This window comes from Sphingomonas pituitosa NBRC 102491 (genome assembly GCF_001598435.1).
Classification (GTDB): Bacteria; Pseudomonadota; Alphaproteobacteria; order Sphingomonadales; family Sphingomonadaceae; genus Sphingomonas; species Sphingomonas pituitosa.
The window spans coordinates 1-54,883 of record NZ_BCYY01000013.1 but is presented as its reverse complement, the minus strand read 5'-3'; the positions used below and the strand labels follow the sequence as shown (position 1 = coordinate 54,883).

The 54,883-nt window shown below is 66.9% G+C and carries 57 protein-coding genes and 1 tRNA gene (1 of these 58 cut by a window edge); 33 read left to right on the top strand and 25 right to left on the bottom strand.

Going from position 1 to position 54,883, the window contains the following annotated elements; translation table 11 throughout:
- The 5 genes from SPI01S_RS11865 to SPI01S_RS11845 form a co-directional block, all read right to left on the bottom strand.
- On the bottom strand, positions 1-767 hold the 5' portion of the coding sequence (locus tag SPI01S_RS11865; RefSeq protein ID WP_245653569.1) for a TonB-dependent receptor. The gene continues 1,528 nt to the left of window position 1, outside the view; the window shows 767 of its 2,295 coding nt (coding positions 1-767); its start codon is at positions 765-767; the stop codon falls past the left edge of the window.
- Positions 768-881: 114 nt separating this feature from the next.
- The gene (locus tag SPI01S_RS11860) at positions 882-3,269 is read right to left on the bottom strand and encodes a glycoside hydrolase family 31 protein (RefSeq protein ID WP_066722400.1); all 2,388 of its coding nucleotides are present in this window, start codon (positions 3,267-3,269) and stop codon (positions 882-884) included.
- Positions 3,266-4,522, bottom strand: a complete 1,257-nt coding sequence (locus tag SPI01S_RS11855) for an MFS transporter (RefSeq protein ID WP_066722398.1) — start codon at positions 4,520-4,522, stop codon at positions 3,266-3,268. Before SPI01S_RS11855 ends, SPI01S_RS11860 begins: the two co-directional genes overlap by 4 nt.
- Before the next feature lie 89 nt (positions 4,523-4,611).
- Positions 4,612-5,394, bottom strand: coding sequence for a DeoR/GlpR family DNA-binding transcription regulator (locus SPI01S_RS11850; RefSeq protein WP_066722397.1), 783 nt, complete (start codon positions 5,392-5,394; stop codon positions 4,612-4,614).
- The gene (locus SPI01S_RS11845) at positions 5,394-6,920 is read right to left on the bottom strand and encodes a glycerol-3-phosphate dehydrogenase (RefSeq protein ID WP_084253426.1); all 1,527 of its coding nucleotides are present in this window, start codon (positions 6,918-6,920) and stop codon (positions 5,394-5,396) included. The genes SPI01S_RS11850 and SPI01S_RS11845 overlap by 1 nt, the downstream gene beginning before the upstream one ends.
- Positions 6,921-7,034: 114 nt before the next feature.
- On the opposite strand from SPI01S_RS11845, the gene glpK reads away from it, so the two are divergent.
- The 3 genes from glpK to SPI01S_RS11830 all read left to right on the top strand — a co-directional run bounded on the left by glpK (position 7,035) and on the right by SPI01S_RS11830 (position 9,522).
- Positions 7,035-8,519 (top strand): glycerol kinase GlpK, encoded by a 1,485-nt coding sequence (gene glpK / locus SPI01S_RS11840; protein WP_066722396.1) that lies wholly within the window; start codon positions 7,035-7,037, stop codon positions 8,517-8,519.
- 174 nt (positions 8,520-8,693) lie between these two features.
- Positions 8,694-9,035, top strand: a complete 342-nt coding sequence (locus SPI01S_RS11835; RefSeq protein ID WP_066722394.1) for an ArsR/SmtB family transcription factor — start codon at positions 8,694-8,696, stop codon at positions 9,033-9,035.
- 1 nt (position 9,036) lies between these two features.
- Positions 9,037-9,522: an SRPBCC domain-containing protein gene (locus SPI01S_RS11830; protein WP_066722391.1), complete on the top strand. Its 486-nt coding sequence runs from the start codon at positions 9,037-9,039 to the stop codon at positions 9,520-9,522.
- Positions 9,523-9,567: 45 nt separating this feature from the next.
- Here the strand turns inward: SPI01S_RS11830 and SPI01S_RS11825 are convergent, their stop codons facing one another.
- From SPI01S_RS11825 to SPI01S_RS11810, 4 genes are all read right to left on the bottom strand, one after another.
- Entirely contained in the window at positions 9,568-11,025 is a 1,458-nt protein-coding gene (locus SPI01S_RS11825) for a carbohydrate porin (RefSeq protein ID WP_066722389.1), read from the bottom strand.
- A gap of 154 nt (positions 11,026-11,179) precedes the next feature.
- Positions 11,180-11,701 carry an STAS domain-containing protein gene (locus SPI01S_RS23040; RefSeq protein WP_066722387.1) on the bottom strand — a complete coding sequence of 174 codons (522 nt, stop codon included), beginning with the start codon at positions 11,699-11,701 and terminating at the stop codon, positions 11,180-11,182.
- 37 nt (positions 11,702-11,738) lie between these two features.
- Positions 11,739-12,818, bottom strand: a complete 1,080-nt coding sequence (locus SPI01S_RS11815; RefSeq protein ID WP_084253425.1) for a helix-turn-helix domain-containing protein — start codon at positions 12,816-12,818, stop codon at positions 11,739-11,741.
- Positions 12,819-12,919: 101 nt separating this feature from the next.
- Positions 12,920-13,927: a LacI family DNA-binding transcriptional regulator gene (locus SPI01S_RS11810; protein ID WP_066722383.1), complete on the bottom strand. Its 1,008-nt coding sequence runs from the start codon at positions 13,925-13,927 to the stop codon at positions 12,920-12,922.
- A 128-nt stretch (positions 13,928-14,055) separates the two neighbouring features.
- Between SPI01S_RS11810 and SPI01S_RS11805 the strand changes: the two genes are divergently transcribed.
- The 14 genes from SPI01S_RS11805 to SPI01S_RS11740 all read left to right on the top strand — a co-directional run bounded on the left by SPI01S_RS11805 (position 14,056) and on the right by SPI01S_RS11740 (position 26,722).
- Positions 14,056-15,303 carry an MFS transporter gene (locus tag SPI01S_RS11805; RefSeq protein WP_245653568.1) on the top strand — a complete coding sequence of 416 codons (1,248 nt, stop codon included), beginning with the start codon at positions 14,056-14,058 and terminating at the stop codon, positions 15,301-15,303.
- Complete coding sequence (locus SPI01S_RS11800) at positions 15,300-16,364, top strand: sugar phosphate isomerase/epimerase family protein (protein WP_066722381.1); 1,065 nt, start codon at positions 15,300-15,302, stop codon at positions 16,362-16,364. Before SPI01S_RS11805 ends, SPI01S_RS11800 begins: the two co-directional genes overlap by 4 nt.
- Positions 16,361-17,509 (top strand): Gfo/Idh/MocA family protein, encoded by a 1,149-nt coding sequence (locus tag SPI01S_RS11795; RefSeq protein WP_066722379.1) that lies wholly within the window; start codon positions 16,361-16,363, stop codon positions 17,507-17,509. Before SPI01S_RS11800 ends, SPI01S_RS11795 begins: the two co-directional genes overlap by 4 nt.
- Positions 17,506-17,871 carry a c-type cytochrome gene (locus SPI01S_RS11790; RefSeq protein WP_066722377.1) on the top strand — a complete coding sequence of 122 codons (366 nt, stop codon included), beginning with the start codon at positions 17,506-17,508 and terminating at the stop codon, positions 17,869-17,871. Before SPI01S_RS11795 ends, SPI01S_RS11790 begins: the two co-directional genes overlap by 4 nt.
- Positions 17,868-18,773 (top strand): hydroxypyruvate isomerase family protein, encoded by a 906-nt coding sequence (locus SPI01S_RS11785; protein WP_066722375.1) that lies wholly within the window; start codon positions 17,868-17,870, stop codon positions 18,771-18,773. The genes SPI01S_RS11790 and SPI01S_RS11785 overlap by 4 nt, the downstream gene beginning before the upstream one ends.
- 14 nt (positions 18,774-18,787) lie before the next feature.
- The gene (locus SPI01S_RS11780) at positions 18,788-19,618 is read left to right on the top strand and encodes a 3-keto-disaccharide hydrolase (RefSeq protein WP_066722373.1); all 831 of its coding nucleotides are present in this window, start codon (positions 18,788-18,790) and stop codon (positions 19,616-19,618) included.
- Positions 19,615-20,178 carry a gluconate 2-dehydrogenase subunit 3 family protein gene (locus SPI01S_RS11775; protein ID WP_066722371.1) on the top strand — a complete coding sequence of 188 codons (564 nt, stop codon included), beginning with the start codon at positions 19,615-19,617 and terminating at the stop codon, positions 20,176-20,178. The genes SPI01S_RS11780 and SPI01S_RS11775 overlap by 4 nt, the downstream gene beginning before the upstream one ends.
- Positions 20,175-21,020, top strand: coding sequence for a sugar phosphate isomerase/epimerase family protein (locus SPI01S_RS11770; protein ID WP_066722369.1), 846 nt, complete (start codon positions 20,175-20,177; stop codon positions 21,018-21,020). Before SPI01S_RS11775 ends, SPI01S_RS11770 begins: the two co-directional genes overlap by 4 nt.
- A 30-nt stretch (positions 21,021-21,050) precedes the next feature.
- Positions 21,051-22,724 (top strand): GMC family oxidoreductase, encoded by a 1,674-nt coding sequence (locus SPI01S_RS11765; RefSeq protein WP_066722364.1) that lies wholly within the window; start codon positions 21,051-21,053, stop codon positions 22,722-22,724.
- 350 nt (positions 22,725-23,074) lie between these two features.
- A complete protein-coding gene (locus tag SPI01S_RS11760; RefSeq protein ID WP_218017605.1) occupies positions 23,075-24,580 on the top strand; it encodes a serine hydrolase domain-containing protein in 1,506 nt (501 codons plus the stop codon).
- 58 nt (positions 24,581-24,638) lie between these two features.
- A complete protein-coding gene (locus SPI01S_RS11755; protein WP_245653567.1) occupies positions 24,639-24,941 on the top strand; it encodes a PadR family transcriptional regulator in 303 nt (100 codons plus the stop codon).
- Positions 24,938-25,582 carry a hypothetical protein gene (locus tag SPI01S_RS11750; protein WP_066722358.1) on the top strand — a complete coding sequence of 215 codons (645 nt, stop codon included), beginning with the start codon at positions 24,938-24,940 and terminating at the stop codon, positions 25,580-25,582. Before SPI01S_RS11755 ends, SPI01S_RS11750 begins: the two co-directional genes overlap by 4 nt.
- A gap of 145 nt (positions 25,583-25,727) precedes the next feature.
- A complete protein-coding gene (locus SPI01S_RS11745) occupies positions 25,728-26,246 on the top strand; it encodes a hypothetical protein (protein ID WP_245653566.1) in 519 nt (172 codons plus the stop codon).
- A 116-nt stretch (positions 26,247-26,362) separates the two neighbouring features.
- Complete coding sequence (locus tag SPI01S_RS11740) at positions 26,363-26,722, top strand: UrcA family protein (RefSeq protein ID WP_084253423.1); 360 nt, start codon at positions 26,363-26,365, stop codon at positions 26,720-26,722.
- Between the two features lie 247 nt (positions 26,723-26,969).
- Here the strand turns inward: SPI01S_RS11740 and SPI01S_RS11735 are convergent, their stop codons facing one another.
- The 3 genes from SPI01S_RS11735 to SPI01S_RS11725 are packed head-to-tail and all read right to left on the bottom strand — an operon-like array spanning position 26,970 to position 29,640.
- Entirely contained in the window at positions 26,970-27,692 is a 723-nt protein-coding gene (locus tag SPI01S_RS11735; RefSeq protein WP_066722356.1) for a phosphocholine cytidylyltransferase family protein, read from the bottom strand.
- On the bottom strand, positions 27,689-28,786 hold the full coding sequence (locus SPI01S_RS11730; RefSeq protein ID WP_066722355.1) for an inositol-3-phosphate synthase: 1,098 nt from the start codon (positions 28,784-28,786) through the stop codon (positions 27,689-27,691). The genes SPI01S_RS11735 and SPI01S_RS11730 overlap by 4 nt, the downstream gene beginning before the upstream one ends.
- Positions 28,786-29,640, bottom strand: a complete 855-nt coding sequence (locus SPI01S_RS11725; protein WP_066722354.1) for a CDP-alcohol phosphatidyltransferase family protein — start codon at positions 29,638-29,640, stop codon at positions 28,786-28,788. Before SPI01S_RS11725 ends, SPI01S_RS11730 begins: the two co-directional genes overlap by 1 nt.
- Before the next feature lie 277 nt (positions 29,641-29,917).
- Between SPI01S_RS11725 and SPI01S_RS11720 the strand changes: the two genes are divergently transcribed.
- A complete protein-coding gene (locus tag SPI01S_RS11720; protein ID WP_084253422.1) occupies positions 29,918-30,901 on the top strand; it encodes an MlaA family lipoprotein in 984 nt (327 codons plus the stop codon).
- Entirely contained in the window at positions 30,898-32,376 is a 1,479-nt protein-coding gene (locus SPI01S_RS11715) for a lipopolysaccharide biosynthesis protein (RefSeq protein WP_066722352.1), read from the top strand. The genes SPI01S_RS11720 and SPI01S_RS11715 overlap by 4 nt, the downstream gene beginning before the upstream one ends.
- Positions 32,377-32,683: 307 nt before the next feature.
- Here the strand turns inward: SPI01S_RS11715 and SPI01S_RS11710 are convergent.
- Both SPI01S_RS11710 and SPI01S_RS11705 read right to left on the bottom strand, forming a co-directional pair.
- Positions 32,684-32,758: transfer RNA gene (locus SPI01S_RS11710), tRNA-Gln, on the bottom strand.
- Between the two features lie 23 nt (positions 32,759-32,781).
- Positions 32,782-33,879, bottom strand: a complete 1,098-nt coding sequence (locus SPI01S_RS11705; RefSeq protein ID WP_066722351.1) for a branched-chain amino acid aminotransferase — start codon at positions 33,877-33,879, stop codon at positions 32,782-32,784.
- Positions 33,880-33,948: 69 nt separating this feature from the next.
- Here SPI01S_RS11705 and SPI01S_RS11700 point away from each other — a divergent pair, with 69 nt between their 5' ends.
- Positions 33,949-34,434 (top strand): MarR family transcriptional regulator, encoded by a 486-nt coding sequence (locus SPI01S_RS11700; RefSeq protein WP_066722349.1) that lies wholly within the window; start codon positions 33,949-33,951, stop codon positions 34,432-34,434.
- Positions 34,435-34,562: 128 nt separating this feature from the next.
- Here the strand turns inward: SPI01S_RS11700 and SPI01S_RS11695 are convergent, their stop codons facing one another.
- From SPI01S_RS11695 to SPI01S_RS11675, 5 genes are all read right to left on the bottom strand, one after another.
- Positions 34,563-35,180, bottom strand: coding sequence for a hemerythrin domain-containing protein (locus SPI01S_RS11695; protein ID WP_066722347.1), 618 nt, complete (start codon positions 35,178-35,180; stop codon positions 34,563-34,565).
- A 72-nt stretch (positions 35,181-35,252) separates the two neighbouring features.
- A complete protein-coding gene (proC, locus tag SPI01S_RS11690) occupies positions 35,253-36,056 on the bottom strand; it encodes a pyrroline-5-carboxylate reductase (protein WP_066722345.1) in 804 nt (267 codons plus the stop codon).
- 1 nt (position 36,057) lies between these two features.
- Positions 36,058-36,567 (bottom strand): type III secretion system chaperone family protein, encoded by a 510-nt coding sequence (locus SPI01S_RS11685; RefSeq protein WP_066722343.1) that lies wholly within the window; start codon positions 36,565-36,567, stop codon positions 36,058-36,060.
- A gap of 112 nt (positions 36,568-36,679) precedes the next feature.
- Positions 36,680-36,964 (bottom strand): accessory factor UbiK family protein, encoded by a 285-nt coding sequence (locus SPI01S_RS11680; protein WP_066722341.1) that lies wholly within the window; start codon positions 36,962-36,964, stop codon positions 36,680-36,682.
- A gap of 15 nt (positions 36,965-36,979) precedes the next feature.
- Entirely contained in the window at positions 36,980-37,543 is a 564-nt protein-coding gene (locus tag SPI01S_RS11675; RefSeq protein ID WP_066722339.1) for a TspO/MBR family protein, read from the bottom strand.
- Positions 37,544-37,784: 241 nt separating this feature from the next.
- Here SPI01S_RS11675 and SPI01S_RS11670 point away from each other — a divergent pair, with 241 nt between their 5' ends.
- Positions 37,785-38,927, top strand: a complete 1,143-nt coding sequence (locus SPI01S_RS11670) for a TonB family protein (RefSeq protein WP_066722337.1) — start codon at positions 37,785-37,787, stop codon at positions 38,925-38,927.
- Positions 38,928-38,972: 45 nt separating this feature from the next.
- Here SPI01S_RS11670 and SPI01S_RS11665 read toward each other — a convergent pair whose 3' ends face one another.
- Positions 38,973-39,716 carry a TlyA family RNA methyltransferase gene (locus SPI01S_RS11665; protein ID WP_066722335.1) on the bottom strand — a complete coding sequence of 248 codons (744 nt, stop codon included), beginning with the start codon at positions 39,714-39,716 and terminating at the stop codon, positions 38,973-38,975.
- 134 nt (positions 39,717-39,850) lie between these two features.
- On the opposite strand from SPI01S_RS11665, the gene SPI01S_RS11660 reads away from it, so the two are divergent.
- The 12 genes from SPI01S_RS11660 (at position 39,851) to SPI01S_RS11605 (ending at position 50,669) form a co-directional block, all read left to right on the top strand.
- Complete coding sequence (locus SPI01S_RS11660) at positions 39,851-40,573, top strand: RBBP9/YdeN family alpha/beta hydrolase (protein WP_066722333.1); 723 nt, start codon at positions 39,851-39,853, stop codon at positions 40,571-40,573.
- A 293-nt stretch (positions 40,574-40,866) separates the two neighbouring features.
- A complete protein-coding gene (locus SPI01S_RS11655) occupies positions 40,867-41,262 on the top strand; it encodes a MerC domain-containing protein (protein WP_066722331.1) in 396 nt (131 codons plus the stop codon).
- A gap of 54 nt (positions 41,263-41,316) precedes the next feature.
- Positions 41,317-41,775 (top strand): Fur family transcriptional regulator, encoded by a 459-nt coding sequence (locus SPI01S_RS11650; protein ID WP_066722330.1) that lies wholly within the window; start codon positions 41,317-41,319, stop codon positions 41,773-41,775.
- A gap of 51 nt (positions 41,776-41,826) precedes the next feature.
- Positions 41,827-43,752 carry a 1-deoxy-D-xylulose-5-phosphate synthase gene (gene dxs, locus SPI01S_RS11645; RefSeq protein WP_066722328.1) on the top strand — a complete coding sequence of 642 codons (1,926 nt, stop codon included), beginning with the start codon at positions 41,827-41,829 and terminating at the stop codon, positions 43,750-43,752.
- A gap of 224 nt (positions 43,753-43,976) precedes the next feature.
- On the top strand, positions 43,977-44,348 hold the full coding sequence (locus SPI01S_RS11640) for a plasmid mobilization protein (protein WP_066722326.1): 372 nt from the start codon (positions 43,977-43,979) through the stop codon (positions 44,346-44,348).
- Positions 44,345-44,569: a hypothetical protein gene (locus tag SPI01S_RS11635; protein WP_066722324.1), complete on the top strand. Its 225-nt coding sequence runs from the start codon at positions 44,345-44,347 to the stop codon at positions 44,567-44,569. The genes SPI01S_RS11640 and SPI01S_RS11635 overlap by 4 nt, the downstream gene beginning before the upstream one ends.
- A 42-nt stretch (positions 44,570-44,611) precedes the next feature.
- On the top strand, positions 44,612-45,640 hold the full coding sequence (locus SPI01S_RS11630; RefSeq protein WP_066722588.1) for a COX15/CtaA family protein: 1,029 nt from the start codon (positions 44,612-44,614) through the stop codon (positions 45,638-45,640).
- Positions 45,637-45,951 carry a divalent-cation tolerance protein CutA gene (gene cutA, locus SPI01S_RS11625; protein WP_066722323.1) on the top strand — a complete coding sequence of 105 codons (315 nt, stop codon included), beginning with the start codon at positions 45,637-45,639 and terminating at the stop codon, positions 45,949-45,951. The genes SPI01S_RS11630 and cutA overlap by 4 nt, the downstream gene beginning before the upstream one ends.
- 136 nt (positions 45,952-46,087) lie before the next feature.
- Positions 46,088-46,567: a 50S ribosomal protein L13 gene (gene rplM / locus SPI01S_RS11620; RefSeq protein ID WP_084253420.1), complete on the top strand. Its 480-nt coding sequence runs from the start codon at positions 46,088-46,090 to the stop codon at positions 46,565-46,567.
- On the top strand, positions 46,567-47,133 hold the full coding sequence (rpsI, locus tag SPI01S_RS11615) for a 30S ribosomal protein S9 (RefSeq protein ID WP_084253419.1): 567 nt from the start codon (positions 46,567-46,569) through the stop codon (positions 47,131-47,133). Before rplM ends, rpsI begins: the two co-directional genes overlap by 1 nt.
- A 473-nt stretch (positions 47,134-47,606) precedes the next feature.
- A complete protein-coding gene (locus SPI01S_RS11610; RefSeq protein ID WP_066722322.1) occupies positions 47,607-49,295 on the top strand; it encodes a DUF1800 domain-containing protein in 1,689 nt (562 codons plus the stop codon).
- A gap of 12 nt (positions 49,296-49,307) precedes the next feature.
- On the top strand, positions 49,308-50,669 hold the full coding sequence (locus SPI01S_RS11605; RefSeq protein WP_066722321.1) for a DUF1501 domain-containing protein: 1,362 nt from the start codon (positions 49,308-49,310) through the stop codon (positions 50,667-50,669).
- An 89-nt stretch (positions 50,670-50,758) separates the two neighbouring features.
- Here SPI01S_RS11605 and SPI01S_RS11600 read toward each other — a convergent pair whose 3' ends face one another.
- The 5 genes from SPI01S_RS11600 to SPI01S_RS21830 form a co-directional block, all read right to left on the bottom strand.
- On the bottom strand, positions 50,759-51,505 hold the full coding sequence (locus SPI01S_RS11600) for a metallophosphoesterase family protein (RefSeq protein ID WP_066722320.1): 747 nt from the start codon (positions 51,503-51,505) through the stop codon (positions 50,759-50,761).
- A complete protein-coding gene (locus SPI01S_RS11595; protein ID WP_066722318.1) occupies positions 51,502-52,344 on the bottom strand; it encodes a diacylglycerol/lipid kinase family protein in 843 nt (280 codons plus the stop codon). The genes SPI01S_RS11600 and SPI01S_RS11595 overlap by 4 nt, the downstream gene beginning before the upstream one ends.
- A 43-nt stretch (positions 52,345-52,387) precedes the next feature.
- On the bottom strand, positions 52,388-53,881 hold the full coding sequence (locus SPI01S_RS11590; RefSeq protein WP_245653565.1) for a DUF5597 domain-containing protein: 1,494 nt from the start codon (positions 53,879-53,881) through the stop codon (positions 52,388-52,390).
- The gene (locus tag SPI01S_RS11585) at positions 53,882-54,655 is read right to left on the bottom strand and encodes an enoyl-CoA hydratase-related protein (RefSeq protein ID WP_066722316.1); all 774 of its coding nucleotides are present in this window, start codon (positions 54,653-54,655) and stop codon (positions 53,882-53,884) included.
- Positions 54,656-54,712: 57 nt separating this feature from the next.
- Positions 54,713-54,883: oxidoreductase C-terminal domain-containing protein (locus SPI01S_RS21830; protein ID WP_281179437.1), on the bottom strand; the 171-nt coding region annotated here is incomplete at its 5' end.

Below are 54,883 nucleotides of genomic sequence, written 5' to 3'. Positions count from 1 at the left end.
CACTTCAGCTTGCCACGTGTGTTCAGCGTCTCGCGACCATTGACCTTCTCGCCATTGAACAGGTTGCGGACATTGCCGTCCCAGTTCGAATAGCTCGCCGAGAAGACATAGCCCAGCTTCTCGTTCAGCGGGCCGCTGACGCTGAAGTTGGCGCCATATTCGTTGTCGTCGGTTACCGTCGCATTTGCCTTGACGTGGAAGTCGTTGGTCGGCTGCGTGGTCATGATCTTGATGAGGCCGGCCGAGGCGGCCTTGCCGTACAGCGTGCTCTGCGGCCCGCGCAGCACCTCGATCATGGCCACGTCGGGCAGATCGGTGAAGGCACGCGCCTGGAACGCCAGCGCCGCGCCGTCCACCGTCACGGCAACGCTCGATTCCACGCCGATGCCGAAGGCGAAGGTGCCGACACCACGCAGCGACACGTTGGCGTTGACCGGGTGCTCGGCCGGGCGAATGGTGAGCGACGGGGCGACCTTGCCGAGATCCTGGAAGTTGCGGACGCCCTGCGCTTCGAGCTGTGCGGGCGTCACCACCTGCACTGCGAGCGGTACGTTCTGGATGTTTTCGAAGCGCTTCTGCGCGGTCGTGGTGACGATGATCTCGCCATCGTCCTGCGGCGCTGCGCCGGCCGACTGGGCCGCGGCGGCGCCGACAGCGATCGCGGCCGTAGCAGGGGTGTCGACCGTCTGGGCCTGCGCATGGGCACTGCCCGCCATGCAGGCTGCAACCAGCGCAACATGCGCGACCGATGCTTGGTAACCTCTCATTTATACTCCCCTTGTCCGGCAGGGTTCTACCCGCAGCTCTTTTTTAGACAGTCCGACAATAGGTTCCGCGAGACTCCGAGAAATATCGGGGAAACACGGTATGCAATCGTTTTCTTACTCCGCAATTCCACTGATATGTTGCTGCGGCGCAACACTGAACACTTGGCCGCCTTCGAACTCGACCTTCCGACGCTCGTTCTTTGGTATTAAAAAGGATATATCTTTGGAGTCCAATTGATTTCCTTTTGGTTCCACGCGCACCAGGATTTCATCGCGTTGCGCCGTGCCGTGCACCTGCCAGCGCATCACCTCGCCGCGCGCATCCCCGGCAGCCTCAATGGCTTCGAAGGTGAACGTGCCTTCGCGCGGCGGGAACATCCACAGGCCGTGACGGGGGGCACCCGGGCGCCAGCCGCCCTCCGCCAGATCCACCAGCATTGCCGAACCGGTCCGCGCGAACAGCGGAGGTGGGCCGTCCAGCGGGGCGGCAACGGTCACCCACGCACCGCCGGTGAATATCTCGCCGGTCCACACATGGGTCCAGTCCGCCCCAGCCGGGAGATAGAGCCGCCGCTCGGTCGCGCCCTGCTCCACCACCGGTGCAGCGAGCAGATCGGTGCCGAGCAGATGCTCGTCGCTTTCGGCCCAGCATTGCGGGTCGTGGGGAAACACTGCCCAGGTCGGCAGTACCATCGGCATGTAGTCGGAGTGATAGCGGTGCAGCAGGTCGTAGAAGAACGGCACGAGCCGCTGGCGCAGCCGCATCAGCGCGCGGATCGCGGGTAGTGCCTCCGGGTACATCCAGGGCTCGTTGACGCTGCGATCGTCGTTCCAGCTGTGGATGCTGAACCGCGGCATCAGCACGCCCGCCTGCACCCAGCGCACCAGCAGCTCGGCATCCGGCGCCGGGCCGGCGAACCCGCCCACGTCGTGCCCGCTGTTGGAAACGCCCGAAAGCGCCAGGCCGATCGCCATCCGCGCATTGTAGCGCAGCGTCTTCCATTCGGTCCGGTTGTCGCCGGTCCAGGTCTGGGCGTAGCGCTGCAGGCCCGCCATGCCGGCGCGGGTGACGACGTAGGGAAGTTCGTCCGGCCGCGCCTCGATCTGCGCGCGGCGCGAGGCGCGCATCATCAAGAGAGGCTGCACCGGCCGCATCGCCTCGGCGGGCACCGAAGTACCGAAACCGGCGAAGCGGGCGCGGGCGTCCCACACCTCATATTCGTTGTTGTCGTTCCAGGTCGAGCGGATGCCCTGGTCGAGCAGCGCCGATTTCACCTGCCCGCGCCACCAGGCGGCAGCCTGCGGGTTGGTGAAGTCGATATAGCTGCCAACCTCGTCCCAGAACTGCGCCTCGATCGGCTGGCCATCCGCGTCCGCGACGAAATACCCCGCAGCGGCGACCTCGTCGTAGCGCGGGTGGCTGCGGAGCAGCGCGGGCTTGATGTTGGGCACCAGCTCGACCCCCGCCTCCGCATAGCTCGATACGAAGGCCTTCGGGTCGGGGAACTTGTCGCGGTTCCAGTGGAACACGTACCGCTTGTCGCCGATCGAGGTATAGCCCGAGGAGAGGTGGAACGAGGTGCAGCCGATGTCGTGTTCGGCCAGCTTCTCCAGGAACCCGGCCATCTGCACCGCCGCGTCGGGCGCGTCGGTGTACGTCATCGTCGAGCCCGAATAGCCGAGCGACCAGCGCGGCATCAGCGCCGGGCGGCCGGTCAGCCAGGTGAAGCGCCGCGTCACCGCCAGCGGATCGGGACCGGCGATCATCCACAGGTCGACATCGCCATGCTCGGCGACCATGTGGCGGTAGAAGCCGTGGTAGTTGTCGAGCTCGCGCCCGAAATCGAACGCGACCTCGGCTACCGTGTCGTAGAAGGCGCCGTGGCAGCGCCCGGCCTCGTCCGCCACCAGCACATAGGGAATCGACTTGTACTGCGGATCGCTGGTCTCCGCGTCATAGCCCATCGGATCGAGATTGGTCAGACGGAAGCTGCGGCCGGCGCGGTTGGCATCGCCGGTGCGATCCCCCAGGCCGTAGAAGCGCTCGCCCGGACGGCGCGCGACATAATGGTGCGCCTTGCCGTCCCACCAGCCGAAATCATAGGCATGGGTCGGGCGGTCCTCGGCCATCGGCACCCAGGCATCGCCGTCGCGCTGCTCCCATCGGCAGTGCAGGCCGTGCAGCCGCGCGGTGAGGCGGATGCGATCGGTTTCCAGCACCAGTTGCTCGGCATCGTGGGACAGCCGATAGGTCGGGCAGGTAAAACCGGACACGTCCATCCGGTCGCGCCCCGGCTCGGCGATGTCTTCCTGGCCCGGCGCGATCGCCCAGCTCGGCGGGCTGGTCACCGTACCGTTCGCCAGCAGCAGCATGCGCACCAGGTCCTGCTCGAGCACGAACAGATGCGCGACGGCACCGGTATCGGATTCCAGCGTGATCCGTCCCTGACCTTCGCCTGCAACCGTGAAGCGCGGGGGATTGGAAAGCGTGGCGCGTCTCATTTCACAGGCTCCGGAAGGCGAAGGTGGCGCAGGCCGGCGATCAGCACGATCGCGCCGAGGATGTCGAAGACGGAAAGCATGCCGAACAGCGGCGCGAAGCCCACCGTGTCGGCCAGTCGCCCGATCAGCAGCGAGAAGAGCAGGCCGCCCGTCCAGCCGGCCTGGCCGACAAAGCCGTTGGCGACGCCCACTTCCTCGGCAGTGAACACGTCGGCGGACAGGGTATTGATCAGCACCGAGATCACCTGGTGCGCGAACCCGCCGACGCAGAACAGCGCGATCGCCATATAGGGGCTGGTCACCAGCCCGATGCAGCCGGGCGCGATCATCAGCACCGCCGCGATCGCGACCCCGGTGACGCGCGAGGTAATCAGCGGCAGGCGGAAATGCTTGACGAGGAAGGGCGAGAAATAGCCGCTGAGCACGCCGCCCAGATCCGCGGCAAGGAAGGGCAGCCAGGCGAACAGCGCAATCTGCTTGATGTCCATGCCCCGCTCCTTCGCCAGATAGATCGGGATCCAGAAGCTGAAGGTTTGCCAGGCGGGCTCGGCGAGGAATCGCGGCACCGCGATGACCCAGAAGCGGCGGGTCGTCAGGATCTCGCGCGCGGTGGCACGTCGCGCGAGCGGCTTGGGCCGCCCCTCGGCGATCAGCGCACGTTCCTTGTCGGTGATGGCCGGATGGTCGCCAGGGCTGCGGTAGAAGATCCACCAGGCGAGCGACCAGAGCAGCCCGACCGCGCCCGTCACCACGAACGCCATCCGCCAGTCGGTGTAGAGCATGACGATCGCCACCACGGGCGGTGCCAGCAGCGCGCCCAGCGAAGTGCCGGCGTTGAACCAGCCGACGGCAACCGATCGCTCGCGCGCAGGAAACCACTCGGCGATCGCCTTGATGCCCGAGGGGATGGCGGCGGATTCGAACGTGCCGAGCAGGCCGCGGAAGAACATCAGCCCCAGCCACCCCGCCGCAAATGCATGGAGCATGTTGGCGACCGACCACGCGACACCGAACAGCGCGAACCCGGCGCGCAGGCCGATGTGATCGACGATCATCCCGGCGATGGGCTGCATCACGGTGTAGGCAAGCTGGAAGCCGGCGACAACGAAGCTGTATTGCTCCGTCGTCATGTGCATCACTTTGGTCAGCTCGGGCGCAAGCACGCCGAGCGAATTGCGGGCGAGATAATTGGCGATGGTGCCGGCGCAGATCAGCCCGACGATCCACCAGCGAAGATGGGGAACACGCCGCATAACCCGTTCACTGCCCCTCTCTGGAATCGGCGTCGCCGCCGCCCCCTAAATCCATTGTTGGACAACCCTGCGATAATTGGCCTGACCAATCAACCGTCGGTTTCCGTGACCCGCACCTGCCCTGCAGCGCATGCTGCAGCGATGCCTGCGTGTAGGAGGCGATCGGTGACCAAATGATCAACGATCGCGATCTCCGCGATCCGCACGGGCGCGGGTCGGCCGAATTTGGTCTGGTCACTTGCCAGGATCACGGTGCGCGCCTGCTCGATGATCGTCTGCGAGACGCGTACCTCGTCCATGTCGAAGTCGAGCAGCGTGCCCTCGCCGTCGATCGCGGAGGCGCCGATCAGCGCATAGTCGAGCTTGAATCCGCGCAGGAAGTCCATCGCGAGCGCGCCGACGACCGCGCGGTCGCTGGGGCGGACGCGGCCGCCGACGACCACCACTTCGATGGTCGGCACGCCGCCCAGGATGTCCGCCACGTTGAGGTTGTTGGTCACCACCAGCAGATGCCGATGCCGCACCAGCGCGCGGGCGATCGCCTCGGTCGTCGTGCCGATATTGATGAACAGGCTGGCGCCGTCGGGCACCAGCGCCGCCGCCGCCTCGCCGATCGCCGCCTTGGCGCCGGCCGCGACCTGGCGTCGCGCCTCGCGGTCCAGATTGTCGACGCCCGAAGTTACCACCGCGCCGCCGTGAACGCGCGAGAGCATCGCCTGTTTGGCAAGCTGGTTCAGATCGCGGCGGATCGTCTGCGGCGTCACCTCCAGCGCGGCAGCGAGCGCCTCGACACTGACGCTGCCGGTCTGCCGGGCAAGCTCGAGGATGCGCCGATGGCGCCCCGCGACCAGATCGGGCAGATCCTCGCCCATCAGGCCGTGCGCGCCATCTGCCGGGGTTCGCCCGCGAGATACTCCGCCAGTCGCTGCTCGGTCCCCGCCGGCACGTGCAGCCCCAGCTTGCTGCGCCGATAAAGGATGTCCTCGGCGGTGATCGCCCACTCGTGTGTGCGCAGGTACTCCACCTCGCGCAGCGTCAGCCCGCCGCCGAGATCGCCGCCCAGGTCGAACGGCGTCATCGCGTTGCCGAGCAGCGCATCGACCCGGGTGCCATAAGCACGCGCCAGGCGCCGCAGCAGGTCCGCCGGCATGCAAGGCCGCGCGTGCTGCAGATTGGCAACGAAGCGATCGAAATCGCCGTCCGGCAGGTCGCCCCCCGGCAGCACCGCACCCGCCGTCCAGGCGCCGCGCGCCTCCGGAAAGAAGCGCCCCAGCTCGGCCATCGCATGCTCGGCGAGCTTGCGATAGGTGGTGATCTTGCCGCCGAAGATGCTCAGCATCGGCGCGCGATCCGCGTCGCCGTCGAGATCGAGGACGTAATCGCGCGTCACCGCCGAGGCGCTGCCCGCCTTGTCGTCATAGAGCGGTCGGATGCCGGCATAGCTCCACACCACGTCGCTCTCGCCCGGCGCATCGGCGAAATAGCGCGCCGCGGTGTCGAGCAGGTAGCGCGTCTCCTCGGCGCTGATCTGCGCCTTGCCCGGCGCGCCTTCCCACACCTCGTCGGTCGTACCGATCAGCGTGTACGCGCCCTCATACGGCACGGTGAAGACGATCCGGCGATCGGGGTTCTGCAGCATGAAGGCATGGTCGCCGGGATAGAGCTTCGGCACGACGAGGTGGCTGCCCTTCACCAGTCGCAGCCCGCGATCGGCGACCACGTCGGGCACGCGGCCCAGCACGTCCGCCACCCAGGGGCCCGCGGCATTGACCAGCGCCCGCGCGCGGACGACGCGTTCGCCGACCGCATCGGCGATCGTCGCGATCCAATCGGCGCCGTCACGCCGGGCGCCGAGCAGCGCAGTGCGTGTACGGATGTCCGCGCCCTTCTCCGCCGCGTCCACCGCGTTGAGCACCACCAGCCGGCTGTCCTCCACCCAGCAGTCCGAATAGACGAACGCCCTTCCCTGCGCCGTCTTCAGCCCGCGCCCGAACGGCGTGCGCGCGAGATCGATCGTGTCCGTGCCGGGCAGCTTCTTCCGCCCGCCGAGATGGTCGTAGAGGAACAGCCCCAGCCGCACCATCCAGGCCGGGCGCGGCGACTGGGTCTGCGGCAGCACGAAGCGCAGCGGCCAGATGATGTGCGGCGCCATGCCCCACAGCCGCTCGCGCTCGATCAGCGCCTCGCGCACCAGCCGGAACTCGCCATATTCGAGGTAGCGCAGGCCGCCATGGATCAGCTTGGTCGAGGCCGAGGAGGTATGGCTCGCCAGATCCTCCTTCTCGACGAGCAGCACCGAGAGGCCCCGCCCCGCCGCATCCCGCGCGATGCCGGCGCCGTTGATGCCGCCGCCCACCACCAGCAGATCGAAACGCTCCTCGGATACTGCGGCCGCCATGCTTCGCCTCATGTTCACTATTTTTCGTTTATTGCAGAAAACGAAAAGAACCGAAAGCGTTGACGGGCGAACGAAAATGCACGAGCGTCCGAACGAACATAAGGAGGGGCGTTGGTGAACCGGAATCACATTCTCGCGATCGATCAAGGCACCACCTCGACGCGCAGCGTGATCTTCGATTCGGCGGGCCGACGCGTCGCCACCGCCCAAACGGAGTTCGAACAACATTATCCCGACCAGGGGTGGGTCGAGCATGATCCCGAGACGATCTGGCAGGATGCGCTGACCACCGCGCGCGAGGCGCTGCTGAAGAGCGGTGTGGGCGTGGCGAGCATCGCCGCGATCGGGATCACCAACCAGCGCGAGACGACGATCGTGTGGGACCGCACCACGGGCGCGCCGATCCACCGCGCGATCGTCTGGCAGGACCGCCGCACCGCCGATCGCTGCCACGATCTGAAGGCCGAGGGCGTCGAAACCGAGGTGCGGGCGCGCACCGGGCTGCTGGTCGATCCCTATTTCTCGGCAACCAAGCTCGGCTGGATCCTCGATCATGTGCCGGGCGCGCGGGCAAGGGCCGAGCGCGGCGAGCTCGCCTTCGGCACGATCGACAGCTTCCTGCTCTGGCGGCTCACCAAGGGCGCGGTGCACGCGACCGACGTGACCAATGCGTCGCGCACCTCGCTGTGGAACATCCACACGGGCGAATGGGATGCGGAGCTGTGCCGCCTGTTCGGCATCCCCATGGCGCTGCTGCCGGCGGTGCACGACAATGCCCATGTCTATGGGATGACCGATCCCGAGTTTTTCGGCCTGCCGATCCCCATCGCCGGCATGGCGGGGGACCAGCAGGCGGCGCTGTTCGGGCAATGCTGCTTCGCGCCCGGCACCGCCAAGTCGACCTATGGCACCGGCTGCTTCCTGCTGCTCAACACCGGAGACAAGGCGGTCACGTCCGAGCACCGGATGCTGACCACCCCGGCCTATCGGGTGGGCGGTCGCACCGCCTATGCGCTGGAGGGCTCGATCTTCGTGGCGGGCGCGGCGATCAAGTGGCTGCGCGACGGCATCGGCGTGATCACCCATGCCCGCCAGACCAACGACATGGCGACGCGCGTGTCCGACAATCACGGCGTCTACATGGTGCCGGCGTTCGTCGGCCTCGGCGCGCCGCACTGGGATCCCGAGGCGCGCGGCGCGATCTTCGGGCTGACGCTCAGCGCCACCCAGGCCCATCTCGCCCGCGCCGCGCTCGAGGCGGTCGCCTATCAGACCTACGACCTGGTTGCGGCGATGGTGCAGGATGGCGGTACCCGGCCGGCGATGCTGCGCGTCGACGGCGGCATGGCGGCGAACGACTGGCTCTGCCGCTTCCTCGCGGACATCCTCGACGTCGCAGTGGAGCGGCCGGACGATCTGGAGACCACCGCGCGCGGCGCTGCCTTCCATGCCGGGCTGGCGGTGGGGCTGTGGTCGGGGCTGGACGAGCTCTCGGCGATCTGGTCGCGCCAGGCCTGTTTCGAGCCGGCGATGGCGGCCGGGCATCGCACCACCCTGCTCGCCGGCTGGCATGACGCGCTGCGGCGGACGCTGGGGTAACCACAACGTTTAGCCCCTCCCCTTCAGGGGAGGCGTTGGAGTGGGGCCGTCTCTCGTACAGACCAACGCACGTTCTGGAATCCCTCCACCCCCAACCCCTCCTCCAAGGAGGAGGGGCTCAACTGTTGTTTGGCCCCTTGCCTTTCCTCCCGCCTCAGCCTAACACTGAACCATATGGTTCAGTATAGCAGTGCCGCACTGGATGCCTCGTTCGCCGCGCTCTCCGATGCCACCCGGCGTGGCATACTGGAGCGGCTGGGGCGCGCGGAAAGTTCGGTCTCGGCGCTGGCCGACGCGTTCGACATGACCCTCACCGGCATGAAGAAGCATATCGGCGTGCTCGAACAGGCAGGTCTCGTCACCACCGAAAAGGTCGGGCGGGTGCGGACCTGCCGGCTGGGCGGTCGCGGGCTGATGGCGGAGGCGGCCTGGATCGAAGGGCTGCAGCAGCTGTGGGAAGCGCGGTTCGACGCGCTGGACGACATCGTAGAGGAACTCAAACGCAAGGAGCAGTAGGATGGGCCTGAGCATGCATGATTCCGCGACGTCGCGGACAAGCGTGGAGCGAACTTCGGACGTGGACCTCGTCGTCCGGCGAACCTTCGACGCTCCGGCCCGGCTCGTCTTCCAGGCGTGGAGCAACCCCGATCTGTTCCGTCGCTGGTGGGTGCTGAAGTCCGTGCCGATCGCCCTGCGCACCTGCGAGATGGATGTCCGCACCGGCGGCAGCTACCGTCTGGAATTCGGTGCCGACGACGGGCCGGTCCACGCGTTTTTCGGCCGCTATGTCGAGGTGGTACCAAACGAAAAGATCGTCTGGACCAACGAGGAGAGCACCGACGGCGCGCTGACCACGGTCACCTTCGAGGAAGCCGACGGCAAGACGGTGGTGACCTACCACGATCACCACGGATCGAAGGAGTCGCTCGACGAAGCGTTCGTCGGCATGGAAGGCGGAGTTGCCGAGCAGTTCGAGCAGCTGGCGGACGTGCTGGAAGCGTAGCCCACCAAAAGCCCCTCCTCGTTCGAGGAGGGGCTAGGGAGTGGCTCACAACGTCAGCGCGAACTTCAGCCCGAGCACGCCGACATCCTTCGCGCCCCGCACGCCGCCGGGCTGGTGAATCCACTGCACGTTGGGCTGCACCACCAGCCACTCCGTCGGCGAGACGCTGTAGTAGAGCTCGGCCGCATATTCGGCGTCGCGCGCCGGCTTGCCCGCGAGCCGATCCGCCGTCTCCATCCGGCCGTTGACGTTGGTCCGCGCCACCGCCAGGCCGATCACGTCGCCCGGCAGGCTCGGCGCGAGGCCCTTGTAGAACAGGCCGACCGACACCTGGTTGTCGGTCAGCGTCGTCGCCCGGTCCGCGAAGGTCACGTTGGCGAACATGCTGAAGCCGGTCAGCGACCGCCCGTCCTTCGAGGTACCGGTCAGCTGCTGCTGCACGCTGGCGAACACGCCGTAGCGGCTGGAGCGCTGGAGCGGCGCGAGCCCCGTCACCGCGCGCGGCTGGCGGTTGACGTCGAGCACCAGATCGTCGCCATCGGCGGTCGAGACCCAGCCGCCGAGCTTGTACGAGCCGACACGGCCCTCGTCGCCGCCGCGCGTCCAGCCGATCTCGGCGGGGACGAGCACGCCGGTCGCGCCCCTGAAATGGCCGATGAAGAAGGTGCTTTCCAGGTTGCGCGGGTTCACCTCATAGGCACCGCCCTGCACATAGACGCCGGGAGCGACGTCGACATGCACGTTCGCACCCCATTGGCTGACCGGCCAGTTGTACCAGTAATCCCCCGCCAGATTGCCCGGCTGCGCGCCGCAGAAGCTCAGATTCTGGAAATGGCAGGAAAAGACCGCGAAATCCTCGCCGGGATTGGTGCGGCCCAGCTTCACCTCCACCCTGTCGCCCAGCTTCTGCTGGAGCCACAGCTGGGTAACGCGTACCGTCTGCCCGCGGCCATAGACTTCCTGCACCTGCTGCAGCGCGCCCAGGCCGGCGGTGGTGGTCAGGTCGATGCCGCGCCGCCAGGTAACGGTTCCCTGCAGCGCCGCCCCGCTCCAGCCGACCAGCTTGTCGAGATCGAGCAGCGCACCGACGTCGAACTGGCCGGTCTCGGCAACCAGATCCCGCTCCCCTCCGGTGAAGTTGTAGGCGGTTTCCGAGGCATAGCGCGCCGACAGGCCGATGCCGCGTTCGCCCAGGCGCGTGCGGATCTTCTGCCAGTCGCCGATCAGCCCGGGCGGCGGCGCGCTCTGGGTGTCACCGGCCAGCGACGAGGGCGAGGGATCGCGCGGGTGGAGCATGTGGCTGCGCGCGCGGCGCTGGGTATCGGCGCGCGGGCCGGAGCCGGCATCCTGCTGGGTGGCATCGGGCTTGGGCTTGTCGATCTCGTCGGCCGGCGGCGGCGGTGCGCCGACATCGACCTGCTGCGCCAGCGCGGGCATGGCTGCGCCCACCACCATGATCGCGAGCAGGGCCCCCTGCCCCGCCCGCCAAGTCCCACGCTTCATCCCGAATCCCTTTTATGATTGCGGCGCATCAAAAGGCCGGCCGGCCATTTGGTTGCACACCGGCGCAAGCATTGTGCGCCCCGAGGGACGCCCGCCTGCGCGAGGACCGGCATCAAAAGCGGGTCTGGGCCCGCAGCGCAGCCCCTACCTTGGGTTAGGCAGCGATCCGCCCGCGGGCTTCGTCGCGGTCCGCGCAGACATCGAGGATCTTGAGGAACCCGCTGATCTCGAACAGCTCGCGTACCGCCGGCGACAGGCAGCACAGCAGCAGCCGCCCACCCGATCGCCTGGCGCGCTTGGCTGCCATCAGCACCACCCGAAGGCCGGCGCTGGAGATATAGGCGCGCTGTTCCAGATCCATCACCAGCACCACCGCCCCGGGGAACAGGCGCGGCTGCTCGCCAGCCTGCCGCACTACCTCGATGCGTTGCGCGAGGATGGCGACGCCGACGACCTGAGCGTGCAGGCCCGCTGCGAAGCGGACCGCACCGTCACACGCGAGTGCAACATGTTCCTGGCGGAACTCGCCGAGCGCTACACCAGCCGCGACGTTCTCGACCAGGCGCTGCGGCTGCGCGATCGCGCCGAGCTGATCGTGGCGCTCCAGACCTCGCTGGTCGAACTGGCGGAAAGCGCCGACGGTGCCGACTACGACAATGCCCGCACGCTGCTCCACAGCCTCACAGACGCTGGCGCGGGCGATGTAGGCCCGCTCAGCCGTGCAGCCGCAGCGCGTCCATGGTTCGGAGCCATTGCGGCAGCAGCACGTCGCCAGCCACGTGCTTCGCCCGGCCCAGCACTACACCCGCGCCCGCCCGCGCCTCGCTGGGAGTGATGCCGAACGCCGCCTTGAAGGCGCGCGAGAAGGTCGACCAGTCGCCGAAGCCCCAGCCATAGGCGATCTCCGCAATCGACTTGCCGCGCTGGGCCGGGTCGCCCAGATCGGTCAGCACCCGCTCCAGTCGCTGCCGCCGGATGAAGTCGCCCACGCTGCCGAGCGGCGCGAAGGCGCGGTACAGGGTGGCGCGCGACATGCCCATCGCCCGCGCGACCATTTCCGGCCCCAGCTCCGGATGGGCAAGATTGGCCCGGATGAACCGCTTGATCCGGAACAGCGCGGCAACTGCCACCGAGGCGCGCTGCCCGCCTTCCTGGGCACTGGGCGCGATCAACCCGCCCATCATCAGCCCGGTTGCGCGCGCGACCGCCAGCGCATCGTCAGCGCCCGCATGCGGTAGCCGCTCGACCAGCATCCTTGCATGTTCGCCCAGTAGCTGCGCCGCCAGCGTTTCGCGCCGGAGGACGTTCCCGTGCAGCCGGTCCAGCTTTGGCTCGTCCAGGCCCAGCGCGCCGTGATGCACGACCATGCTGATATTCTCGCACCCCTCGGTCCGGGTGGCGAAGGGGCGTGTCATGTCGGCGATGCAGATGTCGCCGGGCCGCGTAACCGTCGCCTCGCCGTCGTGCAGCCGCACGTCGCCGCCGCGGGTGATGATCTGTACCAGCACTGCCTCGACACCGGTCTGCGCCACCTTGCGCACGTCGCGGTCATACCGGAACGCCGCTCCCCACATGCGCGAGCGGCCGATCAACACCGGGCCGGCGTTGAACCCGTCCAGCCCGACGCTGAAATCCCCCTCCACCGCCTCACGCCGCGTGTCGAAGATCGGATCGACCGACTCGGCATAAACGTCGAAGCGCAGCTCGGGGGGAGCGTTGGAGACGTTGAAATAGGGCACGCCAGACGTTTCCGCCTGGACCCGTAGGTTACGCTGTTCCTGCACTGCCCCCATGTACGCCGCTTTCGTAACGCAAGCGTTGCGTTTTGAACAGGATCCTCGGCGCAGTCTGTCCCGATATCATGCAGGCGCAGCGAACGCCGCCGCCCGGCGTGTCACCTGGTGTTCGGGGCGGGGCCCGTGCTGGCGCGGCGGATCAGTTCATGCGCGAGCGTCAGTTGCCGCTCGGCGGGCTCCGAGCCGCGCAGGATGCCGACCAGCAGTTCGACCGCGCGTCGTCCGATCATCCCCTTAGGCTGGGCGATGGTCGTCAGCGCCGGATGGAAGAATCGGGCGAGCGGCAGGTCGTCGAAGCCGATCACCGAGACATCGTCGGGACAGGACAGCCCCGCCGCCCCCACTGCGCTGATCGCCCCCAGCGCCATTTCGTCGCTGAAGCAGAACAGCGCGGTCACGCCCTCCGAAATCAGCGTCCGGGCAGCGCGGTGGGCGGAATCGGCCCCATAGTCGCCCTCGCGAAGGTGCAGCCGGTCCTTGAGGCCGTGCCGCTCCGCTGCTCGCAGCGCGCCAGCCAGGCGGTCACGGCTGATCGGGCTGATCGGCGGCCCGGTGATCACACCGATCTCGCGGTGACCGAGTTCGACCAGGTGCTCGATCGCATCGGCGCTGCCCGCCGCATTGTCGATATGGACGCTCGGCACCCCGATTTCCGGGCTGTATTCGCAGCCGTTGACGACCGGCGCCGAGGCACCCTGCCGCGCGACCAGCGCCTCCAGGCTCGCGGGCAGCCGGTGGCCGAGAAAGACGAGCCCGTCGACTTCGCGCCGGGACAGCATCTCGGCATATTGATCCTCGACCTCGGGATCATGCCGCGTGTCGCCTAGCACCACCGCATAGCCGGCATCGCGCGCCGCTTCCTCGGCGCCGCGGATGACGCTGGCGAAGAAGGGATTGGAGATGTCCGGCACCGTCAGCAGGATCTTGGCGGCGCGCAGCGTCCGCAGCGAACGCGCCGCGACGTTGGGCCGGTAATCGAGCGCCTCGACCACCTCCATCACCTTGGCGCGTGTCGCCTCCGCCACCCGCCCGGGTTGGCTGAGCACGCGGGAAACCGTGGCGGTGGAAACGCCCGCGGCCGCGGCGACTTCGATAATCGTAGCCATGCAGATATCCTTGTCGCGTGCGGCGAGCCGTGTCGAGCCCTGCCAATGTAATCCTTTACATCATTACTCCGTGTGCATAGGCTGCGATTCGAACAGCGGCAAAGCCGCATCCGGGGGAGAGGAAGCGAATGGCCGCTGCTGAAGGGATCGCCATGAACAGCACGCAATCCGTATCGGGATTGCTCACGGGGCGCCTCAGCGCGCTGATGTTCATGCAGTTCTTCGTATGGGGCGCGTGGAACGTCACGCTGGGTCTGGTGATGCAGACCGTCGGCGTGGGCAGCCTGATCGCCAACGCCTTTTCGGTCGGCCCGATCGCCTCGATCGTCGGCTCGTTCCTGCTCGGCATGGCGGCGGCACGGTTCCTCAGCCCCAAGATGCTGATGGTGGTGCTGCACCTCGTCGGCGGCGTGCTGCTCTTCCTCCTCCCCACGCTGCTCACGCCCGAGCATGGCGCCAGTTTCGTCTGGCTGCTACTCGGCTACATGATCCTCTACATGCCGACGGTGGGCCTTGCGAACACGATCGCGCTCAAGAGCTTCGGCGAGCGGGTCGATCGCTTCCCCTTCGTCCGCGCGTTCGGCACGCTGGGGTGGATCGTCGCGGGGCTGCTCATCGGCTGGGCGGGCCTGTCGGCCAGCCCGCACATCTTCGAGGCGGCGGGCGTCGTCTCGCTCGCGCTGGGCCTCTACAGCATCACCCTGCCGAACGTTCAGCCCGATGCCCCGCAGGGCAAGAGCCTGGTCGCGGAGGTGTTCTGCACCGAAGCCTTCGGCCTGATGCGCAACCGCTCGTTCCTGGTCTTCATCCTCTGCGCGACGCTGATCTCGATCCCGCTGGCGATGTATTACGCCTATGCCTCGCCCTATGTCGGCGTGGTGGGGATCGAGAATGTCGGCGGCACGCTGGCGATCGGCCAGATGTCCGAGCTGGTCTTCATGTTCTCGATGCCCTTTCTGTATCGCCGCTTCGGAGTGAAGCCGCTGCTGCTCGTCGGCATGATCGCCTGGGCGCTGCGTTACGCGCTGTTCGCGATCGGCGACGGCGGCGCGGGCATCTGGGCGATCTATCTCGGCGTCGCACTGCACGGCGTGTGCTACGACTTCTTCTTCGTCGCCGGCGCGATCTATACCGGCACCATCGCCACGCCCAAGGGCGTCAACGCCCAGGCGCAGGGGATGCTGACGCTGTTCACCTATGGCGTCGGCATGCTGCTCGGCTCGCAAATCGGCGGGCTGCTCTATGCCCAGCTGCCGGAAGGCGCGACCGTGGCCGACTGGCACCAGCTCTGGTGGTACCCGGCGATCGCCGCCGCGGTGATCGCTTTGCTCTTCCAGTTCACCTTCAAGAATCCCGCCAAGGAGGCGCACGCATGACCGCGATGCAGGGCCCGGGCATCTTCCTCGCCCAGTTTCTCGGCGACAAGGCGCCGTTCGACACGCTCGACCACATGGCCGAATGGGCTGCGGGCCTCGGTTATGAAGGCGTGCAGATCCCCTGCGATCCCCGCCTGATCGACCTTAAGCAGGCCGCCGAAAGCCAGGCCTATTGCGACGATCTCCGCGCCCGGCTCGACAAGTTCGGCATCCAGCCGACCGAGCTTTCCACGCACCTCCAGGGCCAGCTCGTCGCCGTGCACCCGGCCTATGACACGCTTTTCGACGGCTTTGCGCCCGCCGAGCTGCACGGCAAGCCCGCCGAGCGCCAGGCCTGGGCGGTCGAGCAGGTCAAGCTCGCCGCGCGCGCCAGCGGACGGCTGGGGCTGAAGGCGCATGCCACCTTCTCCGGCGCGCTCGCCTGGCCCTATGTCTATCCCTGGCCGCAGCGCCCGGCGGGCCTCGTCGAAGAGGCGTTCGCCGAACTCGCCCGCCGCTGGGTGCCCATCCTCGACATATTCGAGGAAGCCGGTGTCGACTGCGCCTTCGAGATCCATCCCGGCGAGGACATCCATGACGGCGCCAGCTGGGAGCGCTTCCTCGCGGCGGTCGACAACCATCCCCGCGCGCGCATCCTGTTCGATCCGTCGCACTATGTGCTGCAGCAGCTCGACTATCTCGACTTCATCGATCGCTACCACGACCGCATCTCGTGCTTCCATGTGAAGGACGCCGAGTTCAACCCGACCGGGCGCAGCGGCGTCTATGGCGGCTATGAGAGCTGGGTGAACCGCGCCGGCCGCTTCCGCTCGACCGGCGACGGCCAGGTCGACTTTATCGGCATCTTCAGCAAGCTCGCCCAGTACGGCTATCGCGGCTGGGCGGTGATCGAATGGGAATGCGCGCTGAAGAACAGCCAGGACGGCGCCCGCGAAGGCGCGCCGTTCATCCGCGACCATATCATCCGCGTCACCGAGCGCGCGTTCGACGATTTCGCCTCGAGCGGCGTCGACAAGGGCGCGATCCGCAATCTGCTTGGGCTGGGAAGCCAAGACGCATGATCCGGCACCCGTTGAAGCTCGGCATGGTCGGCGGCGGCGAAGGTGCGTTCATCGGCGCCGTCCACCGCATGGCCGCGGCGCTCGACGGCGACTGGCGGCTGGCGGCGGGCGCGTTCAGCACAGATGGCGGTAAAAACGCGCGGACCGGCGACCTGCTCGGGCTCGATCCGGCGCGGGTCTATGCAACCTATGACGCGCTGCTCGCGAGCGAAGCGGCGCTGCCGGAGAACGAGCGCATCGACGCAGTGGCGATCGTCACCCCGAACCATCTCCATGCCCCCGTTGCGATCGCTGCGCTGAACGCCGGCTTCCACGTCTTCTGCGAAAAGCCGATGGCGATGAACGGCGACGAGGCCCGCGCCATCGCTGCTGCCGCACAGGCAAGCGGCAAGCACTTCGGCCTCGCCTTCACCTATAGCGGCTATCCGCTGGTCGAGGAGGCGCGCGCCCGCGTCGCCCGCGGCGATTTCGGCGCGATCCGGCTCGTGCAGGTCGAGTATATCCAGGGCTGGCTGAGCGGCCCGCTCGATACCGAAGGCAACAAGCAGGCCGAATGGCGCACCGATCCGGCGCGCGCGGGCCTGGGCGGCTGCCTCGGCGACATCGGCACCCACGCCTTCCACCTCGCCGAACTGGTCTCCGGCCTGCGGGTCGACACGCTGTCCGCCGAACTCGCCACCCATGTCCCCGGCCGGCGGCTGGACGACGACGTCAGCGCGCTGCTCCGCTTCGAGGGCGGTGCGCGTGGCACCCTCAAGGCGACGCAGGTCGCCGCCGGCGAGGAAAACGGGCTCCGCCTGCGCATTCATGGCGAGCGCGGCGGTCTCGAATGGGCGCAGATGGAGCCGAACACGCTCACCCTGCGCTGGCTCGATCGCCCCGCGGAGATCCTGCGTGCAGGCGGGCCCGGCCTGGGGACGAGCACCAGTCCCCTGCTCCGTACACCGGCCGGACATCCGGAAGGCTATATCGAAGCTTTTGCAAATCTTTATCGTGGCTTCGCAGCCATTGTTCGCGGTGATTCGGCCGGCCAGGTGCCGGGCGTCGCGGATGGCCTGCGGACGATGGCCTTCGTCGAGGCGATGATCGCCAACGCAAAGGCCGACACCAAATGGACAGAGATCCTACTCGGAGAGCGTCAATGAAGTTCTGGATGGCACTTGCCGCAACCGCGGCGCTGACGGCGAGCGCGCCCGCCTGGGCGCAGACCGCCGCCCCGCCCGCCTTTGCGGCGTGCAAGGCGTGCCACACCGTCGAGAAGGGCGGGAAGAACGGCGTCGGCCCCAATCTGAACGGCGTGGTCGGCCGCCCGGCCGCCTCGGCACCGGGCTTCAACTATTCGACCGCGCTCAAGAATGCGAAGCTGTCCTGGGATCCCGCGACGCTCGACCAGTTCATCGCCGCGCCGATGAAGAAGGTGCCGGGCACGCGCATGCCGATCGGCATGGCCGATCCGGCGAAGCGCCAGCAGATCATCGCCTATCTGAAAGCGATGAGCGGCAAATGAGCGTGTCGCGCCGCACCGTTCTGGCAGGCGCCGCTGCGGCGCCGCTGGTGGCATCCTCCGCTGCGCGCGGCCAGTCGAACGCGGCGCGCTTCTCGCTCCATTACGCGCCGCACGAAGGCAGCTTCGCCAGCCGCGGCAACCGGCTGGAGCAGATCGCCTTCGCCGCCGACCAGGGCTTCACCGCCTGGGAAGACAATGAGGCGGCCGGCCGCAGCATCGACGAGCAGGTCGCGATGGCCAAGGCGCTGTCCAGCCGCGGCATGAAGATGGGGGTGTTCGTCGCCTCCATGCCGAAATGGGGGCAGTCGCGGCCGATCCTGGGTGCCAATGACGGTGCGGAACGCGAGGCGTTCCTGGCGGACATCCGCGCCTCGATCGATGTCGCCAAGCGGCTGAACGCGACGCGGATGACGGTGGTCACCGGCTTCCTCGATCCCAAGGTGCCGCTCGATATCCAGACCGCCCGCGTGATCGACGTGATGCGCCGCGCCGGCGACATCGTCGCGCCCCACGATATCGCAATGGTGATGGAGCCGCTCAACACCCGCACCAACCATCCGGGCGTCTACATGCAGAGCATCGCGCAAGGCTATGCCGTAGCACGCGGGGCGAACAGCCCGGGGGTGAAGATCCTCGCCGACCTCTACCACGAGCAGATCCAGTCCGGGAACCTGATCCCGACGCTCGACACCTGCTGGAACGAGATCGGCTATATCCAGTTCGGCGACAATCCCGGCCGCAACGAGCCGGGGACCGGCGAAGTGAACTTCACCAATATCGTCCGCTGGCTGCGCCAGCGCGCCTATGCCGGGGTGATCGGCATGGAACATGGCAATTCGATCAAGGGGCGAGCGGGCGAGGAACGGCTGATTGCCGCCTACCGCACCATCGACGCCGTCTGAGGGGAGAGAGAATCATGTCGAGACGCACAAGCGTGCTGCTCGCGGGTCTGGCGGTCCTCGCCGCGACGCCCGCAGCAGCGCAGGAGAAACCGGGGTTCAAGGATACGCCCATCCTGCCGGGCGGCGGGAACTGGCACGTCCATGACTCGGATCGGCCCTATCCCACCGTCGTCACCCCTGCCCCACAGCCGGGCGGCGCGCCCTCGGATGCGGTCGTGCTCTTCGATGGCCGCTCGCTCGATGCCTGGACCGCGCAGCGCACGCTGTGGCCGGTGGCGAACGGCGTGCTCACCGTGCCGAGCCGCGCCAGCAGCGGCGGCGAGAATGCGATGATCACCAGGCAGAGCTTCGGTGACGTCCAGCTTCACCTGGAGTTCCGCTCGCCCAACCCGCCTACCAAGAGCTCGCAGGATCGCGGCAACAGCGGCATCTGGTTCATGCAGCGCTACGAGATCCAGATCCTCGACGGCTATCAGAACCCGACCTATGCCGACGGTACGGTCGGTGGGGTCTATGGCTGGAAGCCGCCGCTGGTGAACCCGTCGCGCAAGCCCGGCGAGTGGCAGAGCTACGACATCGTCTTCGAGCGCCCGCGTTTCGCTACCGACGGCAAGCTGCTGCGCCCGGCCTATATCACCGCCTTCCTCAACGGGGTGCTGGTGCAGAACCACCAGGCGATGCTCGGCACCACCAACTGGCGCCACGTCGCCGAATATACCGCGCATGCCGATGCCCTGCCGATCCAGCTGCAGGACCACGACTCGCCGGTGTCGTTCCGCAACATCTGGGTGCGCCCGCTGCCCGAGGCGGCGATCGCGCAGGACCTTCCGGGAGACTGCAAATGACCATTGATCGTCGCGCCGCGCTCACCGGCGTGCTCGCCCTGTTCGGTGCGGGCGTGTTCGCTCCCATCGCCCGCGCCGCGCAGATGACCGCGACGCAGCTCATTCCCGAGGGTCCGCCCAGCGTGGCCGTGTTCAATCCGGCGCAGCGCGCGCTGATGACCGCGCTCAGCGAACGCGTGATCCCCACCACCGACACGCCGGGCGCGATCGCCGCGGGCGTCCCCGCCTTCATCGAGAAGCTGCTTGCCGACTGGGCGATGCCGGCGGACCGCGTGCCGATCCTCGCCGGGCTCGACGCGATCGAGGCGCGTGCCCAGCAGGACTATAAGGTCGCCGCCACCAAGGCCACGCCGGAGCAGCAGGATGCGCTGCTCACCCTGGCGATGAACGGCGAGATCGCGGGCGGCAAGACCTTCTTCGAGGCATTCCGCCAGCTGGTGATCACGGGGTATTACACCTCGGAAGTCGGGATCACCCAGGAACGCGAATATCTGCCGGTGCCGGGCGAATATAACGGCGCCTTCCCCTATTCCCAGGTCAACAAGGTGTACAGCGCATGATGATCACCCGTCGTACTCTGCTCGCCGGCGCCGGCGGCGTCACTGCCCTCGCGCTGATGGATCGCCTGATCCCGCAGGCCTTTGCCGCGCAGATCCCCGCGGTCGGCATCCAGCTCTACACCGTGCGCGACATCTTCCAGAAGGATCCGGCGGGCACGCTCGAGGCAATCGCCAGGATCGGCTATCGCGAGGTCGAGTTCGGCGGTGGCGGCTATGAGGCCATGGACCCGGCGATGCTCCGCGGCACGATGGACAAGGCCGGCCTGCGCTGCCCGTCGCTGCACATCGGCTATGACGCGCTGCTCGGCCAGTTCGACAAGTCGGTGGCGATGGCCCGCACGCTCGGCGCCAAGACCGTGGTGCTGCCCTACATGACCGACGAGCACCGCACCGAAGCGGGCTGGAACGCGGCGCTGCCGAACTTCACCAAGTTCGCGCGCGAACTGAAGCAGGCGGGCCTCGACTTCGCCTATCACAACCATGATTTCGAGTTCACCAACAAGCCCGGCGGCGTGAGCCTGTACGACCGGTTCCTCAAGGAAACCGATCCCGCGCTGGTGAAGATCGAGCTCGACCTCTATTGGGCGAAGCGCGCCGGCCAGGACCTCGCCGCGCTGGTCGACCGGCTGAACAAGCGGATCTATTCGTACCACGTCAAGGACATGCGCGCCGACGGCAGCATGGCGGCGGTGGGCACCGGCACGATCGACTTCGCGGCGCTGTTCAAGCGGCCGTCGAGCGCGCACGTCCGCCACTTCTATGTCGAGAATGATCAGGCGCCCGCGCCCTATCTTCCGGACATCACCACCAGCTTCAAGACGCTGCAAACGCTGCGCTTCTAACCATAACACTCCCTGGGAGAGGGAAATAAAATGGCTGCAACCAACAGGTTCGACGCGATCGTCATCGGCTCGGGCGTCAGCGGCGGCTTTGCCGCGAAGGAACTCACCGAGAAGGGACTTCGCGTCCTGATGCTCGATCGCGGCCGCATGGTCGAGCATGGCGAGGACTATCCGTACGACGGCAAGCCGGCCTATGACGTGCCCGCCCACAACATCATGCCCAAGCCGCTGCAGGAAAAAGATTATTTCATCGCCAAGCGCGGTTACGTCCAGCCCAGCAACATGGGCTTCTACAATAACGACCGCATGAACCCCTATGCCTTCGACGAGGGCAGCAAATTCTACTGGATCCGCCCCGGCGCGGTCGGCGGCAAGTCGCTGATCTGGGGCCGCTGGAGCTTCCGCTGGAGCCCGCAGGATTTCGAGGCGAACCAGCGCGAAGGGATCGATGGCGCCTGGCCGATCGGCTATGACGATCTCGCGCCGTGGTACGCCAAGGTCGAGGATTATATCGGAGTCTCGGGCTCGCGCGAAAACCTGCCCTATCTGCCGGACAGCAACTTCCAGCCGCCGATGCCGATGAACATCGCCGAGAAGTGGCTGAAGCAGCAGCTGGAAACCAAATTCCCCGGCCGCAAGCTGATCAACACCCGCCTCTCGAACATGACCGAGGACAAGCCCGACCAGGGCCGCACCAAGTGCCAGTTCCGCAACCAATGCGGCAATGGCTGTTCGTTCGGGGCCTATTTCTCCACCCAGGCGGTCACCCTCCCCGCCGCGCGCGCCACGGGCAAGCTGACGCTCCAGTCCGACGCGGTGGTCACCAATATCGAATATGACGCGGCGAAGAAGCGCGTGACCGGCGTCCGCTATGTCGATGCCAAGACCGGCCAGGCCCAGGTGGTGAACGCGGACCTGGTGTTCCTCTGCGCCTCGGCGATGGGATCGAACCAGATCCTGCTCAACTCGCGGCCCGCAGGCAGTGAGCGCAGCCATTTCGACAGCAGCGGCACGCTGGGCCGCTATGTGATGGACCACATCTTCCGCGTCGGCATCGACGGGGAGATCCCGGGCATGACCGACTTCATCGAATATGGCCGGCGGCCGGGCGGCGTCTACATCCCGCGCTTCCGCAACATCGGCGGCGAGGAAGGCGTCGGCTTCAAGCGCGGCTATGGCTATCAGGGCAGCGCCTGGCGCGTGCCGGCCGCGCCGGTGGGCTTCGGCGCATCGATGAAGCACGCCATGCGCCGCTACGGCCCGTGGCGGTTCAGCATGGGCGCGTTCGGCGAGTGCCTGCCCTACAAGGACAATCGCGTTTCGCTGCATGCCAGCAAGGTCGATCGCTTCGGGGTGCCGCTGATGCGCTTCGACGTGACCTTCCGCGAGAACGAGCTGAAGCTGATCGCCGATGCCAAGGTCCAGGGCGAAGCGATGCTGCGCGCGGCCGGCCTCGTCAACGTGACGAGCAACGAGGGCGAGCATGTGCCCGGCGACGCCATCCACGAGATGGGCGGCGCACGGATGGGCGCCGATCCGCGCAGTTCGGTGCTGAACGGCTTCAGCCAGGCGCATGACGCACCGAACCTGTACGTCACCGACGGCGCGCAGATGGCCTCGGCCTCGTGCGTCAACCCGTCGCTGACCTTCATGGCGCTGACGATGCGCGCCGCCGACCATGCCGTGAAGCAGCTGCGCGCCTGATCCGAAGTGGAGCGCGCCAGTGCCGGCGCGCTCCACTTCGGCTTGCGAGCCGGCCGCTTGCGACCGACTCAGCCCGCTCCCCCGCACCCGCGCCCGAACGGCTGTTCTTGCCGAACCCCGCCATTCCCACGTCCATGAGCAGACCGGGAGCCATGTGCCGGAAGACGGCCGTTCAGGAGCCTTGAAGGGCGTCCCGAGGAAGCAGCCCCCAGCGAACGGCGTCAAACTGATGGTGCGGATATCGGCGCAGCCATCGTTGACTCTAAAATCTACATATGTTGATATTTCTCCGCTGGCGTCAGCTTCCGGGGTATTCCCTATCGCGGATGGACGTCGCTGGAGATGCAGCAATGACCTACGCACGAATCGCCATGCTCGCGTTCTTGGCTGGCACGGCCGCCGCGGCTCCGGCGATGGCACAAGTCTCGCCCTTGCCTTGCCCGATGCCGAACCGCGATGCGGGCGGCCGCAGCAACATCCACACCCGCGCCGTCGAGACCAATTTGTTGTCGCCGGTGCGCGCGCCGGGGGACGCGCCGTCCAGCCTGGCAGCGCGCATGCGGCTATATGGCGTACCGGGGATCAGCGTCGCGGTCATCCACCGAGGCCGGATCGACTGGGCCCGCGGCTGGGGCGTGCGGGATACTGCCAGTTGCGCGCCCGTCACGCCGGAGACGGCGTTCCAAGCTGCGTCGATCAGCAAGGTCGCGACTGCCGTCGTCGCGCTCCGCATGGTGGAGCAGCACAAGCTGTCGCTCGACGGCGACATCAACCTGTCCTTGCGCGGCTGGCATCTCCCCGGCGACGCCCATCTGGCTCCGCAGGGAGTCACGCTGCGGCAATTGCTGAGCCACACGGCCGGGCTGGGCGTGCATGGCTTCGCCGGCTACCTGCCCGGAGCGCCCTTGCCGACGACGGTGCAGATCCTGGACGGCGTGGCCCCCGCCAACAGCATGGCGGTGCGCAGCGTGCTGCCGGCGGGCGCACAATTCCAGTATTCCGGCGGTGGCTATGTTCTCACGCAGCTCGCCCTGCAGGATGCGACCGGCCTGCCGTTCGCCGAACTGGTGCAGCGCGAGCTCCTGGGCCCGCTGCACATGACGCGGAGCGCCTTCGCGCAGCCGCCGTCGCCCGACATCCTTGCCGACATCGCCTTCGGCCATGTGGCGGGCCGCCCAGTTCCCGGCAACTATCATGTCTATCCCGAACTGGCGCCTGCAGGGCTTTGGACGAGCGCCGGCGATCTCGCACGCATGCTGATCGACCTTCAGGCGTCGGCCGCCGGCCAGCGGGGACATCGGCTGTCCCCGGCGATGGCGCGGGCGATGCTGACCCCGGTCAAAGACCATTGGGGACTGGGCGTCGAACTCTATACCACCGCGCCCAAACGCTTCGGGCACGACGGGGTCAACGAGGGCTTCCAGTCGTTCATGATCGCCTATGCCGAAAAGGGCGAAGGCATCGTCGCGCTCACCAATGGCGGACAGGGGCGGCGGCTGATCGACGAAGTCGTCCGCGCGGTGGCGACCGACTATGGCTGGACGGACATCGCGCCGCCGGCGGTGCCGGAAAAGCGGCTTCCGCTTGCGGTTTTGGCAAGGGCAGCGGGTCGGTTCGAGGGCGGGGGCCTTTCGGTGCGCCTGGAAGCCCGTCCCGACGGATTGTTCGCCGATGCGGGCGCGCCTAGCCCGGAGCGGCTGGCGGCGCTCTCGCCGACGCGGTTCTTCTCCCATGTGCTGGGCGTGGTGATCGCCTTCGATGCAGAGTATGCAAGCTTCACGATCGTCGAAGGCGGGCCGCCGATGCGCATGGTCCGCTCGACCGCAGCGCCGTCGGCGTCGGGCAAGGACCGTTGACGCAATCGACGCGGCGCCTGCGCTTGACTCTTAAATCTACATATGTTGGTATGGCGTCATGGTTCGTAAACGACAGCCCTCGAAGCAGATGTACCGCCTCCTCGAAGCGCTGTCGGAAGCGCGTGGCGAATGGCGGCATGGGTATGACCTGATGAAGGTCACCGGCCTGTTGTCCGGGACGCTGTATCCGCTGCTGATGCGGATGACGGAGCAGGGGCTCGTCGAGGCCGAGTGGCGCGAGCCCGCACAGCCCGGGCGTCCCGCGCGCCACGCCTATCGCCTGACCTCGGCAGGCGCCGCCCTCGCGCGCGACCTCGCCGGCAGCGCGCCGGGCCAACCGTTCAAGGGAGCGCTGGCATGAAGGCATTGTTCGCACGCGCGCTGCTGCGCCTGGCGGCCGCTTGCCTCGGCGAGCGCAAGCGCGACTGGGCCATGGCGATGGAGGCGGAACTGGAAACAGCGATGGCCGAAGGCGCACCGGTGCAGTTCGCATTCGGGTGCCTTCTCGCCGCAGGGCGCGGCCTGTTCGCGGCCGAGGAAGGACAATTCGTCCTCACCAGCTATGCCGTGGCGATCGGGGTGCTGCTGCCCATGGCCGCGCTGCAGATCGGCTGCGCGCTGTTCGGGTTGCCCTATCTCTATCCCGGCCGGCACGGGCTGGGCGGCGCGATGATCGACGGCGGTCTGCAGGAGAGCCTGCTGCGCGGTGTCTATCAGGCAGCGATCCCGTCGCTGGCGCTGCTGCAGCTATTGATCGGTTTGGGGCACCTGCGGATCGCCTGGGTGGTTCTGGAACGCGATTGGGCGGCAGCACTTCGCTGGGGCAGCCTGAGCCTGGCCGCATCGGCGACGCTGGTGATGTTCATGAGCGTGTTGTTCATCGATGGCCGGCAGGCGCTGCTCCAGGGCGCGGTGCTCGCGATCGAGCTGGCGATCATCGCCAGCGTGGCGCGCTGGCACGCGCATTTCTCGCCCGGTCCGGCGCCCAATCCGGCGCGGTAACCGCGTCGTACGGCAACAGAGTTCGAGACGTTCTTCGGGTGCACCGCCCCGGAGCGTGAGGCCGCATGGCCGCAAGCGGTGCCGTGAAGCGACGCGTTCGTCGCCGCGGAAGCCCCGCCGCACCCTCGGGGCAAGGAGAAGACGTATGCGAACCGCAGTCCTGCGTTCCATCCTGCGCTGTTCGGCGACAGCCTTGTTCGTGATGTCCGCCATGCCGGCCGTCGCGGGGCCGGAGGATACCACCGCCGCCGGCCGGTCCCCCTTCCTCGGGACCTGGGAGCTGGACCTCAGCCGCATGCCGGCCAACTATGGTCCCCCGCCCCGCCGCGTCCTCTACACTTTCGAGGATGCCGGCGCCGGCCACTGGCGGACAACCGTCGACATCACCGCGCCGGACGGCAGCGTCCGCCACATGACGGTACGCTATGCGCGCGACGGATTGGCGTCGGCAGGCGAAGGCGATCTGTCGGAAGCGGACAGCGCCGCGATCAACCAGCCCGCGCCCAACGTGCTGGTCATGAGCCTTTCGAAGAACAAGATGCTGGGCTCGGTGCGGGTATATGCGGTGTCGTTGGACGGCAAGGAAATGACCGAATCTGCCGCTGCGGCGGACTCGGGCGGAGCGCCCTTCGTCAGGAACTTCCATTTCCGCCGCCTGAGGTGAGCCGGCCGCTTGGCCGCGGACGGACGTAACCCCGCCCCGGCCTGATCGGCCAGGCGGAACCGTGGCCGTCGCCCTTCGGCGCGATCAACGCCAATCCTCCTATAGCGGAGACAATCATGAAGTTGTTGGTGCTCCTCAGCGCCGCGCTGCTGCCGGCTTGCGCCAGCGGCACGTCGGCGATGGCATTCCCGCCGCGCATGACAGTCGCCTATCGCGATCTGCGGCTTGATACCGCAGACGATCGCGCCAGGCTGGTACGCCGGGTCGAACGTGCTGCTGCCGCCTTTTGCGAGGCCTACGACCCGATGGACCCGGAGACGAGGTTCGATGCGCGGCTGGCGAGCGGGCGGCACTGCCCCGGCGCCGCCGCTATCCTGCTGGCACAGCATATGCCTGCGGCCGTCCGAAGGGCGTATCGCGCAGGGCGTCGAGAACAAGATGGAAGCCGAATGCCGGTGTTGCGCAAACCGAATTAGCCCGCCCTCGACCGCGCCCGTCCAGGAGCAGAAGCCGCCACGACAGTGCCGGCTTTCCGCTGCTCAGGGGCGGACAAGCGCCTGCCGACAGCGATCATCGGCAGCGCTGAACCATCGCGACGGCGTTCGATCGCGTGCCCGCCGGGCGGCTGGGCGGCCGGGCGGCGCCATGGTCCTTCGATATTCGTGCCTGGGGTGATCCCGCATCCCGGTCCCCGCATCACCCTGGCCGCTAGTCGCGCCGATCCTAAGCGTCACCTGCGCCAAGACGACTGGATGCGAGCCATGTTTCTGCAACGCGCCATGCCCGCTCATCGTCCACATCGATCCATTCAAGATCGCTGCAATCCCTGATGCCAGCGGCCCGCTCGGATGCCAGGCGCCGCATCCCTTCGGTGAGAGAGGGCCTTTCCAATCCGCGGAGTGCATCGAAGAGGCCCTTGCCGACAGCGAAGACGCCGGTATCGAAGCAATCATAGAGCGCCAGGCCCTTGCCGATGCCGACCACGCGGTCGCCGTCCGTCTGAACGCACGTCACATCGTCAAGATCGATCCAATCATTATCGAGCCGACGGTCGATCCCGAGCGACGCACCGCCGCCCGTATCCGTGCCGGCCATTCGCCGATAGAATTGGGGTTCGACCAGATGGTCGCACATCGCAAGGATCGCCTCGGCACCGCCTAGCAGCGGCTCTGCTGCGAGCAGCGACGAGCCGTTGGGATGCCGATGATCTTCTACCCGTACGGTCTCGACGATGATCGGCCAGTCTTGCGCCGCGACGTAGGATTCGATCGTCTCTGCCTCATAGCCGACGACCACGACTGCCCGCGCCAGCCCTGCCTGCGCCATGCCGAACACGGCATGGGCAAGCAGTGTCCGCCCGTCAACGAGGCAGAGCGGCTTGAGCGGGGCGACAGCGCGAAGGCGCGAGCCTTCGCCTGCCGCGAGAACAATGCCGGTTTCGATCATTCCGCCGCAATGGCAATGAAATCATCGACCGCGCGCGCCGCCAGATCATCGGTCATCTGAAAACGCGGATGCTTGCAGAAATAGGCAGATGCCGCATCAATCGGCCCCGCCAGACCGCGATCCTTCGCCAGCTTGGCGCACCGGATCATGTCGATGGCGACGCCCGCACTGTTGGGGCTGTCCTCGACGGAAAGGCGCAACTCGAGGTTCATCGGCACACCGCCGAACATGGTCCCTTCCATCCGCAGGAAGCAGACCTTGTTGTCGTTCTGCCAAGGCACATAGTCGGACGGGCCGATATGCACATTTTCGTCTTCCAGACGCTCCGCAGCGACCGACTGCACCGCCTCGGTCTTCGAGATTTTCTTGGAGGCGAGACGGCGATGATTGGACATGTTGAGGAAGTCGGTGTTGCCACCGGTGTTGAGCTGATAGGTTCGCTCCAGCTTCACGCCCCGCTTGGCGAACAGGTCGGTCAGCACGCGATGCACGATGGTGGCACCGAGCTGCGCCTTGATGTCGTCGCCAATGATCGGCACGCCGGCCTTGGTGAAGCGTTCCGCCCATACGGGGTCGCTCGCGATGAACACCGGAATATTGTTGACGAATGCCACACCCGCCTCGAGCGCGCATTCGGCGTAGAACTCGCTGGCGGCCTGCGAACCCACCGGCAGATAGTTCATCAGCACGTCGGCCTTGGTCTCGCGCAGAGCGGCAACCACTTCCGCCTTGGAGGCCTCCTTCTCGCGGGCAAGCAGGAAGGTCCGGTTATCGTCATAATCCGACATGTGTTCGGCGACGCCGTCAAGAATATGCCCCATCTGCACCTTCGTTCCCGTGGGGGGAACGGTTTCGCAAAAGATGGCGGTGCAATTCGGCTTCGCGAAAATCGCCTCGGACACGTCCTTGCCGACTTTCCGCTGATCAACGTCCCAGGCCGCTACGACGCGGATATCGTTCGGCTTGTAACCGCCTAGGTCCCAATGCATGAGCCCGACTGTCTCATTTGCACCTTCGCGATAATAGGAAAGGCCCTGCACGAGAGAGCTGGCACAATTTCCCACCCCGACGATGGCAATGTTAATGGCCGGCATTACTTGTTACTTCCTTTGATTTGTTGGAAACTATCCTCCGGCACTGTTCTTAGGCGATTCTCGACGATGCGGTGCTGGAAAAGTCCGAAGATGAGGATGATGTTCAGTGGGACGAGTTCGAACCACCAGAACAGGCGTGGATTGCCTGCAAAGCAGGCAAGGAAAATCGCATAGACCCGCACATTGGCGGACAACAGGCTCATCAGCCGCATCGGCCTAGCAGCCAGGGCGCCATAGGTTGCCGCAAGGTCGGAGGGAGCGTGGTGATGCGCCAGCGCGTCATCAAACCGAGCGGCGACGCGATCCAGCATTCCCCAGCCATAATCATAGAGTTGAACGAGCGGGTTGCGGCTGGGGGCAGGACGGGCGATCATCGCCACCGCCTTGCAACGCCGGTGAAAGCGGGCGCGCTCGCTCTCGTACAGGTTGGACTGAACCATATGGGCAACGCCCGCGGCGACCGCCAGTGCCCAGCCTTCCAATGTGCCGATCGACAGGGCCAGCGACACATAGATCAGGATGAAAACGCCATGGTCGCACAACCCATCCAGCACGCGCCCCAGCGGACTGGCGGTGCCCGTGGCCCGCGCGATCATCCCGTCCAACCCGTCAGCGACAAGCCAGCCGACGGACAGCAGCAAGCCGACAATGGCAAAAGCCCAGATTTTCCACTGGGTGTAGGCGAGCGCCGCCGACAGGCCAAGGGCCAGCCCGGCCAAAGAGACCGCATTGGCGGAGATTCCGCGCTTGAGGAACCAGGGCAGAAGGCGGCGTGCCGCTGGATGTATAATCCAGAGATTTGTCGGATCTTCTATCCGACGGTCGCGTGACAGGTCGGGGATGGAAAGCGTCATGAAGCCGTAATCTACGGATTATGGTGTCCGGTTGGCAAGCGATTTGCAGAGGGCCTGCCAGCCGCCGGTCCAGACCGGTGGTTGTGGCGATGGGCTGCATCCGGCGCCCTCATGGCAGCGAATTGGCGGTGACTCTCGCCGGGGTTTGCTGATAAGGGACGATTTGTGTCTGACATAACCCTGTCATGCCGACCTCTCCGGACGATCGGAATGTCGGCCATTGTTGACCCAGTCCCGTTCCGAATCCAGCGAGTCACGCCGCCATGAATGCCAAATAATGGGTGTTTCTACGCTAATGGCGGCAATGCTCCTGATGAGCGACCCTGCGGCGCCGGACGCGGCAGGCACGACCGACGAGTTGATCGCCGTGCCGGTCGTTTCCGTCGTACTGCCCGCAGCAGATGCCGAATCCACATCGTCGCCGGGGCAAGCCACGGTATCGCCGGGGCAAGCCACGGTTCCGCCGACTCCGCCTGCTCCTCAGGTGACCAGCGGCGCAACCGAGCGAACCGAACAGGAAAAAGCGGAAGATGCTGAGATCATCGTCCGCGCCAGGCCACGTCCACCCCGCGAGGATCCTCTTCAGGAAGTGAACCTGAAGACATATGCCGTCGTACAGACGGCTGACAAGCTGGTCGTCGCACCTGCGGCCAAGGCCTATTCCAAAATAATTCCGTCGTTTCTCCGCTCAGGATTACGTCACTTTTTCAATAATTTGAACGAACCAATCGTTTTTTTAAATTATCTCCTGCAGCACAAGATAGGAAAAGCCTTCGAAACGGTTGGGCGCTTCGGAGTCAATTCTACGCTCGGCATCGCCGGCGTAGTTGACGTAGCGAAGAAGGCACCTTTCAAGCTGCCCAAAAGGCGCAACAGCTTTGCCAACACGATGGGTTTCTATGGCGTAAAGCCAGGGCCCTTTCTCTTCCTTCCGCTCGTCGGACCGACGACGGTGCGCGATCTAGTAGGCCTTTCGGTGGACAGGCTGATATTACCCGCGACGGTCGGAAAGCCCTTTAATCGCGTCTGGTATACGTTGCCCGCCACGATCATCGGAACGTTGGACTACCGGGTCGAATTCGACGAAAAGCTGCAATCGTTTCGCGATTCGCCGGACCCATATGCAGCGTCCCGCGCATCCTACCTCCAGTCCAGGCAGGCGGAAATCGACGCGCTGCATGTTCACGGCCATCGCCAGGTGAAGCCGGAGGCGCAATCGGACAAGCCTGCAGAGCCGCCTCTCCCGGATGGCGCCAAATGACCGTTGACGGGTCGTCGCCTGTGACACCCGACGCACAGAACTCCGATGGAAATGAACGCCTCCATCGCGGCGCGCTGGCCGTAGGCGGCGGATTCGCCATCAAGTTCGGGGCGCGCCTGTCGTTCCTGCTGGTGGCCGCCGTACTGTATGGCGCCACGCTCTATGGCGCTTACAGTGTCGCGCTCGCTGTCGTTGAGGTTGCCGTCACGATCGGCGGTGCGGGCATGAAGACCATGCTTTTCCAGATTCTGGAAAATAAGGAGCATTCGACCTCGCCAGGGGACCGTCTGCTCGAAACGGGCCTGATCGTCGTCAGTGTCAGCCTGTTGGTCAGTGCGCTGATTGTCTCCTGCATATTGCTCCTGCCAGGGCTGGGACTTGTTGGATGGACCCTTATCTGGATGGCACCGGTCATCATCGGGCAAGCGCTGCTGGATCTCCTGCTCGCGGCCACACGCTGGCAGGGGCTTGTCCGCTATGAGGTGCTCTGCAGAAGCATCATCGAACCCTATGTGGCCGTTCTGGTATCCGTGGCCGCCTTCTGGTTTGGTGCACCGCAATTCGGCCTTGTGACGGGCTATGCCGCCGGCACGCTTGCGGCAATGGTTTTTGCACTGTCAGGGGTGCTGCGGAGCTTTGACATGCGAGGCGCGACCCTAAGGTCGTCCGGTTTTCAGCAGTTGTTCAGCACGATGCGCCGCAACGGTTGGGTAACGGCGACGGATTGCGTCACCGCGCTTGCAGAGCGGGTAGACCTTTACATCGTGGGCTTGATGCTGGGCGAGGCACCCGCAGGCATCTACGGTGTGGCACGGCAGGTTTGCACCCCCCTTCGGCAGGTGCGCCAGTCATTTGACGCCCTGTTGACGCCCATCGTTGCGCGGGAAGTAGGACTTTTCGGCCTCGATCGCGCGATGCGCACCATTGCCGGCGTGAGCAGGAAGATATTGGATTTGCAGTTGCCGACCTTCCTGTTGATCGCCGGCATGGGAGCGGCGATCCTGCACCTGCTTGGCGGCTCCTATCCTGCCGCCTATGCTCCGCTGCTGATCCTGTGCCTTGCCGAGATTCTGCAGGCCAGCTTCGGCATTGCCGATCTACTGTTTGCGTATCGCGCACCGGGGCACGGGCTTGCGATCACGGTTGCAGGCACAGCCATCGGCATGGTGGCATCCCTCCTCCTCGCGCGCTTCGGGATGGTCGGCATCGCCTTGGGGCTGTTGCTGGGCTATAGTGCCAAGGCATTGATCCGGCGAAGAATGATCCGTTCACACTTCGCCGTTTCCTCCCCGCTACGGCCGCTGATCCCGACAGCCCTCGCTTTCGCTGCTGGCGGAGCTGTGATCCTGGTAGCGGTCGCCAGCTTTGATCTGACATCGATAGTGCCTGCTATTGTCGCCACGGCTGCTGCGGGGGCTATTTTCTTCGCGACGAGAAAATTCGCTGAACGCGGATTCCATCTTCAGATGGCCTGAGGCGTGGATGAACGTGCTCGCTTCCATCTTGGGGGCCGGTGAGAGGTACCCATCCGGTGAGTACCGCGCCGGAATCGCTGAGGATTGCGGGCCCGAGGTAACAACGATCGCGGAAGGCTGAGGCGTAGGGTGAAAGGCTTACCATCCTGAAAACGGACGGTACGGCGCCGGTAGTAGACGGCGCCTCGGCGCTCTACATTCTGGATGGCAGGCAACGGCATCTCGACAGGGAGTCGCGAAACCCACCGGCGCAATCCAGCGGGTGCGAAGGATGTTTCGCCGTTATTTCAATGGCTTAGGAGAAAACTGGCTGGGGCGGGAGGATTCGAACCTCCGAATGACGGTACCAAAAACCGTTGCCTTACCACTTGGCGACGCCCCAACGGGAAGCGGGCTTATAGAGCCTCAGAACAGACGTTCAAGCCATCCGTGCGGGTCTTCCACCGTTCCGCGCTGGATTCCCACCAGCTGCTCGCGCAGCCGTTCGGTCAGCAGACCCGGACCGCCATTGCCGATCTGGAACTCGAAGCCGGTGCCGCGCACCGCACCGATCGGCGTCACCACCGCGGCGGTGCCGCAGGCGAACGCCTCGCGCAGGCGGCCGCTCTTGGCGTCGTCGCGCCACTGGTCGATCGAATAGCGTTCCTCGCGGACCTCCACACCGGCGTCGCGCGCCAGCGTGATCAGCGATTCGCGGGTGATGCCCGGCAGGATCGTGCCGGACAGCGGCGGGGTGGAGATCGACCCGTCTTCGAAAACGAAGAACACGTTCATGCCGCCGAGCTCCTCGACATAGCGGTTCTCGACCGCATCGAGGAAGACCACCTGGTCGCAGCCCTGGCGGATCGCCTCGGCCTGGGCGACCAAACTGCCGGCATAGTTGCCGCCGCACTTGGCAGCACCCGTGCCGCCCGGCGCCGCGCGGGTATAGTGATCGGACACCCAGAGCGTCACCGAAGGCGCGCCGCCCTTGAAATAAGCGCCTGCGGGCGAGGCGATGACGAGGTAGAGATATTCGCTCGCCGGCTTCACGCCGAGGAAGGTCTCGCTCGCGAACATGAAGGGGCGCAGATACAGCGAGGCGCCCTCGCCTTCCGGAATCCAGTCGCGGTCCGCCTGGACCAGCGCGCGGATCGAAGAAAGGAACAGATCCTCCGGCAGCGGCGCCATCGCCATGCGCTCGGCCGATTCGCGGAAGCGGCGGGCATTTTCCTGGGGGCGGAACAGCCCCGCGCCGCCATCGGGCAGGCGATAGGCCTTGAGGCCTTCGAAAATCTCCTGCGCATAATGGAGCACCGCGCAGGCGGGATCGATCTGGAGCGGCGCATAGGGCACGATGCGCGCATCGTGCCAGCCCTTGTCCACCGAATAGCGGATCACCGCCATGTGATCGGTAAAGGTCTTGCCGAAGCCAGGGTTCGCGAGGATCGCCGCACGCGCGTCGCGGTCACGCGGGTTGGTGTGGGCCTCGAATTCGAAATCCAGGATCGTCGCGTCTTCCATCACTCGGTCTTTCTCGTCCCCAGAGCCTCGGGTTGCGCAGGACTAGGCGCGGTGGCAGAAACGGTCAACATGGCTGCCCCAATTCCTGCCTCTCCCCTCTTCCTGCGCGAACCCGAAATCCGGCGCGGCATCGAGCTGCTCTATTTCGGCTATTCGCACCTCACCCGCTCGATCGACGACGGGCTGGCGCGCCAGGGGCTGGGTCGGGCGCACCACCGCGCGCTCTATTTCATCGCCCGCAAGCCCGACCTGACGGTGAGCGAGCTGCTGTCGCTGCTGGCGATCACCAAACAGTCGCTGGGGCGGGTGCTGGGGGAGCTGGCCGAGCGCGCGCTGGTGGAGACGCGGGCGGGCACGCGCGACCGGCGGCAACGGCTACTGCGGCTCACCGACGCGGGTGTCAGGCTCGAATCCGAATTGTTCGAGGCACTGCGCGAAAAAATGGCCGGCGCCTATTCAAGCGCCGGCCAGGGAGCCGTCGGGGGATTCTGGGCCGTGCTCGAAGGGCTGATGCCCGAGGACGAGCGCGGCCGGGTGGCGACGCTGGGGCGCTGAAGGCCCCGGCGCTCCGGAAGACCGTCATCCCGGCGGAAGTCGGGATCCATTCGCCGCTCGATCACGGCAGAAGCCGAGATGGAGGCCCCAATGGATTCCGGCTTTCGCCGGAAGGACGGGAAGGTCGTTCAGGCGACCTTGAAGCCTTCCTTGTTCATCGCGAGGGTCAGCGCCTTGTTCTTTTCCTCGCTCAGCTGGGCGCGGAGTTCGGGGAACAGCTGGTCCTCTTCCTCGCGGATGTGCTTTTCCAGCGCGGCGCGGAATTCCTTCACCTTCTCCAGCCACTTGGGCGAGGTGCTCGGCATGTTTTCGAGTTCATAGAGGAACTGCTTCACATAGCCGTGCTCGGCGTTGAGCTCGTCCGCCTGCTCGGCCTTGCCCGCTTCGCGGAGCGCCGGGTAGATGACGTTCTCTTCCTCGATCGCGTGCTTCACCAGCGCATGCTTGATGTGCGCGAGCAGCATGTTACGGCGGATGGTCGCCTTGTCGTCGGTCGCCTCGAGCGTGTCGAACACCTTGAGCACGGCCTTGTGCTCGGCCTTGAGCGCATCGTCCCAGTTTCCGGCGAGCGCGCTGGGCGCCTGCACCGCCGCCTTGCGGCCGAGCATCGCCAGCAGGCCCAGCGCCGCGCCGCCTGCGGCCGCGCCGGCGATCACGCCCAGGCTGGTGCCGCCGCCGGACTTGGCGGTGTTGGTGGCGTTCGTCTTCGAAGTACGCTTCGCGTCGCGTTCGGTCGTCGTAGCCATATCAGCCTCCGTCGATACAAGAGATCGGAGACTTAACCGTCGGGGATACTAGGCGTTCCGTAGACGAACGCGCTATTTGCGCGCTTCGGCCGCCATTTCGGCATTGCGCCGGGCAGAAGCCGCGAGCGTCGCGCGCAGCAGCGTCTTCAAGGCATCGTCGCGGTCGAGCACGTTGAGGCCCTCACGGGTCGAGCCGCCCGGGCTGGCGACGCGGTCCGCCAGCACCGCCGGACTCTCGTCCGCCGCCGCAGCCATCAGGCCGGCGCCTTCGACGGTGGCGAGCGCCAGCCGCTGTGCCTGGTCCGCCGGCAGGCCCAGCGCCGTACCGGCTTCGGCCAGCGCGTCGACGAAGCGGAAGACGAAACCCGGGCCGCAGCCGGCGAGCGCGGTCAGCGCGTCCAGCATCGTCTCGCTCGGCACCCATTCGACGAGGCCGAGCGGCTGCATCAGCGTCTCGGCGGCGGCGCGTGCGTCGGCATCGTCGCTCGGTGTGGTGAGGCCCACCACGCCCTTGCCGATCGCGACCGGCAGGTTCGGCATGGCGCGGACGACCGTGTTCGCGCCGAGCGCTTTGGCCAGCGTGGCGACTTCGACACCGGCGAGGATGGAGACGAGCAACGGCACGCCCGCGACCACCGGCGCCAGCACGGGTGCCACGGCATGGAGCTGCTGCGGCTTCACCGCCAGCACCAGCGCGGTCGGGCACTCGCCTACGGGCGGGGTGGAGACGTGCCGGACGCCCTCGGGCACCGCCGGGCTGCCCGGATCGATGACGGTGATCGCGGCGGGATCGATCCCTGCCCCTGCCCAGCGGCGGAGCATCGCCCCGCCCATATTGCCGGCACCGACCAGCCAGATCCGCTCCAGCAGCGCCATGTCAGGCCTCGCCCTGCGTCTCGATCAGCGCGGCGGCGATCGCCTCGCTCGGCGTCTTGCCGCCCCACAGCACGAACTGGAAGACGGGGTAGAAGCGCTCGCACTCGTCGATCGCGCTTTCCACCAGCAGCTCGGTCTGGGCGAGGGTCAACGATGCGCCCTCGTCGCCGTCGATCAGCGCAGCGTGGCGGAAGAGGAGGATGCCGGTCGAGGACCAGAGCTCGAAATGGCCGATCCACAGCTGTTCGTTGACCAGCCCGATCGTCTCATAGACCGGTCCACGCCGTTCCTCGGGCACGCGCACGTCGGGGAAGCCCATGAACTGCAGCACGCCGTCGTCCTCGCGCCAGATCGCGCGGAGTTCGTACTGGGTCCAGCTGCCCTTCACCTTGGCGACGATCTCGTCGTCCTCGCGCTCATGGGACCAGCCATGCGCGGCGAAATAGGTTTCGAGCATATCGATGGGCGCGGCGGCGTCGCGGTCGAATTCCGCTTCGTCTAGCATGCCCATGTCGTCCCCGGTCGTGTAGCCATGCCCGCTAGTGCCAAGCACGCGGACGGGGCACAAGCTTGCGCCTGCGCCCCGCCGTTTAAAGCTGTGGACAAGGAAAGACCGGCCAGCGTCACGCGTTCCCTTGCGGCGCATCGATCGGCGCGGCGCCGCCGCCGAGTTTGGCTTCCAGCGCATCGAGGCGCGCCTTCAGCGCATCGGCCTCGTCGCGCGCCGCGGCGGCCATCGCCTTTACGGCTTCGAACTCGTCACGGGCGACGAAGTCCAGGCCGCCGATCCACTCGCGAGCGCGTTCGCGCGCACCGGATTCGGCCTCGCGCGCCACGCCGGCGAAGGTGCCGGCGGCGCCGTTCACCATCTTCACCAGATCATCGAACAGGCGGTTGTCGGTCTGCATGTCAAAAAACCTCAGTCAAAGCGTGTCGAGGCCGATGTGGGCGTTCGTGCGCGCCGACGCAATCTTTTCCGCATGCGGATTCAGATCGCGGACCTGCGAAAACAGCACGCTCGCGAAGCACACCCAGGCCAGATAGGGCAGCAGCATCAGCCCGGCGAGCGCGCGGACCCGCCAGAAGGCGACCATCGTCACCGCCACCAGCACCGCAAGCGCGACGATCACGATCAATGCGAGATCGAGCATGTGAAAACGGAAGAAGATCGGCGACCAGGCGAGGTTCACCGCCAGCTGCACCACGAACAGCCCGACCGCCGCCGTCCGCCCACGCGCCCCGCGCGCGCTGAGCACCAGCGCGAGCGCCAGCCCCATCAGCACGTAGAGGATCGTCCAGACAACGGGAAAGGCGATGTTGGGCGGCTGGATCGCCGGTTTGGCGAGCGCCGTGAACCATGGATTCTGGTCCCCGGCGGGCGCAACCAGCGCCGATCCGAAGCCGAGCAGCACCACCAGCGGCACCGTCGCCAGCGCGCGGCGCCAGAAGCCACGGCGCAATTGCGCCTTCGATGCCAGTGCGTTCACCCGATCTCCCCTGTTCTCGTTGTCGGTTCAGCGCCACGGCCTAGGCGATTGTCGAACATCTGCAAAGACGTCCCGGGCGCCGCTGGGGCACGTGCGCGTGACGACCCGAGGCGCATGGACACATGCCCCGGTCCAGTACAACGACAGTGGAACGAAATGAAATCGATGGCAGGACACCTTTCCTGACAGATGTCGATGCTTTCTTCTTGAAACAATGGCGAAGTCACGGCAACTTTCCTTCATGACCTTTCCCGCCCTGCTCCTGTCGCTCGCCGTTCCCGCCGCGCCTGCCCAGGTGCTGCCACCGCCGCCCGACTCGGTCGCGGTGCAGGCGAATGCCGCGCGAAAGCTGTTCCTGATCGAGCCGACCGCCGGTGCGGCGCGCTGCGACGGCGGGCCGGCAGCGCTGGTGCGAGGCGAGGCGCCCTTCCCGGTCGCCGCGCTTGGCAGCGGCGGGACTGCGCCGCTGCCCGTTACCCTCAGCTTCCGGATCGATGCCAGCGGCCGGCCGCTCGCCATCAAGCGAACCGATAGCGCCGAGTGGCGTTCCAGCCGCCTTTACTATTCGGATGGCGACGTGATTCCGGCCTTTGCCGCCTCGCGTTTCGCGCCGGGCGAGCGCAACAACTGCACGATCCGCTTCGAACCGCGAATAGTTGCCGCGAGCGAGGCGCCGTCCCCTGCGGCGATGCGCTATTTCGTCGCACCCCATGCGCGGCTGCCGGGCGAACAGGCATTGTTCCGCCGCTTCCACCCGACCGACACCAACTGCATCGCTGCCGGCACCCCCAAGGTGCGCCTCCGCGCCTACCCCGCCTTCGAGGACATTGCCGTTGCCCCCGGCAGCTGGACCTATGCGATGGCCGCGTTCGACATCGACGCAAAGGGGCGGCCGGTGCACGTGCGGATCATCGGCTCCGACGGAAACGCAGCACTGGATCGCGCGACCGTTCGGGCGGTGGAGCGGTCGCGCTTCGCCCCCGAGGCGCGGCACGGCTGCACCTATCCCTATTATCGTCGCAGCGAAGACACGCTCGCCGCACCCACGCCGCCCGACCAGGCCAGCTTCCGGCCTGCGGGCGCGCAGTGCCCGGGCGGGGATACGGGCTGGACGGGCATGCCGAAACTGCAATTCCCCGCCGGCTTCGCCGAACGACGGATCGAAGGCTGGGCGATCATCGGCTATGACGTGGCGCCCTGGGGACAGACCGGCAATGTCCGCGTGCTCGCCGCCGAGCCGGCTGCGGCCTTTGGCGAGAAGGCACGGGAAATCGTGATGCAGGCGCGCCAGGCGCCTTCGGCAAGCGGGCGTGGCGGATGCATCGACATCGTGCGCTTCGTCATGCCGAAGAAGGACAAGGAGCAGTCGGAAGACGACAGCTGATCGACGCGGCACCGGGAATAGGCCACGGCGCATGCGGGGCCGGGCTCAGGCCGAGTTGCCCCGCACCGCCCCGATCAGGAACTCCACATTGCCTTCGGGCCCGGTGATCGGGCTGCGCGTCACGCCCAGCACCTGCCAGCATCTGCCTTCCAGCCAGGCCGCCACTTCGGCGCAGACCCGCTCGTGCACGGCTGGATCGCGCACTACCCCGCCCTTGCCGACTTCTTCGCGGCCTGCCTCGAACTGCGGCTTGATCAGCGCCGCCAGCCGCGCCTCCGGCCGGGTGAAGCCCAAAGGCACGTCCAGCACCTTGGCCAGGCCGATGAAGCTCGCGTCGCACACCACCAGGTCGATCGGCTCGGGAATATGCGCGGGTGTGAGGATGCGCGCGCTGGTCTGTTCGTGGACCACGACCCGCGCGTCCTGCCGCAGCTTCCAGGCGAGCTGGTTGGTGCCGCTGTCCACCGCATAGACGCGCGCCGCGCCGTTCGTCAGCAGCACGTCGGTGAAGCCCCCGGTCGAGGAGCCGACGTCGATCGCCACGGCGCCGGTCACGTCCCAGCCGAAATGCTCCAGCGCATGGGCGAGCTTGATACCGCCGCGCGACACCCAGGGGTGATCGCGACCGCGCACCTCCAGTGCCGCATCGTCGGCGAGCATCTGGCCCGCCTTCTCGATCTTGCGCTCGCCGGTAAAGGCGAGCCCGGCCATGATGAGCGCCTGGGCCCGCGTGCGGCTTTCGGCGAGCCCGCGGTCGACGAGCAGTTGATCGGCGCGAAGCTTTGCCATGCCGCCCTTTAGGCGCGGCCAACGCCCCGGCGCAACCGCTCCTCCATTCGGCGCAAGGCTTATTGCCCACTAATCCGGTAGGGATTATAGAAGAAGTCCGGCCAGTCCCTCCAAGGACCAAGGAGAGGAACGCAATGACGATCTTTTCGCCGATCGATGATCGCTCGCCGATCATCCTCACCGTCCCCGGCCTCGGCGGCTCCGGGCCGTCGCACTGGCAGACGCTGTGGGAACAGTCCCGCCCGGACACGCACCGAGTCGAACTCGGCATGTGGGACACGCCCCACCGCAACGCCTGGGTGACCAAGCTCGACCAGGCGATCCGCCAGGCGCAGGCACCGGTGGTGCTCGCCGCGCATAGTCTGGGCTGCCTTGCGGTCGCCTGGTGGGCGACGCTCGCCGGCCAGACGTTCGGAACGCCGGTCGCGGGCGCACTGCTGGTTGCCCCGGCCGATGTCGACCGCGACTCGGCACCTGCGGAGTTGCACGCCTTCCGCCCGACGCCGGCAACCTTGCTCCCCTTCCCGAGCGTGGTGGTGGCGAGCAGCGACGATCCCTGGATGTCGATCGACCGGTCCGAGGATCTCGCCCGCGGCTGGGGCAGCCTGTTCGTCGATGCCGGTCCGCAGGGCCACCTCAACGCCGCCAGCGGCATCGGCTGGTGGGAGGAGGGACAGGCGCTGCTCGACCGGCTGCTCGATACCGCCGCCGAGCGCAGCGGAAGCGTGCGGACCACGGCCGAGGCGCGCTCGTTGCTGGCGGTGCATGCCACCGATGCGGCGCAGGCGCATTATCTCGGCAACGCTTCGCCGAAGGCCGCACAAAAGACGATCAAATCGACGCAGGCACACTGGTAAAATGAAGGAGGACGACCTATAATAATCAGCATGGGCATGGTCGGGTGACGTACCCTAGAGCGTCATCCGGCCTACCCTTTCCGCATGCCCTCCGTCTTCACCAGTTCGCCATATAATTGGTGAAGCGCGCTTGCAATTATTGCAATGCTGTACGTGAACGCCCGGGAATCTGCCAAGGGAGGCTCCAGCCGACCGTCGCACCGATCCGGTGTGGCGCTGAAGCCGCCGCCATTTTGCCGATTCACCATGAAATCGCGCCATGATATATTGTACCTCCTGCCCGAGGCGACTATATGGCGGCAATGTCGCTGAGTACTCCCATAGCCCGCTGGTGGGCGGGCCTGGATGGCGCCTTTGATCGCATCGCGATCGGGATCAGCGGATTGTGCCTCATCCACTGTATCGCGACCACCGTTCTCCTCACGCTCCTGTCGACCGCCGGCGGCCTGCTGAACCCCCATATCCATGAATATGGCCTGGCACTGGCGATCGGCTTCGGCATCTATGCGCTCGGCCGCGGCATCCTGCATCACGGCTATATGGCACCCGCGGTGGTCGGCGCCTTCGGGCTGGGCATAATGGGCGGCGCACTGACGCTGCCGCATGGCGGGTTCGAGACCTTCTGGACGCTGGTCGGCGTGTCGCTTGTGGCGCTTGGCCACGACCTCAACCGCCGCGCCACCTATTGAGCCCGGCCCGGCCGCTGCTTGCCGGAACCGACCGCAGCCCCTAGATCGAGACCCATGTCCGCGCATCATCATCACGAACACCAAGGTGCCGATCTCACCAAGGCGGCCCGCACCCGGCTGGAAGAGGCCGGCGAGCAGTGGACGGCGATGCGCGAGCGCGTGTTCGAGGCGCTGGCCGGGTTCGAGAAGCCCGCAAGCGCTTATGACATCGCCGAAGCGGTCTCCAAGGCCGAGGGTCGCCGGGTGGCGGCCAACAGTGTCTACCGCATCCTCGATCTGTTCGTCGGTTCCAATCTGGCCCGCCGGGTGGAAAGCGCGAACGCCTATGTCGCCAATGCCCATCCGGAATGCCTGCACGACTGCATCTTCCTGGTGTGCGACAGCTGCGGCCAGACCACGCATATCGACGACGATTCGATCACCAAGAACGTCCGCTCGGCCGCACGGCATGCCGGATTTTCGCCCGTCCGCCCCGTCATCGAGGTGCGCGGCAAGTGCGGCAAGTGCGACTGACCTGACCAACAGACCGTTCGACTTGAGACTAACACTGCGCTAACAAAGCCCATGGCTGACCTACCCAAGACGCCGCTGCTCGACACGGTCGACACGCCGCAGGACCTCCGGAAGCTCGCCCCCGCCCAGCTGCGCCAGCTGGCCGACGAGCTCCGCGCCGAAACCATCAGTGCGGTGGGTTCCACCGGCGGACATCTCGGCTCCGGCCTCGGCGTCGTCGAGCTGACGGTGGCGATCCACTATGTGTTCAACACCCCCGACGACCGGCTGATCTGGGACGTCGGGCATCAATGCTATCCGCACAAGATTCTAACCGGCCGGCGCGACCGGATCCGCACGATCCGCCAGGGCGGTGGCCTGTCCGGCTTCACCAAGCGCAGCGAGAGCGCGTATGATCCGTTCGGCGCGGCGCACTCGTCGACCTCGATCTCGGCGGCGCTCGGCTTCGCCACGGCGAACAAGCTGAAGGGCGTGCCCGGCAAGGCGATCGCGGTGATCGGCGACGGCGCGATGAGCGCCGGCATGGCCTATGAGGCCATGAACAACGCCGAGGCGGCCGGCAACCGGCTGATCGTGATCCTCAACGACAACGACATGTCGATCGCGCCGCCGGTGGGCGGCCTCTCGGCCTATCTGGCGCGGCTGATCTCCTCGTCCGAATATCTCGGCCTGCGCGAGCTGGCCAAGCGCTTTACCCGCAAGCTCTCCCGCCGCCTGACCGCGGCGGCCGGCAAGGCGGAGGAATTCGCCCGCGGCATGGCGACCGGCGGCACGCTGTTCGAGGAACTGGGCTTCTATTATGTCGGCCCGATCGACGGCCACAATCTCGAGCACCTGATCCCGGTGCTGGAGAATGTGCGCGACGCCGAGGAAGGCCCGATCCTGATCCATGTCGTGACGAAGAAGGGCAAGGGCTATGCCCCGGCCGAAAAGGCGGCGGACAAGTATCACGGCGTCCAGAAGTTCGACGTGATCACCGGCGCCCAGGCCAAGGCACCTCCGGGCCCGCCGGCCTATACCAAGGTCTTCGCCGACGCACTGCTCGCCGAGGCGGAGCGCGATCCGGCCGTCTGCGCGATCACTGCCGCGATGCCCTCCGGCACCGGGCTGGACAAGTTCCAGGCGACCTTCCCCGATCGCACCTTCGATGTCGGCATCGCCGAACAGCACGCCGTCACCTTCGCGGCCGGCCTCGCCGCGCAGGGAATGCGGCCGTTCTGCGCGATCTACTCCACCTTCCTGCAGCGTGCGTACGACCAGGTGGTGCACGATGTCGCGATCCAGAACCTGCCGGTGCGCTTCGCGATCGATCGCGCCGGGCTGGTTGGTGCCGACGGCGCGACCCATGCCGGCAGCTTCGACGTGACCTACCTCGCCAGCCTGCCCAATTTCGTGGTGATGGCGGCCGCAGACGAGGTCGAGCTCGTCCACATGACGCACACCGCCGCGATGCACGACAGCGGCCCGATCGCGCTGCGCTACCCGCGCGGCAACGGCATCGGGCTGGAACTGCCCAAGGTTCCGGAGCGGCTGGAGATCGGCAAGGGTCGCATCGTCCGCGAGGGCAAGAAGGTCGCGATCCTGTCGCTGGGCACCCGCCTTGCCGAGGCACTCAAGGCCGCCGACACGCTCGACGCCAAGGGCCTTTCGACCACCGTCGCCGACCTGCGTTTCGCCAAGCCGCTGGACGAAGACCTGATCCGTCGCCTGCTCACCACGCACGAAGTGGCGGTGACGATCGAGGAAGGTTCGATCGGCGGCCTCGGCGCGCATGTGCTGACGCTCGCCAGCGACACCGGGCTGATCGACGCAGGCCTCAAGCTGCGCACCATGCGCCTGCCCGACGTGTTCCAGGACCAGGACAAGCCCGAGAAGCAATATGACGAAGCGGGCCTCAACGCCGCGCACATCGTCGACACGGCGCTCAAGGCGCTGCGCTACAACGAGGCCGAACTGGCCGACGGGGTGCGGGCGTAAGCATCTAACTCCTCCCCGGCACGGGGAGGGGGACCATTCGCGCCAGCGAATGGTGGAGGGGCCGCGCCGCGAGGCGCGGAACGCTGTCAGCTGAGGGCCACCGCCGCGTGCCGCGGCGGCCCCTCCACCACCGCCTTCGGCGGCGGTCCCCCTCCCCGTTCCGGGGAGGATCTAGGTCCCGCCCCACCTTGAACCTCCAACATGCACATGTTATGTACATGTGCATGGCAACGCAGCTTCCAGAGACCCGCTCCAGCCGTGTCGTCGTGCTGGTATCGCCCGAGGAAAAGCGGCGCATTTCCGCCAATGCGGAAGCCGCCGACATGACGGTCAGCGATTTCATGCGCACCGCCGCCGAACGCTATACCGAACCGACCGAGGCAGAAATGGCGCTGATGCGCGACCTGCTCGCCCAGCTCGAAGCCGCCAATGCCCGTACCGATGCGGCCTTTGCGCAGCTCGACCATGCCCGCGCCGCGGCCGCACAGTTCGACGAAGACGCCTATCGCGCCCAGATGCGCGAGCAGCTGCTGGCCGATTCCTCGATCGACTGGAATGCGCTGTCCACCGCCCTTTCCGGCTGGGCCCGCCAGTGAGCTTCTGGACCGATGCGTTGCGCGCCCTCCAGCAGGTTGCGCTGCTCCAGCACAAGGTCGAGCAGGCGCTGACCACCGCCGAGGAGGCCCGCCGCCACTCGATCGAGACGCGCGAGCGGGTGATCCGCCTCGAAACGCTGATCGACATCGCGATGAAGCGCCAGCCGGGACCGCCGCCTACGCCCCCGGCCCTTCCCGAAAGTCCATCGGCCGGCAGCTAGCACCCGCTTCCCCCACGGCCTACATCGCGGTACGTGCTCAAGATGACCGTTCTGCCCCTCACCGCCCACCCCCGCGCGCTCGCGCACTGGCTGTTCGTCGTCGCCGCGATGATCGTGACGATGGTCGTTGTCGGGGGGATTACCCGGCTGACCGAATCCGGCCTGTCGATCACCGAATGGAAGCCGATTTCCGGCATCCTTCCGCCGCTCAACGACGCGCAGTGGCAGGCCGAGTTCGATCACTACAAGCAGATCGGCCAGTATCAGCAGCTCAACCAGGGCATGACGCTTGCCGGGTTCAAGGGCATCTTCTTCTGGGAATATGTCCATCGCCTGCTCGGGCGGCTGATCGGCATGGTCTTCGCGCTGCCGCTGCTGTGGTTCGCGATCCGGCGCCGGATCCCGCAGGGCTATGGCTGGCGGCTGGTCGCGCTGCTGGCGCTGGGCGGGCTGCAGGGCGCGTTCGGCTGGTGGATGGTCAAGTCCGGCCTCAACCACACGCGCACCTCGGTCAGCCATTTCTGGCTGGCGACGCACCTGATGACCGCGCTGTTCACGCTGGGCGGCATCGTCTGGACGATGCTCGACCTGCGCGCGCTCGCCGCCAACAACGCCGAGCGCCCCGCCCGCCTGACCGGCATCGGCGCGGGCGTGCTGGTGCTGCTGACGATCCAGCTCTTCTACGGCGCACTGGTCGCCGGGCTCGACGCGGGGCTGGTCACCAACCAATGGCCGCTGATGAACGACCGCTTCTTCCCCGGCGTGAGCCAGATCGGTGAGAGCCCGCTCCACGCCGCCCTGTACGATCCGGCGATCGTCCACTTCATCCACCGCTGGTGGGCCTGGGTTGCCGTTGCCGGGCTGATCGTGCTCGCCCGCAAGGCGAAGGCGGCGGGCGATCGCCGTGCCTCGATCGCGATCCATTCGGCCTTCGGCATCCAGATCCTGCTCGGCATCGCGACGGTGATGACCGGGGTGAACCTCCACCTCGCCGCCACCCACCAGCTGGTCGGCGCGCTGCTGGTCTGCGCCACTGTCTGGGGCGCCCACGCGATCGGCCGCGCGCGGTGAGCGACACCGCGCTCCTCTACGTCACCTTCGCCAGCCGCGCCGATGCCGAGCGCGTGGCGGAGACGGTGCTGGCGGAGCGGCTGGCGGCCTGCGTCAATATCCTCGCGCCCTGCACCTCGATCTATCGCTGGCAAGGCGGCATCGAGCGGGGCGAGGAAGTCCCCGCGCTGTTCAAGACCCGCCCCGCCCTCGCCCTGCGCCTGCGCGAACGCATCGCGGCGCTCCATGGCTATGACCTCCCCGTGATCGAGCAATGGCCCGTCGAGGTGGGCAATGCCGTCGCCCGCTGGATCGCCGACGAGACCCGCTGAACCGACGGGTATTATTTTACCCGTCAGCAAACCCACGCATTTCTTGACTTTCGGGGCCCATATCGTCAGAGGGGCATCAATCGCGCTGCCGGCAACGGTGGCGCGAATGCATTTCCTACGCGAAAGGTCACAGGCCATGAAGGCGCTGATGAAGACCACCAAGTCGGCGAAGCCGGCCGAGGTGGAGAAGAAGTGGCACATCGTCGACGCCGAAGGGCTTGTCGTCGGTCGTGCCGCGGTGGTGATCGCCAACGTCCTGCGCGGCAAGCACAAGACCAGCTTCACCCCGCACGTCGATTGCGGTGACAATGTCATCGTCATCAACGCGGACAAGATCCGTTTCACCGGCAAGAAGCTCGGCCAGAAGGTGTACTACAAGCACACCGGCTACGCAGGCGGCATCAAGGGCGTCACCGCTGCCAAGGTTCTCGAGGGCCGCTTCCCGGAGCGCGTTCTGGAGAAGGCCGTGGAGCGCATGATCCCGCGCGGCCCGCTCGGCCGCCAGCAGATGCGCAACCTGCGCATCTTCGCCGGTTCGGAGCATCCGCATGAAGCCCAGAACCCCGAGGTTCTCGACATCGCCGGCATGAGCCGCAAGAACAAGGTGGGTGCATAATGTCTGACAACCGCCAGTCGCTTTCCGACCTGGGTGCAGCGCTCGGCCAGCCGGCCGCCGCGCCGACCGAAGGCCAGGCCGCCGCTCCGGCTGCCGCCGCTGCCGAGGCCTATCTGGCCGGCGAAATCGCCGAGCCGGCCGCCCCGACCATGCCGCTGCGCCCGCAGGAGCTGGACCAGTATGGCCGCGCCTATGCCACCGGCCGTCGTAAGGACGCCGTTGCCCGCGTGTGGCTGAAGCCCGGCACCGGCAAGATCACGATCAACGGTCGTGACCAGGAAATCTATTTCGCGCGTCCGACGCTGCGTCTCGTCATCAACCAGCCGTTCGGTGTCGCCGAGCGTGAGGGCCAGTATGACGTGATCTGCACCGTCAAGGGCGGCGGTCTCTCGGGCCAGGCCGGTGCCGTGAAGCACGGCATCTCGCAGGCGCTGACCAAGTATGAGCCGGTGCTGCGTGCCCCGGTGAAGAAGGCCGGCTTCCTGACCCGCGACAGCCGCGCCGTCGAGCGTAAGAAGTACGGCAAGGCGAAGGCCCGTCGTAGCTTCCAGTTCTCGAAGCGCTAAGCGTCTCGGCTTCGGCCAAGGAACAAGGGGCGGTCCGGCAACGGGCCGCCCTTTTTCGTTGCCGGCACCAGGGCCGGCCAGCATCAGCCCGGAAGTCGACGCTTGCGCGCATCGCACCAGCATCGCGCGGGCACGCGATTGCGAACGGCATCCTGTTGCGCTACCCAAAATGGTGCAGTGCACACGCGCGCCGAGGTCGGTGGAAATCACCCGCCCCGAGCCTTGGCTGCGAGGGAGCCGGTCAATTGCCGTCCAAGATGCTTTCGAGAGGCATTGGTTCCACGGTAACTGCCGCACTGCGCAACCGGTCGATCGCAGTGACGGTTAGACCGGAACCGTAACGATCCCCGTCAATCCGTCATCTTGCACATTGATGAAGATCATCCCGCTCTGGGACAGGCCTTCCTTAAAAATTTCCTTTCCCGTAAAGCTTGGGTGCAACGCGGCACAACCTGCGGGCGGGGAATTCAGACATGCGACGGATATGGACGGCGGCTGCGCTTGGCGCGGCGGGCCTGCTGTCGGCTTGCGACGGCGGCAGCAGCAACATGAATCTGGCGGACAGCCGGATGACCAGCGGACTGGTCGATCTGACCGCCGCCAACGCCGGGCTTTCCCCGGCGCAATCCCAGGTGACGGACGGCATTCGCCTCGCACGGCAAACGACCTTCGGGCCCACGCCGGAGGTTCTGCAGCAGATCTCCAAGCTGGGGACGGAAGGCTGGCTCAACGAGCAGTTCGGCGCACGCGGCAGCACCTATGCCGACCTTGCGGTGGCGCGGCGATCCGATTTTTGCAAGGATGCGACCTGCTCGCACCGCTATTTCAGCCGGACCGCGGTAGCGATGCGCTTCTACGCCAACGCCGTTTCCGCGCCGGACCAGTTGCGCCAGCGGGTGGCGTTCGCGCTGGCGCAGATGATCGTCGCCTCGGAGGCAGAAGTACGTTCGGCCGCCGGCATGGCCGCGTTCAACCAGCTGTTCTTGGACAACGCCTTCGGTAACTACCGCACGCTGCTGAAGGCCGTGACGCTTTCCCCCTATATGGGGCTGTATCTGAACATGGCGGGCAGCAGCAAAGCCGCGCCGTCCGAAAACTACGCCCGCGAACTGCTCCAGCTGTTCTCGATGGGACCCAATCAGCTCTACCCGAATGGAACGCCGCGCCGTGATGCGAGCGGCGGTACCATCCCCAATTACGGGCCCGACGACATTCGCGGCGTCGCGCGTGCGCTCACCGGCTGGGATCGCGCCAAGATCGGCAATGCCTCGATCTACGACACCCAGGCCGGCGACGACGTGAAGCCCATGATCGCCTTGCCGGATCGCTACGACGCCGATGAAAAGCGGTTCCTCGGCACCCGCGTTCCGGCCGGCGCAAGCCCGGCAGCGAGCGTGGATGCCGTGGTGGACGCGGCGTTCAACCACCCCTCCACTGCGCCGTTCGTGTCGCGCCACCTGATCGTCCATCTGGTGACAGCAAATCCCAGCCCCGGCTATGTCGGGCGTGTTGCCGCCGTGTTCGCGAACAACGGCCAAGGCGTCCGCGGCGACCTCAAGGCAGTGGTGCACGCGATCCTCACCGATCCCGAGGCGCGCACTGCCCCGCGCGCCGACCGCGGCAAGCTGAAGGAGCCCGTGCTCGCCATGGTCAGCCTTGCCCGTGCGATCGGGATCACGACGGACGGCTATGCCTTCGCCGGGCGCGACACGGGCCTTGGCCAGCCGGTGATGCGCGCGCCTTCGGTGTTCAATTTCTATCCCATCGACTATCCGCTGCAGGGCAGCAACACCTTGTACAATCCGGCGTCGAAACTGCTCAACAGCAGCACCGTCATGCGCCTGCACAACATGATGTATGACTGGACGGTCCGCACGGAATCCTCGGTGACCGAGTTCAACGCGCCCGTCGGTCTCGGCGCTGCCTCGGGCACCAGGTTCGCCTGGGCGACCTGGGAGTCGTTTGGCGACAATGTGGAAGCGATGATCGCGGCGGTTGATGTGTTGTTGCTAGGCAATAGCATTACGCCAGCCCAGCGCGTCACGCTACGCAACGCCGCGCTGGCCATCACCGACAAGGATGCCCGCACCCGCGCCCGGAAGCGCGCCAAGCTCCTGCTGTACCTCGCCTCCACTAGCCCCAAATTCCTGGTCGACCGGTAAGGAACCGATCCGATGACGCTTTCCCGACGCGATTTCGTCCGGCTGACGGCCGGCACCGGCGCTCTTGCCGCCATGGCGCAGCTCGGCCGCACCGCTGCGATCGCAGCGCCCAGCGGCGGATACCGGGCGATGGTGGGCATCTTCCTCTACGGCGGCAACGACGGATGGAACATGGTGGTGCCCACCGATGCCCGCCACGTCGCCTATGAGGCTGCGCGCGGCGCCATTGCGCTGCCGCGCAACACGCTGACGCCGCTGACGAACAGCAGCTACGCCCTGCACCCTGCGATGGCGGCGCTGCGCCCGATATGGGACGAAGGCGCGCTGTCGCTGGTCCTGAACACCGGCACGCTGTTCGCACCGCTGAACAAGCAGACCTATCAGTCGCGACCCGACCTGCGCCCTGGCAATCTGATGAGTCACGCGGACGAGCAGGCCCATTGGCAGGGCCTTCGTGCCCGGGATACGGCCAGCGACGGGTTTCTCGGCCGGATCGCCGATCGCATGCCGGGCGGCCGCCTGCCCCCCTTGATCTCGCTGAGCGGTTCGACGCTTGCCGTGATCGGGAGGCAGACCGTGCCGCTCGTGGTGCCTGCCTCCGGTCTGCCCAGCCGCATCGGGTATAATGAGCGTGACACCGCGAAAAATCTCGCAGTCGCCGCAATGGCCGCCAGCGAGGACGGGCCGATCATGAGCGCGACCGCCAACACATTGCGCGACACCTTCGATCAGGCCGCGCTGGCCAACAGCCTGTTGTCGGGCCCGAGCAGCGTCAGCCGCTATTTTGTCGACTCTGCCGGCAAGCCGCTGACGAGTGATATTGCGAATCAGTTGCTTGGCGCAGCGCGAATGATCGAGGCGCGCGGCTCCCTCGGGCACAACCGGCAGAGCTTCCTGGTCAGCATGGGCGGGTTCGATTACCACGCAAACCAGATCCAGGCCCGCGCGCCGACGGCGGGCCCGCATGCGGGCCAACTGGGCGTACTTGCCGAGGCAATGGCCGCCTTCCACCGCGCGATGCAGGCCCTTGGCCTTGGCGCGAACGTGACGACCTTCACCATGAGCGACTTCGGCCGCACCTATGCCGGCAACGCCCAGAACGGCACGGACCATGCCTGGGGCAACAACCACCTGGTGATGGGCGGCGATGTCGCCAAGGGCGGCATCTTCGGGACCTATCCCGATCCGGTGCTGGGCGGCGCCGACGACATCACGCGCGAGGGGCGGTTCATCCCCGGCGTGGCGCAGGAGGAATATCTCGGCGCGATCGCACGCTGGCACGGCGTAAGCGATGCGGACATGCCCTATGTCTTCCCGAACTGGTCGACCTGGTCCACCGCGGGGCGGGGTCCGCTGCCGCTGTTCCGGCGCTAGCGCAATTTCCAGTTGACCATTTACGGTCAACGGCTCGGAAAATGCGGCATCCAAACAGCCAGAGCGTCTTCGCCCAGGGTGAAAACGCTTTAAAGGGCGATGCTTGCTTCGCCGAGGAACCGGGCGCGGGTAGAGAAGCTCTCCCCCTCGACGGTGATCTCGTTGAACGAGGGCGGCTGGTCCCGCGTGCGCTCCGAAAGCGTGCCCGCCCCGATCAGCCGCACCGCACGGTCGCCGACCCGGTGCTCGATGTCGAACGGGTCATGGACGTGGCCGCTCAACACCGCATGCGCGCCTGCCTGTGCCAGCGCCTCGAGCGCCCGTCGCCCGCCGCGGGTGCGCGAGGTGGCGCGCGTGCCGGCCTCGACCAGCGGATGATGCGCAGCGACGAACACTAGATCGCCGGTGGGCACCGCCTCCGCCAGCGCCAGCGACTTCTGCAGGGCGTGCGTGCTCACATGGCCCTTCGACCAGTTGGTACGGAACTGGAAGCGTGCGGTGGTCTTCAGCGGCACGATCGACACGCCGCGAATGTCGAGCGGGCGTTCGATCATGCGTTCCAGCGCGCGGTAGCGGCGATAGGGCATGGCCAGCCGGGCCAGGGGGTTGAAATAGGGCAGGTCGTGATTGCCCACTTCCACCGTGACCGGCACGCCCAGCCCCTCCAGCCATTCGGCGGCGGCGGCGAACTCCGTTGCCCGCGCGCGCATGGTCAGGTCGCCGGTCATGATCACTGCCGCGGGCTTCTCCTCCCGCACCCGGGCATCGAACCAGTCGACCGCTTCGCGGTTCTCGCGGCCGAAATGGACGTCGCTGACATGAAAGAAACGGGTCATGCGGCCGGGGCCTCCTGGCGGGTGGCGATGAAGGTTTCGAGGCTCCGCCCCGCGCGAATGGTGGTGCCGGGGGCCAGCGTCTCGGGCTCGCCGTCGAACAGGGCGAGCACCGGCCTGCGCTCGCCCAGCCGCAGCTGTTCGGTGCGCCCCTCGGTGACCGCGCGCGCGGCGACCCAGTCGCCGGTCACCCACTCCCAGCCGAGCTGCGCGATCGATCCCCAGTCACGGGCGTCCACGGCGGCCAGCTCCAGGCCGTCGAGCGCCGGCGTGACGAACACCGCCTGGTAGCGATCGCCAAGTCCCTGCGCGCCGTCGATCCGGATGCCGCGCCGGTGGAAGGTTGCCCGCCACGCGCCCCGCACCGCCCCGAGCAGCCTGCCGAAGCGCCCCTTGCGCACCACCTCGCGCGCGCGGAACCAGCTGGCCGCCGGCCCCAGGATCAGGCCGACAAAGGCGCGGTGCTCGCCGGCAACGATGTAGGGCAGCGCCACACGCCGATCGCAGGCATGCGCGGCGTGGAGGATCTTGTGGGGATCGGTCTCGTCATGCAGCGCCTTGGCGAGCAGGTTCATCGTGCCGCCGGGAAGGATCAGGAACGCCCCTCGCCAGTCCGCCAGCGCCCGCAGCGCCGCGTTGATCGTCCCGTCGCCGGCGAACAGCACCACCGTGTCCACGCCGGCCGCATCGAGCGCAGCGCCCTCCGGCAGCGGATCCGCGGGGAAGCGCGTGCGCCCGGCAAGGGCAAGCCCGCGCTCCTCGAACACCGCTTCCATCGCCTCGCACTTCGCCGCGGAGGTCGTGCCGGAATTCGGGTTGGTGATGAACCAGAGCGTCTGCATAGGCCCTCGTAACGCCCGAGAACCGATTTCGTGGCGTGCGGTCTCAGTAGCGGTACAGGCGCACCCGCTGCACACCGATCGCGTCCGGCGGCAGGCGGACGTGCCGCCCCTGATGCGTCTGGTCGCCGTTCAGCCGGCGCAGGGCCACGAAGCGGCCATCCTCGAACCGGCCTTCGTCGACCTGCTCCAGCCCGGACCGCCCCCCTCCCTTCGCCGGCGCAACCGTCACGGTGATGCCGGTGCCTGCGACGAGATAGTCGTCGCCGCCCATCCACAGGATCATGCCGCCATGCTCCGCCGGCACCTGCGCGGTCGCGGCGGTCCATGGATCGATGAAGCCGACGGTGAAGACATGGTCTCCCAGCGTGACCGTCTGCGGCGCGGCATCGACGGCGCCGTCGAACGTCACCGCCGGGGCGAAGCCTGCGATGCGCCCTTGCGCCTGCGCGCGAACGATCACCGGCATCATGCCGTCCAGCATCGCATAGAGCGCTGCGGTTCGCGCGGCGCCCGGCGCGTCGATCGAATCGATCGAGAACGGGCTGAAGCCGATGCCCTTCAGCGCGCCGAAGACGAAGAATGCATTGGCGGCTGCGCGCGGATCGCCGGCATTGTTGGCCTCCGGCACGAACACCGGATTGCCGGGCAAGGCATAGCGGCGCGCGATCTCGCCGAAATTGGGGAAGTAGATGTCGGGCGCGAGGAAATCGATCGACGGCGCGTTGCGTTTCCACGGCACCAGCAGGTGCACCAGCGGACCGCCAGCGGGATAGTCGCCCGGCTTGCGCCCGGGCCGCCCCTGGGCGCCGTTGACATACATCGGCAGCGGATAGGCGCGCTTGCCCGCCGCCGCGACGGCCTCGGTATAGCGGGCATAGGCCTCGGCGGTGAACGCCTCCTCGCTGCCAGGGTAGCGGGCGAACGCGGCGTCGGCGACCGGCCCGTGCTCGCGGGCGTCGGGCAGGAAGCCGATCTCGTTCTCCACCTGCACCAGGATGACCGTGTGCGTCTCCCCATCGATCTGGCGGAGATGCGCCATCAGCGCGGCGAAAGCCCGCGCATCGGCGTCGCGCGTCGCGGGCGCGAAGGCGGACAGGATCTCCTGCGGCGTGCCGTCGGCGGCCAGCGCACGCGGGAAGCGGCGTGCGTCCCGCTTCACCCAGGCCGGGACATAGGTGGACATCGAGTTCTTCCACGCCCCGAACCACAACAGCCCCAGACGAAGCCCGTGCGCCCGGGCGTCCTCGACCAACCCGTCGACGCTGGCGAAATCATACCGCCCCTCGACCGGCTCGATCAGCTCCCAGCTCACCGGGGCCAGCACGGTGTTGAGGTGCATCGCCCGCAGCCGCGGCCAGGCCGGGGCGAGCCAGGACCGGCTCGATGCCGAGGAATTGCCCAGCTCACCGCCGAGGATCAGGAAGGGCTTGCCGTCGACGATCAGCTGACCGTCACGGACCGCGGGCATCTGCGCACGGACCGGCGCGCTTCCCAGCACCGCCAGCGCCAGCGCCGCCATGGCCGGCCACCACCGCATTCAGCGGCCCCGGAACTGAGGTTCGCGCTTCGCCAGGAAGGCAGAGATCGCCTCGCGGCAATCCTCGGTCTTCGACGCGATGCTCTGGTGATCGGCCTCGATCTCCATCGTCTCCGCCAGCGTGCCGGAGAGCGCCGCCGCCACCTGCTTGCGGATCAGCCCCAGCGCGATGGTGGGCATCGCCGCCAGCTTGCCCGCCAGGCCGTGGGCGACATGCGCCAGCGCGCCATCCTCCACCACCCGCGTCACAAGCCCCGCCTCCAGCGCCTCCTGCGCCGGCATCCGCTCGCCGAGCAGCGCCATCTCCAGCAGCCGCGCCCGTCCTGCAGCCTTCCCGATCAGCCAGGTCGCGCCGGCATCCGGCACCAGGCCGATATTGGCGAAGGCGAGCAGAAGATAGGCCGATTGCGCCATCACGACGATGTCGGCGGCAAGCGCGATCGACGCCCCCGCCCCTGCCGCGGCGCCGTTCACCGCGCAGACGATGGGAATCGGCAGCGCCGCCATGGTCTCGATCACCGGGTTATAGTGCCGCCGCAGCGCCTCGCCCGAATCGCGCATGCCTACGCTGGCGGTCAGGTCCGCACCGGCGCAGAAGGCGCGCCCTTCGCCCGTCAGCAGCACGGCCCGCGCGCCGTCCTCCGCCGCGCGCCGTAGCGTCGCCGCGAGCAGATCGAGCATGTCGGGCGTGAGCGCGTTCAGCCGATCGGGGCGGTTGAGCCGCACGACCGCGACGTCGCCCTCCATGGCAAGCAGAACCGGCGCGTCGGACATCCTCAATTCTCCTTCTGGTTGGTAGAAGGGATGCCCGGACGGCGCGGCGCGCGCAACTCAAAGCGCCTTCAGCACCACCGCCGGATCGGCAAGCGTTGCCGGATCGACGACCATCCGCTCGGTGACCAGCCGCTTGCCCTGGACATAGTCCCGCATGGCGTTGACGCAGTCGAGCGCGATTACCCGGCCCTGCTTCAGATAGATCACCGAAAAGGCGCGGGTCGCCGG

Excerpts from the sequence above, each read along its gene's own strand:
- SPI01S_RS11595 (WP_066722318.1), bottom strand. The coding sequence starts at position 52,344 with ATGCAGACGCTCTGGTTCATCACCAACCCGAATTCCGGCACGACCTCC.
- SPI01S_RS11730 (WP_066722355.1), bottom strand. The coding sequence starts at position 28,786 with ATGCCGGCCATTAACATTGCCATCGTCGGGGTGGGAAATTGTGCCAGC.
- SPI01S_RS11815 (WP_084253425.1), bottom strand. The coding sequence starts at position 12,818 with ATGGGGGCAGTGCAGGAACAGCGTAACCTACGGGTCCAGGCGGAAACG.
- SPI01S_RS11750 (WP_066722358.1), top strand. The coding sequence starts at position 24,938 with ATGAAGGCATTGTTCGCACGCGCGCTGCTGCGCCTGGCGGCCGCTTGC.
- SPI01S_RS11665 (WP_066722335.1), bottom strand. The coding sequence starts at position 39,716 with ATGGCAAAGCTTCGCGCCGATCAACTGCTCGTCGACCGCGGGCTCGCC.
- SPI01S_RS11700 (WP_066722349.1), top strand. The coding sequence starts at position 33,949 with ATGGCTGCCCCAATTCCTGCCTCTCCCCTCTTCCTGCGCGAACCCGAA.
- SPI01S_RS11670 (WP_066722337.1), top strand. The coding sequence starts at position 37,785 with ATGACCTTTCCCGCCCTGCTCCTGTCGCTCGCCGTTCCCGCCGCGCCT.
- SPI01S_RS11705 (WP_066722351.1), bottom strand. The coding sequence starts at position 33,879 with ATGGAAGACGCGACGATCCTGGATTTCGAATTCGAGGCCCACACCAAC.
- SPI01S_RS11680 (WP_066722341.1), bottom strand. The coding sequence starts at position 36,964 with ATGCAGACCGACAACCGCCTGTTCGATGATCTGGTGAAGATGGTGAAC.
- rplM (WP_084253420.1), top strand. The coding sequence starts at position 46,088 with ATGAAGGCGCTGATGAAGACCACCAAGTCGGCGAAGCCGGCCGAGGTG.
- SPI01S_RS11855 (WP_066722398.1), bottom strand. The coding sequence starts at position 4,522 with ATGCGGCGTGTTCCCCATCTTCGCTGGTGGATCGTCGGGCTGATCTGC.
- SPI01S_RS11590 (WP_245653565.1), bottom strand. The coding sequence starts at position 53,881 with ATGCGGTGGTGGCCGGCCATGGCGGCGCTGGCGCTGGCGGTGCTGGGA.
- SPI01S_RS11770 (WP_066722369.1), top strand. The coding sequence starts at position 20,175 with ATGATGATCACCCGTCGTACTCTGCTCGCCGGCGCCGGCGGCGTCACT.
- SPI01S_RS11805 (WP_245653568.1), top strand. The coding sequence starts at position 14,056 with ATGGCCGCTGCTGAAGGGATCGCCATGAACAGCACGCAATCCGTATCG.
- SPI01S_RS11735 (WP_066722356.1), bottom strand. The coding sequence starts at position 27,692 with ATGATCGAAACCGGCATTGTTCTCGCGGCAGGCGAAGGCTCGCGCCTT.
- SPI01S_RS11610 (WP_066722322.1), top strand. The coding sequence starts at position 47,607 with ATGCGACGGATATGGACGGCGGCTGCGCTTGGCGCGGCGGGCCTGCTG.
- SPI01S_RS11600 (WP_066722320.1), bottom strand. The coding sequence starts at position 51,505 with ATGACCCGTTTCTTTCATGTCAGCGACGTCCATTTCGGCCGCGAGAAC.
- SPI01S_RS11785 (WP_066722375.1), top strand. The coding sequence starts at position 17,868 with ATGAGCGTGTCGCGCCGCACCGTTCTGGCAGGCGCCGCTGCGGCGCCG.
- SPI01S_RS11585 (WP_066722316.1), bottom strand. The coding sequence starts at position 54,655 with ATGTCCGACGCGCCGGTTCTGCTTGCCATGGAGGGCGACGTCGCGGTC.
- SPI01S_RS11765 (WP_066722364.1), top strand. The coding sequence starts at position 21,051 with ATGGCTGCAACCAACAGGTTCGACGCGATCGTCATCGGCTCGGGCGTC.
- SPI01S_RS11760 (WP_218017605.1), top strand. The coding sequence starts at position 23,075 with ATGACCTACGCACGAATCGCCATGCTCGCGTTCTTGGCTGGCACGGCC.
- SPI01S_RS11745 (WP_245653566.1), top strand. The coding sequence starts at position 25,728 with ATGCGAACCGCAGTCCTGCGTTCCATCCTGCGCTGTTCGGCGACAGCC.
- SPI01S_RS11725 (WP_066722354.1), bottom strand. The coding sequence starts at position 29,640 with ATGACGCTTTCCATCCCCGACCTGTCACGCGACCGTCGGATAGAAGAT.
- SPI01S_RS11795 (WP_066722379.1), top strand. The coding sequence starts at position 16,361 with ATGATCCGGCACCCGTTGAAGCTCGGCATGGTCGGCGGCGGCGAAGGT.
- SPI01S_RS11790 (WP_066722377.1), top strand. The coding sequence starts at position 17,506 with ATGAAGTTCTGGATGGCACTTGCCGCAACCGCGGCGCTGACGGCGAGC.
- SPI01S_RS11605 (WP_066722321.1), top strand. The coding sequence starts at position 49,308 with ATGACGCTTTCCCGACGCGATTTCGTCCGGCTGACGGCCGGCACCGGC.
- SPI01S_RS11755 (WP_245653567.1), top strand. The coding sequence starts at position 24,639 with ATGGTTCGTAAACGACAGCCCTCGAAGCAGATGTACCGCCTCCTCGAA.
- SPI01S_RS11630 (WP_066722588.1), top strand. The coding sequence starts at position 44,612 with ATGACCGTTCTGCCCCTCACCGCCCACCCCCGCGCGCTCGCGCACTGG.
- SPI01S_RS11825 (WP_066722389.1), bottom strand. The coding sequence starts at position 11,025 with ATGAAGCGTGGGACTTGGCGGGCGGGGCAGGGGGCCCTGCTCGCGATC.
- SPI01S_RS11835 (WP_066722394.1), top strand. The coding sequence starts at position 8,694 with ATGGTTCAGTATAGCAGTGCCGCACTGGATGCCTCGTTCGCCGCGCTC.
- SPI01S_RS11695 (WP_066722347.1), bottom strand. The coding sequence starts at position 35,180 with ATGGCTACGACGACCGAACGCGACGCGAAGCGTACTTCGAAGACGAAC.
- SPI01S_RS11800 (WP_066722381.1), top strand. The coding sequence starts at position 15,300 with ATGACCGCGATGCAGGGCCCGGGCATCTTCCTCGCCCAGTTTCTCGGC.
- SPI01S_RS11780 (WP_066722373.1), top strand. The coding sequence starts at position 18,788 with ATGTCGAGACGCACAAGCGTGCTGCTCGCGGGTCTGGCGGTCCTCGCC.
- SPI01S_RS11830 (WP_066722391.1), top strand. The coding sequence starts at position 9,037 with ATGGGCCTGAGCATGCATGATTCCGCGACGTCGCGGACAAGCGTGGAG.
- SPI01S_RS11660 (WP_066722333.1), top strand. The coding sequence starts at position 39,851 with ATGACGATCTTTTCGCCGATCGATGATCGCTCGCCGATCATCCTCACC.
- SPI01S_RS11850 (WP_066722397.1), bottom strand. The coding sequence starts at position 5,394 with ATGGGCGAGGATCTGCCCGATCTGGTCGCGGGGCGCCATCGGCGCATC.
- SPI01S_RS11775 (WP_066722371.1), top strand. The coding sequence starts at position 19,615 with ATGACCATTGATCGTCGCGCCGCGCTCACCGGCGTGCTCGCCCTGTTC.
- SPI01S_RS11640 (WP_066722326.1), top strand. The coding sequence starts at position 43,977 with ATGGCAACGCAGCTTCCAGAGACCCGCTCCAGCCGTGTCGTCGTGCTG.
- SPI01S_RS11655 (WP_066722331.1), top strand. The coding sequence starts at position 40,867 with ATGGCGGCAATGTCGCTGAGTACTCCCATAGCCCGCTGGTGGGCGGGC.
- SPI01S_RS11650 (WP_066722330.1), top strand. The coding sequence starts at position 41,317 with ATGTCCGCGCATCATCATCACGAACACCAAGGTGCCGATCTCACCAAG.
- SPI01S_RS11860 (WP_066722400.1), bottom strand. The coding sequence starts at position 3,269 with ATGAGACGCGCCACGCTTTCCAATCCCCCGCGCTTCACGGTTGCAGGC.
- SPI01S_RS11810 (WP_066722383.1), bottom strand. The coding sequence starts at position 13,927 with ATGGCTACGATTATCGAAGTCGCCGCGGCCGCGGGCGTTTCCACCGCC.
- SPI01S_RS11740 (WP_084253423.1), top strand. The coding sequence starts at position 26,363 with ATGAAGTTGTTGGTGCTCCTCAGCGCCGCGCTGCTGCCGGCTTGCGCC.
- dxs (WP_066722328.1), top strand. The coding sequence starts at position 41,827 with ATGGCTGACCTACCCAAGACGCCGCTGCTCGACACGGTCGACACGCCG.
- SPI01S_RS11845 (WP_084253426.1), bottom strand. The coding sequence starts at position 6,920 with ATGGCGGCCGCAGTATCCGAGGAGCGTTTCGATCTGCTGGTGGTGGGC.
- proC (WP_066722345.1), bottom strand. The coding sequence starts at position 36,056 with ATGGCGCTGCTGGAGCGGATCTGGCTGGTCGGTGCCGGCAATATGGGC.
- SPI01S_RS11715 (WP_066722352.1), top strand. The coding sequence starts at position 30,898 with ATGACCGTTGACGGGTCGTCGCCTGTGACACCCGACGCACAGAACTCC.
- SPI01S_RS11720 (WP_084253422.1), top strand. The coding sequence starts at position 29,918 with ATGGGTGTTTCTACGCTAATGGCGGCAATGCTCCTGATGAGCGACCCT.
- rpsI (WP_084253419.1), top strand. The coding sequence starts at position 46,567 with ATGTCTGACAACCGCCAGTCGCTTTCCGACCTGGGTGCAGCGCTCGGC.
- SPI01S_RS11685 (WP_066722343.1), bottom strand. The coding sequence starts at position 36,567 with ATGGGCATGCTAGACGAAGCGGAATTCGACCGCGACGCCGCCGCGCCC.